This window comes from Arthrobacter sp. BL-252-APC-1A, from assembly GCF_009696625.1.
Lineage (GTDB): Bacteria > Actinomycetota > Actinomycetes > Actinomycetales > Micrococcaceae > Arthrobacter_B.
Genome location: NZ_VULS01000001.1, coordinates 172,461 through 225,962, shown reverse-complemented (window position 1 = coordinate 225,962; position 53,502 = coordinate 172,461). Strand labels below are relative to the sequence as shown.

Annotated in this window: 61 protein-coding genes, 7 tRNA genes and 1 riboswitch (1 of these 69 cut by a window edge); of the genes, 39 read left to right on the top strand and 29 right to left on the bottom strand. The window is 65.9% G+C overall.

Going from position 1 to position 53,502, the window contains the following annotated elements:
- Positions 1–52 precede the first annotated feature (52 nt).
- Positions 53–547: a hypothetical protein gene (locus FYJ28_RS01095; RefSeq protein WP_326831420.1), complete on the top strand. Its 495-nt coding sequence runs from the start codon at positions 53–55 to the stop codon at positions 545–547.
- Complete coding sequence (locus tag FYJ28_RS01090; RefSeq protein ID WP_326831419.1) at positions 540–1,619, top strand: endo alpha-1,4 polygalactosaminidase; 1,080 nt, start codon at positions 540–542, stop codon at positions 1,617–1,619. Before FYJ28_RS01095 ends, FYJ28_RS01090 begins: the two co-directional genes overlap by 8 nt.
- Here FYJ28_RS01090 and hisF read toward each other — a convergent pair.
- The 4 genes from hisF to FYJ28_RS01070 form a co-directional block, all read right to left on the bottom strand.
- Positions 1,539–2,309, bottom strand: coding sequence for an imidazole glycerol phosphate synthase subunit HisF (gene hisF, locus FYJ28_RS01085; RefSeq protein WP_154577987.1), 771 nt, complete (start codon positions 2,307–2,309; stop codon positions 1,539–1,541). The two genes, FYJ28_RS01090 and hisF, sit on opposite strands and share 81 nt — an antisense overlap.
- 12 nt (positions 2,310–2,321) lie before the next feature.
- A complete protein-coding gene (gene hisG / locus FYJ28_RS01080; RefSeq protein ID WP_154577986.1) occupies positions 2,322–3,164 on the bottom strand; it encodes an ATP phosphoribosyltransferase in 843 nt (280 codons plus the stop codon).
- Between the two features lie 90 nt (positions 3,165–3,254).
- Positions 3,255–3,518, bottom strand: coding sequence for a phosphoribosyl-ATP diphosphatase (locus tag FYJ28_RS01075; protein ID WP_055241458.1), 264 nt, complete (start codon positions 3,516–3,518; stop codon positions 3,255–3,257).
- A 189-nt stretch (positions 3,519–3,707) separates the two neighbouring features.
- Positions 3,708–4,286, bottom strand: a complete 579-nt coding sequence (locus tag FYJ28_RS01070) for a DUF3060 domain-containing protein (RefSeq protein ID WP_154577985.1) — start codon at positions 4,284–4,286, stop codon at positions 3,708–3,710.
- A gap of 414 nt (positions 4,287–4,700) precedes the next feature.
- On the opposite strand from FYJ28_RS01070, the gene FYJ28_RS01065 reads away from it, so the two are divergent.
- Both FYJ28_RS01065 and FYJ28_RS17595 read left to right on the top strand, forming a co-directional pair.
- Positions 4,701–5,195 (top strand): GNAT family N-acetyltransferase, encoded by a 495-nt coding sequence (locus FYJ28_RS01065; RefSeq protein WP_154577984.1) that lies wholly within the window; start codon positions 4,701–4,703, stop codon positions 5,193–5,195.
- Between the two features lie 22 nt (positions 5,196–5,217).
- A complete protein-coding gene (locus FYJ28_RS17595) occupies positions 5,218–6,036 on the top strand; it encodes a CPBP family glutamic-type intramembrane protease (RefSeq protein ID WP_326831418.1) in 819 nt (272 codons plus the stop codon).
- A gap of 15 nt (positions 6,037–6,051) precedes the next feature.
- Here the strand turns inward: FYJ28_RS17595 and FYJ28_RS17590 are convergent, their stop codons facing one another.
- Both FYJ28_RS17590 and FYJ28_RS17585 read right to left on the bottom strand, forming a co-directional pair.
- On the bottom strand, positions 6,052–6,306 hold the full coding sequence (locus FYJ28_RS17590) for a GNAT family N-acetyltransferase (RefSeq protein ID WP_326831470.1): 255 nt from the start codon (positions 6,304–6,306) through the stop codon (positions 6,052–6,054).
- A 37-nt stretch (positions 6,307–6,343) separates the two neighbouring features.
- Complete coding sequence (locus tag FYJ28_RS17585) at positions 6,344–6,604, bottom strand: GNAT family N-acetyltransferase, cg3035/Rv0428c family (RefSeq protein ID WP_326831417.1); 261 nt, start codon at positions 6,602–6,604, stop codon at positions 6,344–6,346.
- A 145-nt stretch (positions 6,605–6,749) separates the two neighbouring features.
- On the opposite strand from FYJ28_RS17585, the gene FYJ28_RS01050 reads away from it, so the two are divergent.
- The 3 genes from FYJ28_RS01050 (at position 6,750) to FYJ28_RS01040 (ending at position 9,273) form a co-directional block, all read left to right on the top strand.
- Complete coding sequence (locus tag FYJ28_RS01050) at positions 6,750–6,965, top strand: hypothetical protein (RefSeq protein ID WP_154577983.1); 216 nt, start codon at positions 6,750–6,752, stop codon at positions 6,963–6,965.
- A gap of 378 nt (positions 6,966–7,343) precedes the next feature.
- Positions 7,344–8,720 (top strand): MFS transporter, encoded by a 1,377-nt coding sequence (locus tag FYJ28_RS01045; protein ID WP_154577982.1) that lies wholly within the window; start codon positions 7,344–7,346, stop codon positions 8,718–8,720.
- A gap of 73 nt (positions 8,721–8,793) precedes the next feature.
- The gene (locus FYJ28_RS01040; protein ID WP_154577981.1) at positions 8,794–9,273 is read left to right on the top strand and encodes an SRPBCC domain-containing protein; all 480 of its coding nucleotides are present in this window, start codon (positions 8,794–8,796) and stop codon (positions 9,271–9,273) included.
- Here FYJ28_RS01040 and ribH read toward each other — a convergent pair.
- The 7 genes from ribH to FYJ28_RS01005 all read right to left on the bottom strand — a co-directional run bounded on the left by ribH (position 9,270) and on the right by FYJ28_RS01005 (position 15,390).
- Positions 9,270–9,752 carry a 6,7-dimethyl-8-ribityllumazine synthase gene (gene ribH / locus FYJ28_RS01035; protein WP_154577980.1) on the bottom strand — a complete coding sequence of 161 codons (483 nt, stop codon included), beginning with the start codon at positions 9,750–9,752 and terminating at the stop codon, positions 9,270–9,272. The genes FYJ28_RS01040 and ribH overlap by 4 nt on opposite strands.
- A gap of 27 nt (positions 9,753–9,779) precedes the next feature.
- Positions 9,780–10,409: a GTP cyclohydrolase II gene (gene ribA / locus FYJ28_RS01030; RefSeq protein ID WP_154577979.1), complete on the bottom strand. Its 630-nt coding sequence runs from the start codon at positions 10,407–10,409 to the stop codon at positions 9,780–9,782.
- Complete coding sequence (gene ribB / locus FYJ28_RS01025) at positions 10,409–11,050, bottom strand: 3,4-dihydroxy-2-butanone-4-phosphate synthase (RefSeq protein WP_154577978.1); 642 nt, start codon at positions 11,048–11,050, stop codon at positions 10,409–10,411. Before ribB ends, ribA begins: the two co-directional genes overlap by 1 nt.
- Complete coding sequence (locus FYJ28_RS01020; protein WP_055241487.1) at positions 11,047–11,688, bottom strand: riboflavin synthase; 642 nt, start codon at positions 11,686–11,688, stop codon at positions 11,047–11,049. The genes ribB and FYJ28_RS01020 overlap by 4 nt, the downstream gene beginning before the upstream one ends.
- 3 nt (positions 11,689–11,691) lie before the next feature.
- Complete coding sequence (ribD, locus tag FYJ28_RS01015; RefSeq protein ID WP_154577977.1) at positions 11,692–12,753, bottom strand: bifunctional diaminohydroxyphosphoribosylaminopyrimidine deaminase/5-amino-6-(5-phosphoribosylamino)uracil reductase RibD; 1,062 nt, start codon at positions 12,751–12,753, stop codon at positions 11,692–11,694.
- 2 nt (positions 12,754–12,755) lie between these two features.
- Positions 12,756–13,439 carry a nicotinamide riboside transporter PnuC gene (gene pnuC, locus FYJ28_RS01010; RefSeq protein WP_154577976.1) on the bottom strand — a complete coding sequence of 228 codons (684 nt, stop codon included), beginning with the start codon at positions 13,437–13,439 and terminating at the stop codon, positions 12,756–12,758.
- A gap of 105 nt (positions 13,440–13,544) precedes the next feature.
- A riboswitch (FMN riboswitch) is annotated at positions 13,545–13,691 on the bottom strand.
- Between the two features lie 106 nt (positions 13,692–13,797).
- Positions 13,798–15,390: an ABC-F family ATP-binding cassette domain-containing protein gene (locus FYJ28_RS01005; RefSeq protein WP_154577975.1), complete on the bottom strand. Its 1,593-nt coding sequence runs from the start codon at positions 15,388–15,390 to the stop codon at positions 13,798–13,800.
- A 135-nt stretch (positions 15,391–15,525) separates the two neighbouring features.
- Here FYJ28_RS01005 and FYJ28_RS01000 point away from each other — a divergent pair, with 135 nt between their 5' ends.
- Positions 15,526–16,374 (top strand): SMP-30/gluconolactonase/LRE family protein, encoded by an 849-nt coding sequence (locus FYJ28_RS01000; protein ID WP_154577974.1) that lies wholly within the window; start codon positions 15,526–15,528, stop codon positions 16,372–16,374.
- Here the strand turns inward: FYJ28_RS01000 and rpe are convergent.
- From rpe to FYJ28_RS00970, 6 genes are all read right to left on the bottom strand, one after another.
- Positions 16,371–17,042: a ribulose-phosphate 3-epimerase gene (rpe, locus tag FYJ28_RS00995; protein WP_326831416.1), complete on the bottom strand. Its 672-nt coding sequence runs from the start codon at positions 17,040–17,042 to the stop codon at positions 16,371–16,373. The two genes, FYJ28_RS01000 and rpe, sit on opposite strands and share 4 nt — an antisense overlap.
- 14 nt (positions 17,043–17,056) lie before the next feature.
- Positions 17,057–18,541 carry an RsmB/NOP family class I SAM-dependent RNA methyltransferase gene (locus FYJ28_RS00990; protein ID WP_326831415.1) on the bottom strand — a complete coding sequence of 495 codons (1,485 nt, stop codon included), beginning with the start codon at positions 18,539–18,541 and terminating at the stop codon, positions 17,057–17,059.
- Positions 18,538–19,467, bottom strand: a complete 930-nt coding sequence (fmt, locus tag FYJ28_RS00985; RefSeq protein WP_154577973.1) for a methionyl-tRNA formyltransferase — start codon at positions 19,465–19,467, stop codon at positions 18,538–18,540. The genes FYJ28_RS00990 and fmt overlap by 4 nt, the downstream gene beginning before the upstream one ends.
- A gap of 9 nt (positions 19,468–19,476) precedes the next feature.
- Positions 19,477–20,049: a peptide deformylase gene (def, locus tag FYJ28_RS00980; RefSeq protein WP_154577972.1), complete on the bottom strand. Its 573-nt coding sequence runs from the start codon at positions 20,047–20,049 to the stop codon at positions 19,477–19,479.
- A 75-nt stretch (positions 20,050–20,124) separates the two neighbouring features.
- Positions 20,125–21,015: a PD-(D/E)XK nuclease family protein gene (locus FYJ28_RS00975; protein ID WP_154577971.1), complete on the bottom strand. Its 891-nt coding sequence runs from the start codon at positions 21,013–21,015 to the stop codon at positions 20,125–20,127.
- Positions 21,016–21,094: 79 nt separating this feature from the next.
- Positions 21,095–21,169, bottom strand: a tRNA-Val gene (locus tag FYJ28_RS00970).
- 176 nt (positions 21,170–21,345) lie between these two features.
- Between FYJ28_RS00970 and FYJ28_RS00965 the strand changes: the two genes are divergently transcribed.
- The 7 genes from FYJ28_RS00965 (at position 21,346) to FYJ28_RS00935 (ending at position 22,457) form a co-directional block, all read left to right on the top strand.
- Positions 21,346–21,419: transfer RNA gene (locus FYJ28_RS00965), tRNA-Gly, on the top strand.
- Positions 21,420–21,459: 40 nt separating this feature from the next.
- Positions 21,460–21,533: transfer RNA gene (locus FYJ28_RS00960), tRNA-Cys, on the top strand.
- A gap of 26 nt (positions 21,534–21,559) precedes the next feature.
- A tRNA-Val gene (locus FYJ28_RS00955) sits at positions 21,560–21,631 on the top strand.
- A gap of 45 nt (positions 21,632–21,676) precedes the next feature.
- A tRNA-Gly gene (locus tag FYJ28_RS00950) sits at positions 21,677–21,750 on the top strand.
- 47 nt (positions 21,751–21,797) lie between these two features.
- Positions 21,798–21,869 (top strand) — tRNA-Val (locus FYJ28_RS00945).
- A gap of 45 nt (positions 21,870–21,914) precedes the next feature.
- Positions 21,915–21,991, top strand: a tRNA-Gly gene (locus FYJ28_RS00940).
- 208 nt (positions 21,992–22,199) lie between these two features.
- Positions 22,200–22,457 (top strand): antitoxin, encoded by a 258-nt coding sequence (locus FYJ28_RS00935; protein ID WP_326831414.1) that lies wholly within the window; start codon positions 22,200–22,202, stop codon positions 22,455–22,457.
- 80 nt (positions 22,458–22,537) lie between these two features.
- On the opposite strand, the gene zapE is transcribed toward FYJ28_RS00935, so the two are convergent.
- Entirely contained in the window at positions 22,538–23,593 is a 1,056-nt protein-coding gene (gene zapE / locus FYJ28_RS00930) for a cell division protein ZapE (RefSeq protein ID WP_055241540.1), read from the bottom strand.
- A gap of 144 nt (positions 23,594–23,737) precedes the next feature.
- Between zapE and FYJ28_RS00925 the strand changes: the two genes are divergently transcribed.
- From FYJ28_RS00925 to ybaK, 3 genes are read left to right on the top strand one after another with little or no spacing between them, the layout of a single operon-like run.
- Complete coding sequence (locus FYJ28_RS00925; RefSeq protein ID WP_154577970.1) at positions 23,738–24,643, top strand: sulfurtransferase; 906 nt, start codon at positions 23,738–23,740, stop codon at positions 24,641–24,643.
- A 37-nt stretch (positions 24,644–24,680) separates the two neighbouring features.
- Positions 24,681–25,172 (top strand): SufE family protein, encoded by a 492-nt coding sequence (locus FYJ28_RS00920; RefSeq protein ID WP_055241544.1) that lies wholly within the window; start codon positions 24,681–24,683, stop codon positions 25,170–25,172.
- A gap of 3 nt (positions 25,173–25,175) precedes the next feature.
- Positions 25,176–25,682: a Cys-tRNA(Pro) deacylase gene (gene ybaK, locus FYJ28_RS00915; protein ID WP_055241546.1), complete on the top strand. Its 507-nt coding sequence runs from the start codon at positions 25,176–25,178 to the stop codon at positions 25,680–25,682.
- Here ybaK and FYJ28_RS00910 read toward each other — a convergent pair.
- Positions 25,679–26,383 (bottom strand): helix-turn-helix transcriptional regulator, encoded by a 705-nt coding sequence (locus FYJ28_RS00910; protein ID WP_154577969.1) that lies wholly within the window; start codon positions 26,381–26,383, stop codon positions 25,679–25,681. The two genes, ybaK and FYJ28_RS00910, sit on opposite strands and share 4 nt — an antisense overlap.
- 72 nt (positions 26,384–26,455) lie before the next feature.
- Here FYJ28_RS00910 and FYJ28_RS00905 point away from each other — a divergent pair, with 72 nt between their 5' ends.
- On the top strand, positions 26,456–27,184 hold the full coding sequence (locus FYJ28_RS00905) for an alpha/beta fold hydrolase (protein WP_154577968.1): 729 nt from the start codon (positions 26,456–26,458) through the stop codon (positions 27,182–27,184).
- Positions 27,185–27,237: 53 nt separating this feature from the next.
- Here FYJ28_RS00905 and FYJ28_RS00900 read toward each other — a convergent pair whose 3' ends face one another.
- The 5 genes from FYJ28_RS00900 to FYJ28_RS00875 form a co-directional block, all read right to left on the bottom strand.
- Positions 27,238–27,726, bottom strand: a complete 489-nt coding sequence (locus FYJ28_RS00900; RefSeq protein WP_154577967.1) for an FBP domain-containing protein — start codon at positions 27,724–27,726, stop codon at positions 27,238–27,240.
- Positions 27,727–28,088: 362 nt separating this feature from the next.
- Positions 28,089–30,251: an HNH endonuclease gene (locus FYJ28_RS17200; RefSeq protein ID WP_229780073.1), complete on the bottom strand. Its 2,163-nt coding sequence runs from the start codon at positions 30,249–30,251 to the stop codon at positions 28,089–28,091.
- A gap of 620 nt (positions 30,252–30,871) precedes the next feature.
- Positions 30,872–31,456, bottom strand: a complete 585-nt coding sequence (locus FYJ28_RS00885) for a hypothetical protein (RefSeq protein ID WP_154577966.1) — start codon at positions 31,454–31,456, stop codon at positions 30,872–30,874.
- Positions 31,457–31,817: 361 nt separating this feature from the next.
- A complete protein-coding gene (locus FYJ28_RS00880; RefSeq protein ID WP_055241553.1) occupies positions 31,818–32,201 on the bottom strand; it encodes a DUF1304 domain-containing protein in 384 nt (127 codons plus the stop codon).
- Between the two features lie 159 nt (positions 32,202–32,360).
- Positions 32,361–33,608, bottom strand: coding sequence for an alpha/beta hydrolase (locus FYJ28_RS00875; protein WP_154577965.1), 1,248 nt, complete (start codon positions 33,606–33,608; stop codon positions 32,361–32,363).
- A gap of 94 nt (positions 33,609–33,702) precedes the next feature.
- Here FYJ28_RS00875 and FYJ28_RS00870 point away from each other — a divergent pair, with 94 nt between their 5' ends.
- The 12 genes from FYJ28_RS00870 (at position 33,703) to FYJ28_RS00815 (ending at position 42,945) form a co-directional block, all read left to right on the top strand.
- A complete protein-coding gene (locus FYJ28_RS00870; protein WP_154577964.1) occupies positions 33,703–34,194 on the top strand; it encodes a hypothetical protein in 492 nt (163 codons plus the stop codon).
- A gap of 88 nt (positions 34,195–34,282) precedes the next feature.
- The gene (msrB, locus tag FYJ28_RS00865) at positions 34,283–34,717 is read left to right on the top strand and encodes a peptide-methionine (R)-S-oxide reductase MsrB (protein WP_154577963.1); all 435 of its coding nucleotides are present in this window, start codon (positions 34,283–34,285) and stop codon (positions 34,715–34,717) included.
- Positions 34,718–34,856: 139 nt separating this feature from the next.
- Positions 34,857–35,180, top strand: a complete 324-nt coding sequence (locus FYJ28_RS00860; protein WP_055241561.1) for a ferritin family protein — start codon at positions 34,857–34,859, stop codon at positions 35,178–35,180.
- 44 nt (positions 35,181–35,224) lie between these two features.
- On the top strand, positions 35,225–35,698 hold the full coding sequence (locus tag FYJ28_RS00855; RefSeq protein ID WP_154577962.1) for a hypothetical protein: 474 nt from the start codon (positions 35,225–35,227) through the stop codon (positions 35,696–35,698).
- 11 nt (positions 35,699–35,709) lie between these two features.
- Positions 35,710–36,669, top strand: coding sequence for a V-type ATPase subunit (locus FYJ28_RS00850; protein WP_154577961.1), 960 nt, complete (start codon positions 35,710–35,712; stop codon positions 36,667–36,669).
- On the top strand, positions 36,656–37,972 hold the full coding sequence (locus tag FYJ28_RS00845) for a V-type ATPase 116kDa subunit family protein (RefSeq protein ID WP_229780071.1): 1,317 nt from the start codon (positions 36,656–36,658) through the stop codon (positions 37,970–37,972). Before FYJ28_RS00850 ends, FYJ28_RS00845 begins: the two co-directional genes overlap by 14 nt.
- Positions 37,969–38,421, top strand: a complete 453-nt coding sequence (locus FYJ28_RS00840; RefSeq protein ID WP_055241567.1) for an ATP synthase subunit C — start codon at positions 37,969–37,971, stop codon at positions 38,419–38,421. The genes FYJ28_RS00845 and FYJ28_RS00840 overlap by 4 nt, the downstream gene beginning before the upstream one ends.
- Positions 38,418–38,648, top strand: a complete 231-nt coding sequence (locus tag FYJ28_RS00835; RefSeq protein WP_154577960.1) for a hypothetical protein — start codon at positions 38,418–38,420, stop codon at positions 38,646–38,648. The genes FYJ28_RS00840 and FYJ28_RS00835 overlap by 4 nt, the downstream gene beginning before the upstream one ends.
- Positions 38,645–39,169: a flagellar assembly protein FliH gene (locus FYJ28_RS17195; RefSeq protein WP_055241571.1), complete on the top strand. Its 525-nt coding sequence runs from the start codon at positions 38,645–38,647 to the stop codon at positions 39,167–39,169. The genes FYJ28_RS00835 and FYJ28_RS17195 overlap by 4 nt, the downstream gene beginning before the upstream one ends.
- Positions 39,157–40,932, top strand: a complete 1,776-nt coding sequence (locus FYJ28_RS00825; protein WP_326831413.1) for a V-type ATP synthase subunit A — start codon at positions 39,157–39,159, stop codon at positions 40,930–40,932. Before FYJ28_RS17195 ends, FYJ28_RS00825 begins: the two co-directional genes overlap by 13 nt.
- Complete coding sequence (locus FYJ28_RS00820; RefSeq protein WP_154577959.1) at positions 40,929–42,332, top strand: V-type ATP synthase subunit B; 1,404 nt, start codon at positions 40,929–40,931, stop codon at positions 42,330–42,332. The genes FYJ28_RS00825 and FYJ28_RS00820 overlap by 4 nt, the downstream gene beginning before the upstream one ends.
- Positions 42,333–42,357: 25 nt before the next feature.
- A complete protein-coding gene (locus FYJ28_RS00815; RefSeq protein WP_154577958.1) occupies positions 42,358–42,945 on the top strand; it encodes a V-type ATP synthase subunit D in 588 nt (195 codons plus the stop codon).
- Here the strand turns inward: FYJ28_RS00815 and FYJ28_RS00810 are convergent.
- Both FYJ28_RS00810 and FYJ28_RS00805 read right to left on the bottom strand, forming a co-directional pair.
- Complete coding sequence (locus FYJ28_RS00810) at positions 42,942–43,487, bottom strand: GNAT family N-acetyltransferase (RefSeq protein ID WP_154577957.1); 546 nt, start codon at positions 43,485–43,487, stop codon at positions 42,942–42,944. The genes FYJ28_RS00815 and FYJ28_RS00810 overlap by 4 nt on opposite strands.
- 28 nt (positions 43,488–43,515) lie before the next feature.
- Positions 43,516–44,667, bottom strand: a complete 1,152-nt coding sequence (locus tag FYJ28_RS00805) for an acetyl-CoA C-acetyltransferase (protein WP_154578180.1) — start codon at positions 44,665–44,667, stop codon at positions 43,516–43,518.
- Between the two features lie 163 nt (positions 44,668–44,830).
- Here FYJ28_RS00805 and FYJ28_RS00800 point away from each other — a divergent pair, with 163 nt between their 5' ends.
- From FYJ28_RS00800 to FYJ28_RS00765, 8 genes are all read left to right on the top strand, one after another.
- Complete coding sequence (locus FYJ28_RS00800; protein ID WP_055241582.1) at positions 44,831–46,459, top strand: peptide chain release factor 3; 1,629 nt, start codon at positions 44,831–44,833, stop codon at positions 46,457–46,459.
- Positions 46,460–46,529: 70 nt separating this feature from the next.
- Positions 46,530–47,141 (top strand): TetR/AcrR family transcriptional regulator, encoded by a 612-nt coding sequence (locus FYJ28_RS00795; protein WP_154577956.1) that lies wholly within the window; start codon positions 46,530–46,532, stop codon positions 47,139–47,141.
- A 45-nt stretch (positions 47,142–47,186) separates the two neighbouring features.
- Positions 47,187–47,933 carry a VC0807 family protein gene (locus FYJ28_RS00790; protein WP_154577955.1) on the top strand — a complete coding sequence of 249 codons (747 nt, stop codon included), beginning with the start codon at positions 47,187–47,189 and terminating at the stop codon, positions 47,931–47,933.
- A 109-nt stretch (positions 47,934–48,042) separates the two neighbouring features.
- Positions 48,043–49,416 carry a DUF6421 family protein gene (locus FYJ28_RS00785; RefSeq protein ID WP_195840571.1) on the top strand — a complete coding sequence of 458 codons (1,374 nt, stop codon included), beginning with the start codon at positions 48,043–48,045 and terminating at the stop codon, positions 49,414–49,416.
- Positions 49,413–50,138, top strand: coding sequence for an SDR family NAD(P)-dependent oxidoreductase (locus FYJ28_RS00780; protein WP_154577954.1), 726 nt, complete (start codon positions 49,413–49,415; stop codon positions 50,136–50,138). The genes FYJ28_RS00785 and FYJ28_RS00780 overlap by 4 nt, the downstream gene beginning before the upstream one ends.
- Before the next feature lie 42 nt (positions 50,139–50,180).
- A complete protein-coding gene (locus tag FYJ28_RS00775; protein ID WP_235472086.1) occupies positions 50,181–51,245 on the top strand; it encodes a threonine aldolase family protein in 1,065 nt (354 codons plus the stop codon).
- Between the two features lie 123 nt (positions 51,246–51,368).
- Entirely contained in the window at positions 51,369–51,995 is a 627-nt protein-coding gene (locus FYJ28_RS00770) for a DUF3000 domain-containing protein (protein ID WP_326831469.1), read from the top strand.
- A gap of 56 nt (positions 51,996–52,051) precedes the next feature.
- Positions 52,052–53,335: an HRDC domain-containing protein gene (locus FYJ28_RS00765; protein ID WP_154577953.1), complete on the top strand. Its 1,284-nt coding sequence runs from the start codon at positions 52,052–52,054 to the stop codon at positions 53,333–53,335.
- A gap of 4 nt (positions 53,336–53,339) precedes the next feature.
- Here the strand turns inward: FYJ28_RS00765 and sigJ are convergent, their stop codons facing one another.
- Positions 53,340–53,502 carry the 3' end of an RNA polymerase sigma factor SigJ gene (sigJ, locus tag FYJ28_RS00760; RefSeq protein ID WP_154577952.1) on the bottom strand. It continues 761 nt past the right edge of the window, so 163 of the gene's 924 nt are visible here — the last part of the coding sequence; its start codon lies beyond the right edge, outside the window; it ends in the stop codon at positions 53,340–53,342.

The window sequence follows — 53,502 nt, the reverse complement described above, 5'->3', positions numbered from 1 at the left end:
CCCTCGCCCCCGGCTGCCCGGTGCAACCGGTCACTTCTGTGCAAGGACTCCGGTGAACAGGAAAACACTCAAGGACGATGGCTTTGCCGGATTCCGGCAGATCGAGCACCTCGAGGTCAACCGGATTCCGCAGCGCCAGGGGCTCTTCGCCATACTGCGCCTCGAGGGTTTTGAACCCCGGTACCTCCCGAAGAGCACTGCCGGCGTATTCAAGAAGAAGAACCCGTCCCTGGCCGAGGCTGAGCTTGCCGGCGAATGGGTCGCGGAGGCGGACATCCTGTTCATCGGCAAGGCCGGCCCCGGCAGCAACGGCAACCGCGGTCTGAGGCGCCAAATCCAGGGGTTTGTGGACTTCGGCAAGGGTAGACCGCCCGGGCACTGGGACGGCCGCCTCATCTGGCAGCTGACCGGCGCCGGTGCACTGCTGGTTGCGTGGAAGGAACTGCCGGTGGAAGAACTCAACCGGGCGCACGCTGACTACCACGCCCGGTTCCGCGGGTGCTACGGCCGCCTGCCCTACGCCAACCTGGTCCAGGCCCGTGCCTAGGCAGGCACAGGACCGGAGATTCGTCTCGAACCGGTCCCGGCGCAACCCCCTGCTGGGGCCGTTGGAGGACGCCCGTTGGGTCCGCATCCCGGTCATCGCACTGGCAGCTGTGTTCCTGGCAGGCTGTGTGCCGGGCGACGACGGTGCCTCCTCCCCCGCGGACACGGCTCCGGCAACGGTCGAAGCTTCAGGGGAAGCAGCAAATGCTGAGGAATCAGCGGCAAAGCGGTGGGTCCCCGTCCCCGGAGACACCTGGCAGTGGCAGCTGACCGGCGCCCTGGATTCCCGTGTGGACGCGCGGATCTACGACGTTGACTACGAACGGACCAGCAGTGTCGAGGTCGCCCGCCTGCACCGGGACGGCCGCCGGGTTATCTGCTACCTGTCGGTGGGCTCCTGGGAGGATTTCCGCCCGGATTCGGGTGGGTTTCCGGACGAGGTGCTGGGCAAGGTGATGGACGGCTGGCCGGATGAACGATGGCTGGATATTCGCCGCCAGGACATCCTGCTGCCCTTGCTGGCAGCCAGGATGGACATCTGCGCACACAAGGGATTTGATGCCGTGGAGCCGGACAACGTGGACGGCTACCGCAACGAGACAGGCTTCGAGCTCAGCTCAGCGGACCAGCTGTCCTTCAACCGCGCCGTCGCCCGCCTGGCACACGAACGCGGACTGTCCGTGGCGCTGAAGAACGACCTGGAGCAGATCCCCCACCTTGTGGGCGACTTCGACTTCGCCATAAATGAGGAATGCGCACTGTACGGGGAATGCGGGGACTACCTGCCTTTCACCGAGGCTGGCAAGGCGGTGCTGCACGTGGAATACGCTGGACTTCTGCGCGGAGTCCACGCGCCTCGGCCTGTCCTCAATGCTGAAGCCGCTGGATCTCGGGGCGGACCGGCAGCCCTGCTGAACTTCGGCTCCAGGGCGAAGCTCAGCAGGATGCCGGCAGTAACCGGTCATACCGCCGGGCACAGCCCGGCGGTATGGCTACCGGACGGGATAACCCGCGTCCGCGATGGCCTTCTTGACGTCGGCAATCGCGTTGTCCGGACCGAAGTGGAAGATTGACGCCGCCAGCACGGCATCCGCACCGGCAGCGATGGCCGGCGGAAAATGCTCAGGCAAGCCGGCGCCGCCGGAAGCGATCAGCGGGACCTGCACGGCTGCCCGCACGGCCCGGATCATTTCCAGGTCGAATCCATCCCGGGTACCGTCAGCGTCGATGGAGTTCAGCAGGATCTCCCCCACGCCCCGGTCAGCGGCTTCCCTGGCCCAGGCAACGGCGTCGATCCCCGTGCCCTTGCGGCCTCCGTGGGTGGTGATTTCAAAGCCCGACGGCGTTGAACCGTCGTGCGTTCGCCTCGCGTCCACGGAGAGCACCAGCACCTGGGAGCCGAAGTGCCGGGTGATCTCATCAATCACGTCCGGACGCGCAACGGCTGCAGAGTTGATGGACGCCTTGTCCGCACCGTAGCGCAGCAGCCGGTCAACATCCTCAACAGTGCGGACGCCGCCGCCTACGGTCAGCGGAATGAAGACTTCCTCGGCCGTGCGGGAGACGACGTCGAACACGGTTTCCCGTGCCCCGGAGGACGCGGTGACGTCCAGGAACGTCAGCTCGTCTGCACCGGCGCGGTCGTAGCGGTGGGCCAGCTCAACCGGGTCACCGGCGTCGCGCAGGCCTTCGAAGTTGATGCCCTTGACCACGCGGCCGGCATCAACGTCCAGGCAGGGAATGACGCGGATGGCAACGCTCATGACTGCGCTCCCCTAGATCCGGCAGGCGTGGATGGTGCTGACCAGGATGGCGCGGGCGCCAAGGTCGTACAGCTCGTCCATGATGCGGTTGGTGTCCGACTTCTTGATCATGGAGCGCACGGCTACCCACTCCGAGTCCCGCAGCGGGGAGACGGTCGGGGATTCAAGGCCCGGGGTGAGGGCAGCGGCCGCTTCGACCAGTTCCTTGCGGACGTCGTAGTCCATCATCACGTACTGCCGGGCCACCAGGACACCCTTGAGGCGGCGCTTGAGCACCTCCAGCCCGGCGGGGTTGGCACCCTTGCGGCCGATCAGCACGGCTTCGGACTTCAGGATGGGTTCACCGAAGATCTCCATCCCGGCGGCGCGGAGCGTGGTACCGGTTTCAACGACGTCGGCAATCGCGTCAGCGACGCCAAGGCGCACAGAGGATTCAACGGCGCCATCGAGGCGAACAACAGACGCATCGACGCCGTGTTCGGCCAGGTAGTCGCGCAGCAGTCCGTCGTAGCTGGTGGCGATGCGCTTGCCGTTGAGTTCTTCAAGGGAGGCGAACTCCCCCACCGGTCCGGCAAAGCGGAAGGTCGATGCACCAAAGCCGAGGCTCATCAGTTCTTCAGCATCCACCTGCGCGTCCAGGAAGAGGTCGCGGCCGGTGAGTCCGACGTCGAGCGTTCCGGAGCCGACGTAGACGGCAATGTCGCGCGGGCGGAGGAAGAAGAATTCGATGTCGTTGTCGGGATCGACCATCACCAGTTCGCGGCTGTCGCGGCGCTGGCGGTAACCGGCCTCGGAGAGCATGGCGGAGGCGGATTCGGAAAGGGCGCCCTTGTTGGGCACTGCTACACGGAGCATTGGAGTATTTCTTTCGCTGGAAGTCAGATGGGAACTGGGCCTGCCGGCGGGCCACACACTGTTTGAGGGGTACTCAAAGGCAGCGCGTGGCTAGAGATGCTTGTAAACGTCCTGCAGGGTCATGCCTTTGGCAAGCATAAGGACCTGCAGGTGATAGAGCAGCTGGGAGATCTCCTCTGCTGCGGCTTCGTCAGACTCGTACTCGGCAGCCATCCAGACTTCTGCGGCCTCTTCGACTACCTTCTTGCCGATGCCGTGGACGCCGGACTCGAGTTCGGCGACGGTGCGTGACCCGGCTGGCCGGGTCGCCGCCTTCTCACTGAGTTCGGCAAATAGCTCTTCGAAGGTTTTCACAGATCAAGGGTACGCGCTGCGTCACAATCTGCCCCATTCCGGCTCGGCTGTGTGACGAAGGACGCTTCCGGCGGCGTCCCCGCCCGGCGCTACCACGCATCTTCAAACCACTGATCCGGGTGAAGGCCTGCTCAGATCATCGGAATCATTCCCTGGCTGCGGCACCGCCCCCGCCGGGTTTACCGCGGTTCATCGGGACGAGATTGAATTCGTGCCCGTGGTTTCGACTGTGGGATCCCCCGAGGCATAAGTGACGCTGTTGTTCTCCCCTTCGACATCGATGTCACGGGTCTCCTCGACGCCGACAGTATTCCCGGTCCCGCCGACATCAATTTCGGGCACATTCCTAAGGTTGGCCTCATTGTTGTTGCCGTCGATATCGAGGCTTTCAGCGTTCTCGCCGGTAACTGAGTTGTCATTGCCGCGGATATCAATGTCTTCACACTGACCGGTCGTCTTCACGCTGGTGCCGTTGGTCTGGACGTCGATATCTCCCCCGCCGTTGCACGTAACGGTAATGCTGGTGTTCGGTTCAGTAATTCGGTGCTCTTCATCGCGGCTGAGGGTAATCGTCTCGTCGGAGTTCCCGGATGCCGCTGATGTGCCTGAGTCTGTTGGAGACGCGCTCACGCTCTCCGGTGTTCCGGCACTGGTTGATGGGATACCGGTTTCCAGGGGTTCCGGCGCCGGGTTGGTGCATCCGGTGATGAGCGCGAGGCCCGCGACGGCGGTGAGCACTGGCGCGGTGACACGGAAATTGCGGTACATGCGGGTTCTCCTCAGCTAGACGGGGCTGGGTGTTGCGCGGCCTGCCCCAAGGGAAGCTGCGCTCTTTGGCGGTTCCGCTTCCGGGGTCTTTCCGCTTGCCCATCCAGTCTTCAGCACGTTGGCCGGGACGGCCATGCTGAGGCTCGTCAATGACCACAGACTCGGCTGAAACGGACTGGAACTCCATGGCTAGCTTGCTGCTTCCCCTCCTCTGGCTGGCGTGGACGGATTGGTGTGGCGAGGGTGTTGGGCACCGGGGTTCCCATCCCCAGGTGCCGGTGTTGCGGAAGTGATCACTTAGACCACAGGAGCAACAGGGAGTGGGAACCTTGGCCTGTTACCTCGCGCCCCGCCGTTGCCCCGGTTTCCGGGCGCAGCCGTTCCCAGCCACAATCGGCTGGCTATTGTTGGCGAATGGAAATCGTGCCGTATTCCGCCGAATACCGCGGGCCGTTGCTGGCTCTTTCGCTGCGGGCCAGGGAACCAGTGTTCCCGTTGGTCAAGTCAGCTGTCCCTGCCTTCGTCTACGAGTCGTTCTACCCCGATGGCTGGCGCAGCCGGCAGTCCAATGATCTCGGAGCAATCCTCGACGGTGAGCCGGAGAATATCGACGTTGCCCTGATCGACAAGTCACCTGCGGGTTGGGTCTGCACGCGGCTTCATCCGGAGGACAGCATGGGTGAGGTCTATGTTCTTGCTGTCGACCCCCGTCACCAAGGAAAAGGAATCGGCCGCGCACTCGTGCAGCACGCCATCGAACAGGCGCGAGTACAGGGCATGCGAATGGTGATGGTAGAAACGGGCGACGACCCCGGACATTCACCGGCCCGCCACCTCTACGAAGGGTCCGGGTTCAAGCGGTGGCCAGTTGCCCGCTACTTCAAGGAGATAAGCGGCGGAAAGCCGTGAACGAGCGATATATCGTTGCAGCGTGACGGACACACGCATCGCCTGGCAGTTCACGGCCCTCACGTTCGTGATCGCCTACGGCTTTGCGGGCGCGCTGATCATCGCAGCCCGTTTCGGGTACGAGGTGAACAACGTTGTCACGTCCTTCCCTGAGTTCCTCGCGAACGTGCCCTTCTCCGTTTATATTCTTTCGCCCGCAATCGCTTCCTACATCGTTCTTAGGAAGAGCGGACAGGTAGCGGGTCTGCGGGGATGGCTGCAGGTCGTGTTCTTCGCCAAAGGACGCCCGGCGGGCTATCTGCTGGTCGTCTCGGCGCTCATCGTGTACTTTTCGCTCCACCTGCTTGTATCCGGACCTTCGGCATACGCGCTTCCCTGGTTCATGTTTTTTCTGTCGCTGCCCGGCAACCTCATCATCGGCGGCATGGAAGAAGCCGGCTGGATGACAGCGCTCCAGCCGCAGCTCTACCGGCGGTGGGGGTACTTCGTGTCCTCCGTGTTGGTCGGAATCATCTGGCTGCTCTGGCATGTACCCCTGTTCTTCATCCCCGGCACCAACCATGAATCAGGCGTCATCGACTTCTGGATGTTCGCTGTCCAGGTCATGGCATTCCGCTTCCTCTACGGAGCAATTCTCACTGTCTCGCCCCGCAATGCCGTGTTCCTGTGCATCCTGTGCCACACCATGTTCAACGCGGCCAGCTTCACCTTCGGGGTCCCGCCGACAACCTGGGCGGGCACCATCACGGCGAACGCTGCAGTGCTGGCTCTCGCCGTCGCCGTCGTGGTTGTTTCGCACCGGAGTGCGGCAGCGAGGCAAGACAGGCGGCTGGCGTCCTGACGGTTCAGCGCTATGTCAGTGCGCGGCTGGCGCGCCCTGACGGCTGTCCTGGCGGTAAACATAGCGGCCGGCGGCTCGGAAACCGGCCCTGGCGTACAGTGCCTGCGCGTCGTGGTTCGCTGCAGTCACCTGGAGCCAAAAGTCCGTGGCGTTCACATCCTTCCCTGCCCGCAGCAACGAGGCCAGGACAGCTGCCGCGAGGCCCTGCCGACGCGCCGCGGGGATGGTGGCCATGCAGTAGATGCCACCCCGGCTGCTGCCCTCGGGCAGCGCAAGGCGGCCGACCGCAGCGGGCTGGCCTCCGCTGTCACGTACGAGGGAGGGCCGCCGCAGCGGGGTCTTCGGAGATTTGGAAGTTCACTGGAAGCCGGCGGCGGCCGTACCAGGACCGCGCCTCGCGGAGCAGACCGGAAAGTTCTTCACCTGAGTGTCCGTTGATGTCCCTCGGCCAGACGGAGTTGGCCCGCTGGGTTACTCCTCCCGCGGCGCGGAGAATCCAGCCGCCGGACTCGTCCCGGTCCAGCGCCGGCCACGCGGCATCCATGGCGGACTCCAGCGACAGGGGCAAGGGCTTCACCTGCTCGGCAGTGCGCAATGTTCCCCCTTTCACCTCGGTCGAAGGGCCCAGAGTACCCGAGCCCTTCAACGGACTCCGCCGTGATGGCTTCAGCGAGAGGGTGCGGTGACTCTACTGACGGGCATCCTTCGAATCCATGATCTGGTCCATCACCAGCGAACCCGTTGCCGCGAGGACCGCCATCACGCGCCGCGGCCTGGCCGCCCCGCGGCGGATCAACCACGTTTCGATCCGCTCGTCCACTACCAGGCTCAGTGCCAGGAACCCGCTCGCCGTGACGCCCACCGCCCCTGCCAAAGCGGTCAATGCGATTGCCGTTGTCCGCGACGGGCCCGTATTCGTGCGCACATAAGAAGGAAGGGCTGCGGTGCTGCCCGCCCCGCCGTCGAGCCTGTCCACTGCCGGCGTGACAAGATCGACTCTCCCGGCGGCGGCCATCTCCCGCCCTTGCCGAGCACCTCTCCGAAAGGCTGCGGCAATGATAATGCCAGCCGCGGCGCCGGGAGCGAGAACATAAGGCCCGGCGCACCCCCGGAGATCAGCTGGCCGGGCTTTTCAGGGTAAGTGCCCCGGATAAGGCGGCCAGCGTCAGGGACAGGGGAAGATTCTTCATGGTCAACACGCTACAGGCTGGCGGTCAACAGCTTTCGGCGCGAGACATAAGGCGGAGCAGTGCTGTCCGGTGTGATGATGGGAGCAGATGCCATCCTGTCCGGAAAGGGCGCACCACATGGCGGAAACCGCACCGGCCCCTGCCGACAAGCGCAGCCGCCTGCTCGTCGTCGCAATCCTCGCCTCATTCGTGGCGTTCCTTGACGGCAGCATCGTCACCGTCGCCCTGCCGGCCATCGGCGAGGAACTCGGCGGCGGGCTCGCCACCCAGCAGTGGACGGTCAACGCCTATCTGCTCACCCTCGGCGCGCTGATCCTGCTTGCCGGTTCGCTCTCCGACTCCTTCGGCCGGCTCCGGGTGCTCACCTTGGGGCTGATTGGGTTCGGCGCCGCATCAATCGGCTGTGCCCTGGCCTGGGATCCGGAAGTCCTCGTCATCGCACGGGCGATCCAGGGCATGGCGGCCGCATTGCTGGTCCCCAGCAGTCTGGCCTTAATTACGACGGCGTATGCCGGGCCGGCGCGCGCCCGCGCCATCGGAACGTGGACAGCCTGGACCGGCACCGCGGCGATCATCGGGCCGCTGCTGGGCGGCGTGCTGGTTGACTGGTTCAGCTGGCGCCTGATCTTCGCCGTCAATGTGCTGCCGGTGGCGCTGACCCTGCTGCTGATGCTGGGCCTGCAGGACAGTCCGCGCCGCCGGACCGCACTGGACATTCCCGGAGCGCTGCTCGCAGTTGCCGGACTGGGCGGCCCCGTCTATGCACTGATTGAACAGGAGCGGCTGGGATGGGCGGACCCGGCGGTGTATCTCTCCCTCGCCGGAGGCCTGGCTGCCCTGGTGCTGTTCGTGGTTCGGGAAGCGCGCGCCAAGGCACCGATGATGCCTCTATACCTGTTCCGGGTCCGCAACTTCCGCTACGGAAACCTGGTGACCGCAGCCGCTTACGGTGCGCTCTCCCTCGGCACGTTTGCGCTGACCGTTTTCGTCCAGGAAGCGGCAGGCTTCACTGCCATCCAGGCAGGTCTCATTTCCCTGCCGCTTCCGGTGGCCATGCTCCTGCTCTCCACTTACTTCGGAAACCTGGCCGGGAAGTACGGCCCACGGATCTTCATGACCTGCGGCCCGGCAATCATGGGTATTGGTTTCCTGCTGATGCTCTCGGTCAGTCCACCGCTGAATCTGCTGACCCAACTGCTGCCGGGCCTGCTGCTCTTCAGCCTGGGGCTCGCGGTCATGGTGGCTCCGCTGACCGCCGCCGTGCTTGGTGCGCTGAACGAGACCGACGCTGGAATCGGATCCGCCGTGAACAACGCGGTCAGCCGGGTGGCCGGCCTCATCACGGTTGCCCTTATCGGCACCATTTCCGCCGGGTCCCTGGACTACGCAGGTTTCCAGCGGACGGTACTGGCGACGGCGCTGCTGATGTTCGCCGCCGCACTGATCGCGTTCCTGGGAATCCGTACGCCGGAGCGAGACGGCAGTCCGGCTTAGCCGGAGCCCGGTTGATATAAGCGTTTCAGGGGCAGTTCCTGCATCAGGAACGCCCCTCCGCTAGGCTCCCGTCATGCCGCTCATAGACAGCTCGCTGGACACAGCCGCCAAACGAGTCTCGATTTCCTGGCACCTGGACCCTTCTCCGGACCGGGTGTGGTGGGGACTCACCGATCCGGAGGCACTGCCCCAGTGGATGGGCAGGGTGATTTCGGGCCGGTTTGCACGGGAGGAGACCGTGCTCATTGAGCACGCCGAGGACTACTGCTGCACCAGTGAGATCCTGGAGTGCGAACCGGAGCGGCTGATCGCCATGACCTGGCATTTCCCTGAGGAACCGGTCTCCCGGCTGCGCATTGAGCTCACACCGAACGGAACCGGCACGCAGCTGGTCCTGACACACGAGGCCCTCGGCGCCGAGACAGGGAACTACCTGCCCGGCTGGTATACACACCTGCTCTACCTGGAAGCACAGCTCGCTGGCGAGCCGCGTCCCATGGCAGAGTTCTGGGCCACCTACGAAACCCTTGCGGGCACAGGGCCGGAACCCTAGACCCCGGCCCCGCGCAGCACAGCGACTGTGTTGACCGCAGCAGCAAACGCCTCGTAGCCCTTGTCCTCCGACGAACCCTCGAGACCGGCACGGTCCAGGGCCTGCTCCTCGGTGTCGCAGGTCAGCACCCCAAACCCGACCGGCGTTCCGGTCTGCACGCTCACCTGTGTAAGCCCCTGCGTCGCCGACGAGCACACGTAATCAAAGTGCGGGGTTCCGCCGCGGATAACGACGCCGAGGGCCACGACGGCGTCGAAGTGCGGTGCCAGCCGCGCAGCAGCTACGGAGAGCTCAAACGTTCCCGGAACCCGGACCAGCTTCGGCCCAAGCCCGGCATCCGAGGCAGCACGCAGGGCGCCCTCCACCAGTCCGTTCATCACCTCGGTGTGCCAGCTGGCGGCAACAATCGCCACCCGAATGTCCAGGCCCTGGGCCCTGATGCTGCTGACGTCGTTATCCGGCGCGCCGTGTCCGCTCATGTTCCGTGTCCTCTTCGTAGACGGTAGTTAGCTCTGCTTCACGGGATTGGCCCGCAGCAGGTTCAGGTGGTGGTTCATCCGGTCCCGCTTGGTCTGCAGATACCGCTCGTTCTCGGCCCGGACCGGCACCTCGGAGGGAACCATCGCCTCCACCTCGACGCCGTACGCCTCAAGCCGGTCCCGCTTCACCGGGTTGTTGGTCAGCAGGCGGATCCGCGGCGTGCCCATTTGCAGGAGGATCTCCGCCGCGGCCTGATAGTCCCGTGCATCCACCGGCAGGCCAAGCTGCTCGTTGGCCTCAACGGTGTCCGCGCCGGCTTCCTGCAGCGCGTACGCGCGGAGTTTGTTCGCCAGCCCGATCCCCCTGCCCTCGTGTCCGCGCAGATACAGCACGGTTCCACCGTGCAGGCTGATCAGGCCGAGCGCCTGTTCCAGCTGCTCCCCGCAGTCACACCGGTAAGAGGCGAATACATCACCGGTCAGGCATTCGGAATGCAGCCGGACCAGCGGGGTTCCGCCGTCGGGGTCCGTCCCCGGGGCGGAAACGCTCAGGTGTTCGGCTCCGGTCCGTGTATCGGTCCAGACCCGCGCGGTGAAGTCGCCGTACGCCGTCGGCAGCTGGACTACGGGTCCGGGCACCACGTTCGCTGCGTCCATCACCGCCGGCCTCCTGCTGCAGCCGGTGCGGCCGCCGCCAGATGCACGACCAGGTCCTCGATCGAGACCAGCGGCAGGCCATGCTCATCAGCGAACTGCCGCAGGGCGGGCAGGCGCATCATGGAACCGTCGTCGTGCACCAGCTCGGCGATCACGCCAACCGGTGTGCAGCCGGCCAGCCGCGCCAGCTCGACGGCGGCCTCGGTGTGTCCACGGCGGGCACGCACCCCGCCATCGTGGGCACGCAGCGGAAAGATGTGTCCCGGCCGGTTCAGGTCGCCGGCCAGGGACGCGGGATCCGCCAGCACCCTCGAGGTCAGCGCCCGGTCGGCCGCGCTAATGCCGGTGCTGGTGCCCGACGCCGCGTCGCAGGACACCGTATAGGCGGTGCCCTTGGCGTCCTGGTTGACCGCGGTCATGGGCGGCAGGTCCAGCCGGTCCGCCCATTCCCCCGGCAGCGGAACACAGACCACGCCGGAGGTGTACCGCACGGTGAAGCCCATCAGTTCAGCGGTGGCGTGCTGGGCGGCGAAGATAATGTCACCTTCATTTTCGCGGTCCTCGTCATCCACGACGACGACGGCGCCTCCCGCAGCGATCGCCCGGATTGCGGCGTGAATCGGGTCCATCCGGGTGCTCATGCTTCCTCCTCGGGGCCGGATGCGGGAGCCGCAAACGCGAGCAGCCGCTCCGCGTACTTGGCCAGCACATCCACTTCCAGATTTACCGGGGCCCCGGGTTTCAGTGCACCCAGCCCGGTCTCGGCCAGCGTGGTGGGAATCAGCCCGACTTCAAACCAAGGCTCGGGATCCCGTGGTTCGCTCACGGCAGTGACGGTGAGGGAAACGCCGTCGACGGCAATGGAGCCCTTCTCCGCGATGTAGCGGGCCAGCCGGGCCGGCACGCGGAACCGCAGCCGGTCCCAGCTGCCCAGGTCTTCGCGTTCCAAGAGGGTCCCCACACCGTCCACATGGCCTTGGACGACGTGCCCGTCCAGGCGCCCGCCGGCAGGAACGCAGCGTTCAAGATTCACTTTCCGGCCCGCTTCGAGCGAACCGGTTGTGGTCCGGTCCAGGGTCTCGCCCATGACGTCCAATGAAATCCGGTTCCCGTCGATGGCGGTTGCGGTCAGGCAGACGCCGTTGACTGCGATCGATCCGCCGAGGCCGAGCTCCCCGGAGGTGCGGGGGGCGTCGATCACCAGTACCTTTCCGGCGTCGGATGAGTCGGATTCCAGGGAAACTACGCTGCCCTGTTCAGCAACAATGCCGGTAAACACGTATCAGGTCCTTACTCTGAGGTCATTTTCGGGAAGCGGTTCGAGGTGCAGCCGGAGGTCCGGTCCCACGGGGACGGCAGCCCCGCCCCCGGCCTGGTCCCAGCGCCAGCGCTGTATCTGAGCCATGGACACAATGCCGAGTCCGGCAAACGCCGGGGTGCCCGCACCCAGCAGTGCGGGCGCGGTGTATGCCAGCAGCTCATCGGCCAGCCCGGCGCGCAGGAACGCTCCGGCCACGGTGCCGCCGCCCTCCACCATCAGGTGCCGCACGCCGCGGTCATACAGTTCGGCCAGTACGACGGCGGGATCATGGGTTTTCAGGTGCAGGAACCTCCCGTCGGCCCCCCGGACGCGTGCGCCGCCGGGAACCGGGGTGTGGCCCATGACCACCCGGAGGGGCTGCTGCACGGCGTCGCTGCCGTCTGGGTTTCGGGCAGTCAGCCGGGGATCGTCGGCCTGGACGGTTCCGGTGCCGGCCAAGATGGCGTCGGCCCGGAGACGCAGGTCCTGGGCATCTGCCCGGGCTTCGGGAGAGGTGATCCACTGGCTGGTGCCGTCTGCCGCTGCCGTCCTGCCGTCCAGTGTCTGCGCGGTTTTGACGGTGAGAAACGGACGACGCGCTGCTGTGGCCACGGCCCAGCGGTGGTTCAGTTCCCGGGATGCTCCGGCAAGGAGCCCGCCTTCGGCATCGATCCCAGCAGCGGCCAGGGCGGCGGCTCCGCCCGCAGCGTCGTCATTGGTATCCGCGGCACCGTAAACCACCCGGGCGAGTCCGGCACGGAGAATCGCCTGTGAACAGGGCCCCGTCCGGCCGGTGTGGTGGCACGGTTCCAGAGTGACCACCATGGTTGCCCCGCGCACGTCCGTGCCCGCCGCGGCAGCGGATGCGAGGGCATCAGCCTCTGCATGCGGGGTTCCGGCACCGCGGTGCCAGCCGGTCGCCAGGACATCTCCGGAAGGGCCGAGGATCACGGCACCCACCAGGGGATTCGCGCCGCGCACTCCCCTGCATGCCAGCTGGAGCGCCTGCTCCATCGCCGTATGTTCGGCGTCGGAAAAGGCCATGGCTACCTCACCGTGGGGTCCGGCATTGAAACCTGCACCTGCGGCTTTTCGTTCGCTTTGGCACGCCACCAGACAAAGAAGCCGATCAGGGTGAAGATGCCGTAGAACAGGTACATAAACGCCGTCGCGTAGTAGCCGGCGCTAAAGAGCAGCGGGACACCGACGATGTCCACGGCCACCCAGATGAGCCAGAATTCGACCCAGCCCTTGGCCATGCCGTAGGTGGCCAGCAGCGATCCGACGAACGTCCAGGCATCCGCCCACACCGGCTCGTAGGAGCCAAGCATCCCGAACACGGGAGTCAGTGCCACCGTGCCCAGGATCAGGACCGCGACTAGGCCCAGCCGTGCCCGTCCTGACGCCCACTGCGGCGTAACGGCGTCCGCGCCGGAGTTTTTGCTGGCCTGCCAGCGGCGCCAGCCGTAGATGGCGACGGCGATGAACATCACCTGCCGCCCGGCCTGGCCGAGCAGATTCGCTGTGCTGGCGTCGCCAAAGATGGAGCCGAGGAAAACGGTCAGAAGGAGCAGGTTGCCGGCAATGCCTACCGGCCAGGCCCAGATCTTCCGGCGCATGCCGCCAAGGGCGCTGAGCAGCCCAAAGATGTTGCCTAGTACTTCGCGCACCAGCAGGGAAGAACTCCCCACGGGGATCTGCGCGTCAAAGAGCCACCGCAAAAAATCCAATGTCGTTCCTTATCCCGTAGCGGCGGCTCCGGGGGTACGACAGTGCGATGCATCAACAGCACGGGGTACCCAAATGGGTACGCCGAGGCGTCGGTTCAACAAACTGTACGTGCTTCTCCCATCCAGACTTTAACTGTCGGTACCGGAATTTCACCGGTTCAACCGTCCATCCTGCTGAGGGGTCCCAGCCGGACGTGCGGGTCGCGGACTATAACCGCCGGTTCGGAATTACACCGACCCCGGAGCACGTTTGTGTAATCCACATTCTCGCACAGGTTATGGATGCAGATTCAAGTTTTTATGCAGCGTGTGACGGGCGGGACATGAGGCGTCATGTCCCGCACGCCGGGGGTCACGTTTACGCGACGCGCAGGTCAATCTCCCCCGGTGCTCCACCGTCGGCGCCGAAGACCAGCTGGCGGTTGGCTACCTTGTCCGTGAAGAACCGGTCGTGGCTGACCACCACCACGGCTCCGGGGAAATGCAGCAGTGCCTGTTCCATGACCTGGGTGCTCGAAAGGTCCAGGTGGTTCGTCGGTTCATCCAGCAGCAGCACCGAGGCGCCGGAGAGCAGGCACTGTGCCATAGCCACACGTGCCTTCTGCCCGCCGGAGAGGTTGCCGATCTTCTGCCTCAAATCCGCTTCGGAGAACTGGAACATGGCCAGGAACCTGTTCACCGACTTCTTCGTCGCCTTCAGCGCCAGGCTGTCAGGCATCGCGTTCACGGCGTGCGTAACCGTATCGGCGTCGTCCAGTTCAGCCAGGACCTGGTTGTAGGAGACCATGCCGGCGCCGTTCGCCCAGGTGACCTTGCCGGCGTCGGGGGTTTCCTCACCGGTGAGCACACGCAGCAGCGTGGTTTTGCCGCTGCCGTTGGCGCCCAGGACCACCAGCCTGTCACCACGCTGGATCTCGAAGGACACGCCGCTGAACAGGGTCCTGCCGCCATACGACTTGGCCACGTCCTGCACGCGGCACAGATTGTCCTTCACATGCAGGCCCGCATAGATCTCGGTGATGATCTGGTCCACGGGGCGCGGCGCACGGGACTTCTTGATTCGGGCAAGCTTCGCGCCCAGGGTCCGGCCGCCTGCCTTGGCGGCCTCGCGGCGGTCGGCAATGCCTTCGGCTTCAAAGGCCAGCAGCTCGGATTCGTGCACGAACTGGGATGCCAGCTGCTTCAGCCGGAACTGCTTCTGGATGACGTACTCGGCGAAGTTCCCGGGATATTCGTGCAGGTGGTAGTTCTCCACCTCGATGATCCGGGTCACCACGGCGTCCAGGAACGCCCGGTCGTGGGAAACCACGACGGCGGCACCGCGGAAGTCGCGGAACCAGCCTTCCAGCCACTGGACACCCTCGACGTCGAGGTAGTTGGTCGGTTCATCCAGGAGCAGCACGTCCGGGGCCTGCAGCAGGATCTTTGCCAGCGCCGCGCGGTTCCGCCAGCCGCCGGACAGCGCGTCGATTGGGCAGGTGCGGTGGGCTTCGCTGAAGCCAAGGGTGGTCAGCGCGGCGTCGATCCGGCGCGGATAGTCCCACCCGTCCAAGTGGTCCATCGCTTCGAACAGTTCGGACTGCCGGCGAATGAGCTTGTCCATGGTCTTTTCATCAGGGTCCGCACCGAGGGCTTCGTCGATTGACGCAAGCTCCGCTTCCACGTCCTTGATCTCGGTGAACAGCCCGTCCAGGACTTCGGTGACGGTGGAGTCTCCGGCGAGTTCGGAGAACTGGGAGAAGTAACCGATCTTCAGCCCGTCGTCCACACTCACGGTGCCGGAATCCGGTTCCAGCTGCTGCAGGATGAGCTTGAGCAGGGTGGACTTTCCGGATCCGTTCTTCCCGATCAGGCCCACCCGGTCCTTGGGCTCCAGCCGGAAGAACACCTCACGCAGGATTTGGGACTTCTCGAAGCCAACGTTGACGTCCTGCAGCCTGATCAGGCTCATTCGGGTGTGTCCTCTCGGGATGGAAGCAAGCCACTTATCTTATCGGTCCTGCGCCGCCCCCTGTTCCCCGCCGGAGCACCGACGCATACTAAAGGCGTTCCGCAGACCATCCACATGCGCAGGAGGTGCCCGGCGATGGTGCAGGCAACAACACTGGTTTCCGGACTGGGAATGGGAGAATCTGCCCGCTGGCATGGCGGTGAGTTCTATTTCGCTGACTGGACGGCCGGCACCATTTCCGCGCTCGACGCCGCGGGAAACGTCCGAAGGGTTGCCGGAGTACCGTCATTCCCGATCACCTTTGACTGGCTGCCGGACGGCCGCATGGCCGTGGTCTCCGGTGCCGACGGCGCCGTGCTGGCTGAAGTTCCGCATGCTGGCCTGGTACCCCTGGCCGACCTTCGAAGCTTCTCCCCCCACCCCTGGAACGAAATTGCGGTCCATCCCGCCGGCAACATTTACGTGAACGGCATTGGGCAGGATTACGCCGGCGAACCACAGGACAACGGGCTGATCGTGCTGATCCGGCCGGACGGAACGGCCCGGCAGGTGGCCGGGAATCTGGCCTTTCCCAACGGGATGCTCGTCTCGGCCGACGGCTCCACCCTTGTGGTCGCCGAATCCAACGCCGGTCGGCTCACGTCCTTCGAGATCCTGCCGGACGGCACCCTGGCCCCGTCCCGGACCTGGGCCACCGTGGAAGGCAGTGCCCCGGACGGTATCAGCTGGGACGGGAGCGGGGGGATCTGGTTCGCCGAGGTCCCGGGAGAACGCTGTGTCCGGGTCCAGGAAGGCGGTACCGTGCTGGAGACCGTGGAGCTGGATGACGGCTGCTTCTCCTGCGCCGCCGGCGGTGATGACGGCGGCCTGCTGTTCATGATGACGGCGCAGTGGCCCCAGGTCATGGACCCCGGCTGGGAGAAAACCGGCCGGGTCATGGTGCAGCGGGTTCGGCCCCGGAGCTTCCCTAACCGGGCTCCCTAGCCGGTGCGGCTCACCGCGCTGGCCTGTGCCCGCAGCTTGGCAATCGCCTCATTCGGATCCTCCGTGCCGTAGACCGCCGACCCGGCCACGAACACATTGGCACCGGCTTCAGCCGCGCGCTCAATAGTGTCCGGAGCGATTCCGCCGTCCACCTGGATGGCGATTGGCAGACCGGAGCCCCGGACGGCCTCGGCAGCGCGGCGGATCTTGGGCAGGGTCACGTCCAGGAACTTCTGTCCGCCGAAGCCGGGTTCCACGGTCATGATCAGCAGCATGTCCAGCTCGGGAAGCATGTCCAGGTAAGGCTCCACCGGCGTGGCCGGTTTGAGTGCCATTCCTGCCTTTGCCCCGCGGTCCCGGAGCTCACGGGCGAGGCGGATCGGCGCAGCGGCTGCTTCAACATGGAAGGTCACTGACGCCAGGCCGGCCTCGGCGTAGGCCGGAGCCCAGCGGTCGGCGTCGGCGATCATCAGGTGCGCGTCCAGCGGCAGGGCGCTGACTTCCTGGATGCGCCTGACCACGGGCAGCCCGATGGTCAGGTTCGGGACGAAGTGGTTGTCCATCACGTCCACGTGCACGGCGTCGGCGCCGCTGATGCGTTCCAGCTCGGCTTCCAGGTTCACGAAGTCGGCGGACAGGATGCTCGGGTTGATGCAGCAGTTGCTCACGGTGCTCTCCTAGGTCAGATCTTCCGGCGGATCAGGGCCAGGAACATCGCGTCGGTCTGGTGGATGTGCGGCCACAGCTGTGCTGTGGACTCATGGCCTGCTTCGAGGGAACCGGTCAGGCTGACCGCGTCCAGGGCGGCACCGGCGTCGAGCAGTTCCAGGTCATTGCGCTTGCGCAGCACATCTGCCACCACGGCTTTGGTTTCGGCCGGGTGCGGGGAACAGGTCACATAGGCCACTACGCCCCCCGGCTTCACCGCATCCACCGCGGTGGTCAGCAGTTCGCGCTGCAGCGAGCCAAGATCGCCGACATCGCCGGGCTGGCGTCGCCAGCGCGACTCCGGGCGGCGGCGCAGAGCGCCGAGGCCGGTGCAGGGCGCGTCAACGAGGATCCGGTCGAATGTCTCCGGGTAGTCCTCGGCCACCGTGCGGCCGTCTCCGGTGCGCACGTTCCAGGTCTCCCCCGGAACAGCTTCCAGGGCCTGGCGGACCAGCTGAGCGCGGTGCGGCGCCGGCTCATTGGCAAGGATGACTGCGCCCTTTTCGTGGGCCAGGGCGGCGAGCAGGGCTGCCTTGCCGCCGGGGCCGGCACACATGTCCAGCCACTTCTCCATGCCGTCCTCGTCCGGAGCGACGCCGTCCAGTTCCAGCTCGGCCAGGGCCCGGGCTACCAGCTGGGATCCGGCGTCCTGCACACGTGTAGTTCCGGCCCGCACGGATTCCAGGCGTCCCACGTCGCCGGCGGCGAACAGGGCGGAGTCCTTAACCAGCCCGCCGTCCACTGCGCCGGCTTCGCGGGCTTCATCGAGGCTGCCGAGTCCCGGCAGCGCAACCAGGTTCACGACCGGTGCGTCGTTGTCCGCCTGGAGCAGGTCGGTGATTTCCTCGACGCTGCGCCCGTGCGCAACCAGAGACTGGCGCAGGGCGCGCACGATCCATTCGGGGTGGCTGTACTCGATAGCCGACCGCTTGACTGCATCCTGCTCATCTTCGGTCAGCAGAGCGGTCCATTCCGCAAGGTCGCGGGCGGCGACCTTACGCAGCACCGCATTGATCAGTGCGGACGGGCCGGCGCCGATCACGGCACGGGCCAGGCCCACGGTCTGGTCCAGTGCGGCGTGGGCGGGAACCCTCATGGCGAGGAGCTGGTGCGCGCCGATGCGCAGCGCATCCAGGACGGCGGGATCCAGTTTCTCCAGCGGGCGGTCCACGCAGCGGGCCAGGATGGCGTCATAGATGCCCTGTCCGCGCAGGGCGCCATAGGCAAGTTCGGTGGCAAATCCTGCATCGCGCTTGTCCAGGCGGTGCTTGCGGATGCTCTTGGGCAGCACCAGGTTGGCGTAGGCATCTTCGCCGGAAACGGCGCGGAGAACCTCAAAGGCAACAAGGCGGGCCGGGTCGGCGGCGCGGGTACGCTGCGACGGTGCCGCAGATGTGCGGCTCCGGACGGACGGACGGCTGCGCTGATGCCCCTTGGCGTTGCGGTCGCTGCTGCTCACTTAAAAACCACGTCCTCACGCTGGCCCAGTCCGCGGGCCCAGTCGGCTCCGGACATCATCTTCTTTCCTGCGGGCTGGACCCGCTGCAGTTCCAGGGCAGTGCTGCCGGTGCCCACAAGCGCCTCAGCGGCGCTGCCTGATCCGAGCCGGACCTGGCCGGGTGCCAGGTCAGTGACGTCCGGACGCGGACGGGCGGCACCGATCTTGAACCGTGCTCCGTCCCAGGTGGTCCATGCCCCGGGCTCCGGCGTCACGCCGTTAATCCGGCGGCGGAGGGCCAGGGCGGGCTGTTCCCAGTTCAGGTGCCCGTCCTCGATGGTGAGTTTCGGGGCAAGTGTCACTTCGCCGGTCTGCGGAACCGGCGCTGCCTTCCCCGCCTGGATGGCGGCAAGGGTCTGGGCCAGCAGGACGGCGCCGCTGTGCGAAAGCCGTTCCAGCAGTTCTCCGCTGGTCAGGGCAGGATCCACGCTCTCTGTGAGCTGTCCGAAGACCGGCCCGGTGTCCAGGCCCTGTTCCAGCAGGAACGTACAGGCACCGGTGATCTCGTCTCCGGCAATCACTGAATGCTGTACCGGTGCTGCGCCGCGCCAGGCCGGAAGCAGGGAGAAATGCAGGTTGATCCAGCCGTGCTTGGGGATGGACAGTGCACGTTCAGGGATCAGGGCACCGTAGGCCACGATCGCGGCGGCGTCGGGAGCCAGCGCGGAAATGGCGGCAACGGCGTCGTCGTCAATCCTGTCCGCCTTGATGGTCGGCAGATCCAGTTCCGCTGCCCGCGCCGCGACGGGCGAAGGGGTGAAGACGCGCTTGCGGCCCAGTGGGGCGTCCGGGCGGGTCAGGACACCAACGACGTCGAACCCTGCCGTGATCAGTGCGTCCAGGGAGGGAACGGCGACGGCCGGTGTCCCGGCGAAAAGTACTCGCATGTGCTGTCGCTACGCTCCCGTGCTCTGTCCGAAGGTACCGAAGCTGGAACCCACGCTCTGGGCACGCTGGGCGGTGGTGCGCTCGGCAATTGAGTCGTACTCGGCCATGCGGATGGCACGCAGGGCGGCCTTGCGGTCCTCGCCCTTGAGCCGGTCGATGAAGAGTACGCCGTCCAGGTGGTCCGTCTCGTGCTGGAAAGCCCGGGCGAGCATGCCTTCGCCTTCCACTGTGACGGGGTTGCCGTCCTTGTCCTGGCCGGTGACCCGGGTCCAGCGGCGCCGCGGCACGGGATATCCCAGGCCGGGAATAGACAGGCAGCCTTCCACCTGGTCCGCCTGGAAATCATCGCTGAGTTCCAGGACAGGGTTGACCACGTGGCCGGAAACGCCGTCGATCCGGTAGGTGAAAACACGCAGGCTGACGCCCACCTGGGGTGCCGCGAGGCCGGCGCCGTCAACGTCGTCCATGGTCTCTTCCATGTCCGCGACCAGCTTGGCGAGCTCCGGACCGAATTCCGTCACTTCCTCCGCACGGGTCCTCAGGACGGGGTCGCCGATGATCCGAATCGTCAGGATTGCCATCTGGAATATGTTCCTTACTCTCGCGAAGTGCTGCGTGGTGGTACGTGCTGCGGGGCCGAAAGCCCGGTTATCAGTCTAGTTGGCTGCGGGCTGCCCGGCAGGTACGGCGTGCGAACCGGAGGCCTGGACCGGAGGCGGAGCGATTGGGAGCAGCGCGCGGCCGGCAGCGGCGGCGTCGTAATTGGTCTGCCAAACCCGGCGCAGGGCACAGAACTTGTACCAGTGGGCGGGAAGAACCTCAGGGTTGGCACGCATGGGTCGAACCTCGGTCTGGCCTACCGCGACGCCCAGCAGGAGCGGACTCTGGCCGTAGGCCCACGGCTCCCACATTCCTGCGGCGGCATCCACCAGGGATTCCTCGGCCTTCATGCCCGCAACCAGCTGCATCACGACTTTGTCATCCAGCGGCTTCACCTGGCCGTCACGGTCTGTGTTCTTCGTCTTGTAGTCGATCAGGCACAGGCGCCCGCCGATTTTGGCCACCAGGTCCAGGGTTCCCGCATAGCCCAGCTCCTGATTCCAAATGGTGATCTCAGCGGCCACCGGCTGCACATCGTAGAGCTGCCACCACTCATCGAAACGGTCGGCGAACTGGTGCTCTCCATGCTGGGCCAGTGCTTCGCGCGCCTCGGCAACCTGGTGCGGCTGCTCCAGTGCCCGCAGCGCTACCTGTTCGCAGTAGTGGTGGACCCGGGTTCCACGTTCGGCCGCGGCGTCGCGGTAACGCTCGGAAGCCCGGGAGGCTTCCTGGACGATTGTCTTCAACTGCGAGGCATTCCCAAGGGCCTGCGGCAGCCCCGGATGCTTGACGACGGCGCTGGCCGCCATATAGCTGTGCCAGCCGTCCAGCGACGTGGTGCCCTGGGCAATAACGGTGGTAATCGAAGGAACCGCCGGGGCTTCGGTCAGCGAACGCGAGTACATGCGTCCGAACTCTGTTGCGTGGGCCAGTGCTGGTGCAGTCATAAACCCAGTCTGCCACCCGGCGGTGACGTTTAAACAAAACAGGCACCGGAGCTGATCCGGTGCCTGTTTCGTCAATTGCTGGTGGGCGATACTGGGTTCGAACCAGTGACCTCTTCGGTGTGAACGAAGCGCGCTACCACTGCGCCAATCGCCCTTGCGGGAGTTGCCTTTGAAGTGCTGCAACGTCTAAAGATGCTAGCCCACAATCGGCCCTCGTCAAAACCGGATACGGGCAACGCGCCGCACGCGCGCCGATTGGACGAACGGTGAAACGTCCTATAGAGTTTTTCTTCGTTGGAAAGCGGCCGAACGCCGCAGATACGCCAACATGCGGACGTAGCTCAGCTGGCTAGAGCACCACCTTGCCAAGGTGGATGTCGCGGGTTCGAATCCCGTCGTCCGCTCGCAAGTCACTGTAATGCCGGCCCTCAAAAAGCTGGTCACGGTGGGGTGGCCGAGAGGCGAGGCAGCGGCCTGCAAAGCCGTATACGCGGGTTCGAATCCCGTCCCCACCTCCACGGTTTCATGCAACACCCATTTATGGGCGCGATTGGCGCAGCGGTAGCGCGCTTCCCTGACACGGAAGAGGTCACTGGTTCGATCCCAGTATCGCGCACGAGGTTCAACACCTTGTGTTTCACTAAATGTTGGACATTCATTTGCGGACGTAGCTCAGCTGGCTAGAGCACCACCTTGCCAAGGTGGATGTCGCGGGTTCGAATCCCGTCGTCCGCTCTCCTGTACTGTGATGGCACCGGGTCTCCGGAGCCTGGCAGTATCAGGCGCGATTGGCGCAGCGGTAGCGCGCTTCCCTGACACGGAAGAGGTCACTGGTTCGATCCCAGTATCGCGCACGAAAGTTCTGTACTTGTGAATAACACAGTGCTGGTCTTTTGTCTGCGGACGTAGCTCAGCTGGCTAGAGCACCACCTTGCCAAGGTGGATGTCGCGGGTTCGAATCCCGTCGTCCGCTCCACGAATAAAGAACCAGGCCCTCCCGGGCCTGGTTCTTTTTTGTTTCCCCGCAGCTATTCCATCCGCCGGCAGGACGGCAGTCTTCCACCATGCAAGTTCCCGAACCGGATATTCCCTCAGCTGAATCCGTTGGTGGAATCCATCAGGAGGCTTAGCATTGAAACGAATGGGAGGCGTAAGTGCCTCCCCGGTTGGAAGGGAGGTGGTCCGTGTCTGTATTTGACGGGCTCAAAGGCACGGCCGGAGAGCTGAAGGACAAGGCAACCGAGCTGGTGGGCGAGAACGCCGACAAGATCAAGGGCGGCATCGACCACGCGGGGAACTTTGTTGACCAGAAGACCGGCGGCAAGTACTCCGACAAGATCGATGGCTTCCAAAGCAAGGCCTCGGAAGCGGTAGACAATGTCGACCGCAAGCAGGGGCCCGGCACGGGACCCGAAACCGGACAGACTCCTCCGGCCGTATAAGTCTCAGAGCACGGCAGAAGGTCCTGGTCCCGCTTTTCGCGGGATCAGGACCTTCGTCGTTTTCGGGGGGGAAGTTCCCGCTAGGAAGCTTCGCCCGTCTGGCCTTCGCGGGCCAGGGCAGTGAGCCGGGAGACGGCGCGGAAGTACTTCTTCATGTATCCGCCGGCCATCATTTCCTTCGTGAACAGCTGGTCGAAAGGCACGCCGCTGGCCAGGATCGGCACGTCCTTGTCGTACAACCGGTCAGCGAGGACCACAAAGCGCAGGGCCACCGACTGCTCGGTGATGGTGTGCACGTTGTGCCAGGCAACGGCGTCGATTCCGTCAATCAGCTGGCGGTAGCGGCTGGGATGCACATTGCTGAGGTGGTTGACCAGGTCGGCAAAGTCATCTTCGCCCACGGTCTTGCCGTCGAACTCCGCGGCAATCCGCTCGGCCAGGCCGGCCTCGTCCAGCGGCGGCGGTGACTCCGGCAGGCCACGGTGGCGGTAATCCTCGCCGTCGATCCTCACGACGTCGAACTGGTCCGCCAGCACCTGGATCTCCCGCTGGAAGTCCACGGCCGCAAAGCGGCCCTCGCCCAGGGAACCAGGCAGGGTATTGGACGTGGCGGCAAGCTTGACGCCGGCGTCGGCCAGTTCCCGCATAAGACGGGACATCAGGACAGTGTCTCCGGGATCGTCGAGTTCGAACTCGTCGATGCAGACCAGCTTGTACTGCGAGAGCGCGTCAACTGTCTTGCGGAAGGACAGCGCTCCAACCAGGTTGGTGTACTCCACGAAGGTGCCGAAGGCCTTGGGGCCCTCCACCGCGTGGAAGAGCGAGGCGAGGAGGTGGGTCTTGCCCACGCCAAAGCCACCGTCCAGATAGAAACCGGCCTTGGTTTCGGGCTTCTTGGCACCGAAAAGCTTGCGGAAGCCGCTGGGAGCAGGTGTGTCCACGCTTGCGGCGAAGTCGCGCATCGCTGCGACGGCCTCGGCCTGCGAAGGCTGGGACGGATCGGGAATGTAGCTGTCGAAGGAGACTTCCCCGAACCTCGGCGAGGGGAAGAATCCCTGCAGGAGTTCGTCCGTGGAAACCTGGGGAGTCCGCTTTGTCAGCTGCTCCACTTGTCCTGCTGCGCCCAAACCATCCATCCGATTCTGCTAGGGGTACCGGCATTTGCTGCCGTAGCAACGATACGCCACTGCGGCGGGTGAGCAGTGCCCAAGGAAGTTTTAGGACGCGCACATCGTTAGGCTTGGTAGTAAACCCGACGTCGTACCCAAAGGGGACCACCCATGCCGCTGCCCGCAGATCCGAATCCGAAGTTCGCCGACTATGCCCATCCCGAGAGGCTGGTGTCCACCGAATGGCTGGCCGAGAACCTGGGCACGCCCGGACTGGTGGTGCTGGAGTCAAACGAGGACATCCTGCTCTACGAGACGGGCCACATTCCCGGCTCCCGCAAGATCGACTGGCACACCGACCTCAACGACGCCGACACGCGTGACTTCGTTGACGGAGCGGCGTTCGCGAAGCTTATGGGCGAGAAGGGTGTCAGCCGTGAATCCACCGTGGTGATTTACGGCGACAAGAGCAACTGGTGGGCAGCTTATGCCCTCTGGGTCTTCACCCTCTTCGGCCACGAGGACGTCCGCCTGCTCGACGGCGGCCGGGACAAGTGGATCGCCGAGGGCCGGGAGATGACCACGGACAAGCCTGTAGTCACCGCTACCGACTATCCCGTCGTCGAACGCCGGGACGAGCCCGTGCGCGCCTACCTTCCCGATGTCCTCGCGCACCTTGGCAACGGCCCGCTGATCGACGTCCGCTCCCCCGCCGAGTACACCGGCGAACGGACCCACATGCCCGACTACGTCGATGAGGGCGCCATGAAGGGCGGGCACATTCCCACCGCCGTGTCCGTTCCCTGGGGCAAAGCCGCCGCTGAAGACGGTACATTCCGCAGCCGCAGCGAACTGGACTCGCTGTACGGCGGAGAAGCAGGCCTGAAAACCGGCGACGACGTCGTTGCCTACTGTCGGATCGGGGAGCGTTCCAGCCATACTTGGTTTGTCCTCAAGCACCTTCTCGGCTTTGAGTCAGTACGAAACTACGACGGCTCCTGGACCGAATGGGGCAACGCTGTGCGGGTACCGATCGTCCGCGGCTCCGAGCCCGGTGCGGCCCCGGCCAAGCGCTAAGTCCTCCCGTCATCCCAAGCGAAAGCACAGAGAATCAATGAGCACCACTTCCCCATCCGCAGCCGTACCGGCCCAGCTTCAGGAAATTGTTGACGATTTCCAGGCGATGACCGAACCCGAGCGGCTTGAACTGCTGCTGGAGTTCTCCCGCTCGCTGCCCGATCTGCCTGCCCGCCTGGCTGATCATCCGGAACTGCTCGAACAGGTCGTAGAGTGCCAGTCGCCCCTGTTCCTGACCGTCGAGGTGGGCAGCTCCCAAGACCAGCCGGTGGAACTGTTCTTCTCGGCACCCCCTGAGGCTCCGACCACCCGGGGGTTTGCGGGCGTTCTGCATGAGGGACTCAACGGGCTCCCCGCTGCTGAAATCCTGGCAGTTCCCGCGGACGTACCGGACCGGCTGGGCCTGACCCGTGCCATTACCCCGCTGCGGATGCGGGGGATGTCGGCGATGCTCGGCCGGATCAAGCGGAAGGTCGCCGAGCAGGTTCCGGCCGGCACCCTGACCGCCGCCACGGGTTCGGGGAACTAGGCCATGGCCGGCGGCCGCAGGAAGGGCGGGCACGGTGCAACTCCGGCTACGGCTGCCCTGGATGCCGCCGGCGTCACCTACCGGACCCTGAGTTACCAACACGACGCGTCAACGCCGTCGTACGGTCTGGAGGCCGCGGAGAAGCTGGGTGTTCCGCCCGAGGCCGTTTACAAGACCCTCATGGTGGCGCTGGAACACCGGCTGGCAGTTGCCATGGTGCCCGTTGCTGCGACGCTGGACCTGAAGAAAGTCGCGTCCATGTTTGGGATGCGGAAGGCGTCCATGGCGGACCGCGCCGAGGCGGAGAGGCGCACCGGCTACGTCGTCGGCGGAATCTCTCCGCTGGGGCAGCGGCACCACTCCCCTGCGGTCATCGATTCCAGCGCCGAGCTGCTGGACCTGATTTATGTGTCCGGCGGACGGCGAGGGTTCGAGATTGAGCTCTCTCCATTCGATCTCATCCGCCTGACTGAAGCGCAGACCGGGCCGATCGCGGTCTATAAGGACTAGCCGGACTCCCCGGTGCCGTTCACCGGCCTGGCGTTCATCGGCGGCGCTCCCACCTCTTCGACGGTGTGTCCGGTGCAGCCGGTTTTGGTGACGCTGGCCCGTTCGATGCGCTGCACGGTAAACCAGCGCATCGCGTCGCGCAGCCTGCACCACCCGACGAGGTACCACCGGCCGCCCGTGGAAGCGAACAGGACCGGTTCAACGTCCCTGGTTGTGGTGGTTCCGTCTCCCGACGTGTAGCGAATCCGGAGCACCCGCTGCTCGGACATCGCTTCCTCCAAGGCAGACCTGATCCTGCGGGGTGATGAGGGAACCGGGTTGACCCACACCCGGCCGGCCAGCTCGGTGGCCCTTGCCCGGGTTCTGGGGTCGAGGACATCCATTACCTTGTGGATGCCGGACGCGGCCAGATCGGCGTAGGGCGCATCGGGCGCAGCAGAGACAGCCGCCATGAGCGCCACGGCCTGGGCCGGTGAGAGACTTACGGGCGGCAGCGTCGCACCGAGGGCAAGTCCGTAGCCGCCTCCAGGACCAGGCCGGCTCCAGAGCGGTGCACCGCTGCTCTCGAGGGACGCCAGGTCTCTCTTGATGGTGCGCACGGACACTCCAAACTCCCCCGCCAAGCGCTCGGCAGAGCAGCCCCGCGAGCCGTTTCGGCGCAGCATCTCGAACAGGGCGTGAAGTCGTTCAGTTCGCTTCATCCCGGACTTCCAGCAGATTCATGCCATAAATAGTGACATACACCTGTCTTCTGGGCCTGCGAAGGTCGTTACATGACTACTACTGCAAGCGGACCTACCGTCATCCTCATTCCCGGGCACTGGCTCGGCGCGTGGGCATGGGACGAGGTCCTTGAACACCTCACGGCCGACCCCTCCCGAGTTATCGCTATGACCCTGCCCGGCCTCGACATCCACGATCCTGAGCGCGCAGTCCGGACCATTGAAGACCAGGCGGAAGCCATCCTGGACGCCATCAGTCAACGCGGGGACCAGCCCGCGGTTCTGGTTGCCCACAGCGGGGCAAACGCCCCGGTCAGCCTCGTTCTTGACCGGCACCCTGAGAAGGCCCACCGGGTGGTGTGGGTTGACTCGGGCCCGGTTGCTGCGGGGAGTGTCTTCGCCCCTGATGCCCCGGCAGATCTGGCTGAATTTCCCCTGCCCGCTTTCGATGTGCTCGCTGCGCAGGCAAGTCTTGAGGGTTTGGGTACGCAGGCCCTCGAGCGGTTTCGGGCCAGGGCGGTCCCTGAACCTGGCCCCGTTCTTCGCAACCCCGTTGAGCTCAAGAACGATGCCAGGCGCAAGGTCCCTACCACCTTGGTGTGCTGCTCGCTTTCGGGCACGAAGGTGCTGGAATTAGCCCAAACCGGCCATCCAGTCTTTGCCGAAGTGGCCACCCTGGAACACCTCGACGTCGTGGATCTTCCCACCGGACACTGGCCAATGTGGAGCCGTCCGCGCGACCTTGCCCAGGTCATAGATTCGGCGGCTGCCGGCATCTAGGCACGCAATGCCGGTTGCGGCCCGGGCGTGTGCTGCACCGGCCGCTGCCGGCATTAGCCGCGTACCTTTCGGATGAACTGCTCCGTGCGTTCCCGGAGTTTGCGGATGCGCTCAGCCTTGACCAGTTCCGGGTCCGGATGGATCGGATTGGGAAGAACGTCCGCCCGGACGTTGCGGGAGCAGCTGAAGGCACTGTGGATCAGGGTTCCCACCGAGTTGCCGTTCTTTCCAGCGGATCCGGCCTTCGGCGCCACGAACAGATAGACGTCGTCATTGTCTTCGAGGTCCTCACACAGCGCACACATCGCTTTCCTGCCCGCGGACACGAGTTCCGGCGCACGGAGGAGGATGGTGACGGGTTTCCCTGCGGATTCCGTGACGAGGTAGGAGCGCTGTGGCATCTTGTGGTCGCGCCAGCCGTACTGGTCAATGTTTTCCCAATCGACCTCGTCGAAGTCAGCGGGAAAGTTAACGGCAGCCGTCTGCGATTTGCTGGCGTTGATGAAGGATTTGCGGATGGCCGCTTGGGTCAGGGCTTTCATGTTTCAGAGCTTTCGTTTCGTTTCGGCCCGGCGAGAGATGAGGGCTCGGCACGGGGCGCTGGTCTTCGGGTCCAGGGGCGCGCGACGTCACAAGACTGCAAGTTGGTCGCAGTGCTGGCCACTGTTCTGGAGCTCGGACTGGATGCCGGCTGAATGCCGTTCAACGGCAAGTCGACATGTTCTATCTCAGCCATAGGGCCACATCCCGTGGCTTTCAGTGGTTCCCGCGGATAGTCCGGGGCAGCGTGGGTGCGCGCTAGGCGCGAGGCGCACAGCAGGGCCTGAGGCCCACCAACCCCTCCGCCGCGCTGACGCGGCTGGATACCGAAACGATCATACGGAAAAGCGTAACAGCTCCTCCGCTAGTGCCCACAAAGCGCGGCCCCGGGCAACGGCGGTGAAACCGAGACATAGGTGTGGCCGGTGGGTGTGGTGACACTTACCGTGTGCCGGGTCTGGGCGGCTGAGTTGGCCGGACCATCCAGCACGGGTGGCGGGAACCCAGGGGGCATCGTCGGGGGTGACGACGGCAGTGGCGCCGACAGCGACACCGGCGGGCGGACGTAGGTCATTCCGCTGGCCGGGTTGCCGCTGGCCGGGTTGCCGCTGGGCTCGGTGGCGCCGGCGTGGTCTCCGACGGTCTGGGGGCCGCTGGACCCGGTGGCGCCGGTCTGGGTGCCGCTGGACTCGGTGGCGTCAATCGGGTCTCCATAGCGCTGGGTGCAGCTGAACTCGGTGCCCCCGGCGTGGTCTCCGACGGCCTGGGTGCCGTTGAGTCTGGAAACAGGTTCGGGCGGCTGTTGCGGTTGTTCTGCCTGTCGCGGCTGGAGGGTGGTGGAGTTCCAGCCGGGTGCTTGCTTGGCATGGTTGCAGGCTTCGCAGAGTCCCTGCCCGTTGGTGTAGGTGGTGGGGCCGCCCTCGGCGTGGGGCTGGATGTGGTCGATGTGGCGGATCGGTGCATCGCACCAGGGTGTGCGGCAGGTTTGGTCCCGGGTCCGGATGAGTCTGGCCAGCCCGGGCGGAAATGCCCGTGCCCGGGACTCCATCGCGGCCAGCTCGCCCGAGACCGGGTCCAGGTACAGCCGCCGCAGCATCACCACATCCGCCGGTTCCGGACCACCCGGCTCGCCGATCTGGGGACTGTTGCCGGGCCCGGGTGCGGTCTGGTGCGAACTGTTGCTGTTTCCTGGTGCGGTCTGGGGACTGTTGCCGTTTCTGGGTGGGCTCTGGGGACTGTTGCTGCTTCCTGGCGGGGCCTGGGGACTGCCGCGTCCGAGCGGGCTGCGAGGGCTGCTGCTGTTTCTCTGGGTACTGTTGCCGCTTCGGAGCGGATTGAGGGGCACGGTGCTGTGTCCTGGCGGATTGGTCAGGGCTTTGCTGATCAGTTCCCTGGCCCAGTACCCCGGAACGGTCCCGTAGCCGGGGAAGTATGCCGGCTCGTCCGGCCCTGACCGCCGGAACAGGGACCGGTCCGTGATAACCAGCTGCACCTCTACCGGTACCCGGTCTGCACTGCCCTGCCCGGTGACGCGTTCAACCAGGGTGTCGGCCATGATCTGACCGCGCCCGCGCTCATCCCCTGAGGCCCGCAACCCATCCGCTGCCCGGGACAACGCCGCATACACGGCCACACCCTGCGCGACGGGCAGCAGAGCGCTCAGATACGACATGGTGTCCGGAGCCGGGCGGCAGGACACGTACCGGTCTGCCACGGCCTTGGCGTTGCGCTTCACCTGGGAAGCCTGATCCAGGGCCTGGGTAACCGTCCGGATCCGGGCGATCAACCTGCGGTCACCCAGCCCTTCGAGCTTGGCCGGGTCCTTGCAGATCAGCTCATCAACCCGGGCACGGTCTTCCAGGTCCAGACACGCGGTTTCCCGGACCAGCAGGGTGGCACGCCATTCACTGAGCACCCCGGCCGACAAGGCCGCCAGGGTATAAGGCATCTCGTGGACCAGCGCCTTGCCAAAGCCCAGATGCCGGGCGCCGCGGTGCGGTGAGTCCCTGCGGGCCAGAGCGACCTGCGCTCCGATCCCACGGCCCAGCTGATCGGCAGGCACCCCGGCACGGGACTGCGCGCGTCTCTGCGAAGCATCAAATGCTGCCGCGGCTCGTGCCTGCACCGCCGCAGCAGCTGACTTCAGCTCCTCCAACACCCGCATCAAATCAACCAGCTCCGAATCGGCATCCCGGGGAATGCCGGCATCTGCGAGCGCAGCGCTGAAGGCTCGAATACTCCCTGCCGAGACCGACCGGAGGCGAGGAACATCAAAAGGATCTGTCAGGTCGCGGAGGGTACGCCGGCCTGTTGGCTCATCGAGGGTACATCCACAGCGCGCAGCCTCGTGGTGCGCGTGTCCTGGCCGGGAAAGCTCGTCCTGGGCATTCCTAGGACAGGAGAGGTCCCGACTGTCACCGAAGCGACCCAAAAGGTCCCAGGCACACTCACCTGATTCACCCATGGTGACTGAGCGGTCAAGGTCAACGCTTGATCCGCCTACATCCACCCTCAATGGTTCGAACATGTGTTCGACTCTATGTCTCGGATTGGATTCCGAGTAGAGCGAATCTACTGGTTCCAGTACGCGCTTCACCCAGTCTGAAACCCGCGAAGTCCCGCGGTCCGCAAGCCTCCGGCATGGGGAAGGGAACCTGACCGAGTTGGGGATTACGCATCGGGTCCTCGGCGGGATTAGGAGTTGTGGAGGACTAGAGCGGTCCTCGTCGTGGGCCGAGGGCGCGGCGTGCGGGCGTGCTGGCATGACCCGAGGCGGCCCCAGCGCAAAAGGCAGGGGACGTGCGGGCGTGCTGGCATGACCCGAGGGGGCCGCAGCGCAAAGGGCAGGGGACGTGCGGGCGTGCTGGCATGACCCGAGGGGGCCGCAGCGCAAAGGGCAGGGGACGTGCGGGCGTGCTGGCATGACCCGAGGCGGCCCCTGGGCAAAGGGCAGGGGACGTGCGGGCGTGCTGGCATGACCCGAGGCGGCCCCTGGGCAAAGGGCAGGGGCGTGCGGCCCGTGGGGGCATAACCCAAGCGGGGCGCGGGGCAAGCGGCTCATGGGTGGCAGGAACCGTGAGCTTCGGCCCGCGAGGGAACGTCCGCGGGTAAACGTCCGTGGGCCCCGCAGCCGCGGCCCCCTCCGCCCTATCCCGACTTCCCCACCCGGACCGCTGCCGTAAGCGCGGCGGCAGCCATGAATCCAAGCACCGGCAGCACGGTCCACCCGGCCGAGAGAAAGGACGTCCCGACATAAGCGGCGAGAGCCATCACGCCAGTGGCCACGGTGAGGGTCTCCCTCGTGCGAACAGCCAGTGCCAATAGAGCCGCCCCATATACCCCGCTAAAACTGCTGCCGCCCAGCGGGAAACCCAGGAGAACCGCACCAAATCCCAGCAGCGCCAGTGCACCCCGCTGACGGCGCAGGTTCAACCGGCTTTCAGTGCGGGCGACAAAGAAGTATGCGCAGAAGATCAATCCTGCCGGCACAAGGAACGGCAGGAGAACGCGGAGCATGTACAGCTCTCCCGGCAGGATCACGGACAGGTCAAGCGGCTCCCATGGAGGCGTGAATCCGCCGTTCCCACTCGATTCGAGGAGCAGGGCCAGAACCGCCCCGGCACCCACTGCGCACAGGAGCGATGCGCCGGCAGCAGCATCAGCTGCGCTCACCGGTCCTTCCGGGTCCGCGCCTACCGGACTGCGTTCCGTCTTGGCCTGTGTTTCCCCCACCGGATTTTCTCCCACCAGTTCCCTGTACCCTCACGCCCGGGGCGGTCCGAAAACACCCCCAGGCTGCAGCCACCTTCGGGCGCAATCTAGCACAGGCTCAACACAGGACGGGTTCAACACAGGACGGGTTCATCTCAGGAATCAGGAAAGGGCCCGACGGCGGCACTATCGATACAGGGTAAGCGCCAACTTTGGCTCTCCCGAACGCAACCGTCCACGAGGACAACGCGACACCCGGATAGCCGGATAGCCGGCTCCGGGGAACCTAGGCACCCGGGGAACCTAGGCACCCGGGCACCACGCCACTAAGGATCCCGCTTACCAGGACCCCGGTTACCAGAACACGAAAAAGCTTCTGCCCTCAAAGACCTGCAACAAGGAACACCAGCGCCAGCAGGGCCGGGACCGCCTGGATCATCGCCGGCCGCAGCATCCGGGAGTCCTTCAGCAGCAGGACCGCACCGGCAAGCACCATGGATGCCGTGGCAAACCCCACGAGCGTGGCCCCGACCGGAACGCTGCCCATTCCAAGCAGGACGACGCCGATCACCGCGCCCACAGCAAGGAACAGGTTGTAGAAACCCTGGTTGTAGGCGAGCGCCTGCGTGTGGGCGGCCTGTTCGTTGTTCGGGATCCGGAAAAGAACCATTGTCGCCGGAGCTGTCCAGCGGATCGACTCCAGGACAAAGATGTACACGTGGATAGCCGCCGCTATGAGAGCGAAGACCGAGGCAACTGCAAGCATGGTTCCTCCCTAGGCCGCCACCGGCAGTGGCTCCTCCCATGCTGGCACCGCTTCCCCTCCCCTGCAACGGACCAGCCCAACAATGGAACGCCCCTCGCCGGCAGTATCGAAGGCCGCGGCAGGGTCACCCCCGCAAACGACCACACAGCCCCAGCTCAGTTACCGGTGCTCAGACGGCCTGCGCATGCGACCAAGGGCCGAGTGCAGCCATCCGGCCACGGTGTCCTCCCACCGGGCAGGGTCAACGTTGTATTCACGGGTATGCCCGCCCTGCGGGAACCGTGAGAACGTCACCAGGTCCGGGTTCTTCTCTGCCAGGTCAGCGGACGGCCCCACCGGAACGAACTCGTCCCGCTCACTGTGCACGATCAGCACCGGCGTCCGGATTTCCTCTGCCCGCGAGACCCAGTCCATGCTCCGCAAATCCAGCGGCGCGGCAAGGCCGGTCAGCGTGCGCCCGGCAGCGTTGGAGATCAGCCACTGTCCCAGCCGTCCCACCTGCGCGGGAATCCGGTTCAGCCGCGCATGGTGGGCAAGGACCTCCACCCAGTTCACCACCGGCCCGTCGAGCACCAGGGCGCGGATGTGCCGGCTCAGCGGCGAGCGGTCAGCGGCCTGCAGGGCAATCGCCCCGCCCATGGACCAGCCGAAAAGCACGACGTCGCGTGCACCGTTCTCAAGCGCGTAGCGGATCGCTGCCTCGACGTCGTGCCACTCCGTGAGCCCCAGACCGTAGCGGCCGTCCGAGGCGTAGGGAGCTTCGCCGTCGTTGCGGTAGGAAATCAGCAGGCTCGTCAGGCCCGCCCGCCGGGCTGCTCCGAGTCCGCGGATGGTTTCGGTGCGCTGGGCGCCGCGGCCGTGCACCATGATGGCCCACGTTCCGTTGTCATCCAGCGAGCGCACCAGCCAGGCCGGTGCCTTCCCGTTTTCGACGTCGATCTCCACGTCTTCCTGCGGGAATCCTGCGGCGGACGGGGTGGGGTGCATGGCCCCGGACCACCAGCCCCGCACTGCGGTGGCGAGGTCACCGGAGTACACGTGTTCGACGTCGCGCTGCACGGTTCCTTCGCGGGGCACGTAGGAACGGATCTGGCCGATCCGGGCGTGTCCGGCACCGCGGTCCCAGTACAGGCCGTACGTGCCGGGGACCGTGGTGTCCTCGTTCGCGGGCAGGATGACCTGCAGCCCATGGGGGGAGTCAATGACGGCGAGGATCTCCAGGTTCTCGTCCCGCTCCCTGCGCGGGGTGACGATCTGCCGGGCGAAGTACACAGCGAGGCCCGACGTCGCCGCCAGAACCGCGGTCGAGGCAGCAACGCCCATCCCGGCGCCGAATGCCGTCCACTTGACCCACGGTGCGGTCAGCGAAGAGGCGGAACCGGGTACCTCAGACTCAGAAAGAAGCATGTATTCATTCTTACCGACTTTCCCTCCGGGCCGGTAAACGGCGGGACCGGAGCGTTCCTTTTCCGGAGCCGGGAACAAAAGCTAGGCTGGCGGGATGAACGCAACGATCGTGGTGCTGACCGAAGAAACGCTCAACGAGGCCGACGCCCGCAACCTGGGTTATCTGGCGGAGGACAATGCGGTGCGGTTCGAGATCCTTGTGCCGGCCGACCCGGGACGGCACATGCTGGTGGATGTGCTGGACAACCTGAGCCTGCTGGACTTCGCGGCTGCGTACCGGAACATTGCCGGACCGCACCTGACCGCGAAGCAGGAGGTCAAGGCCGCTGAGAAGGAACTGGCGGAGTCACTGGACCTGCTCCGCGGCCTGGGGTTCGACGCCGACGGCCGGGTTACCGGGGAGAATCCGGTTGAAGCCGTGGTTGAGGAAGCCAGGAGCTCGCAGGCGCAGCAGGTGGTGGTCATAACCACCCCGCATGCAGTCGAAGACACGTTCGGCACTGACTGGGCCAACGAAGCCCAGGACCGGCTGGGAGTTCCGGTGCTGCACCTGTACTCCGGTTCCACCTTCATTGGCGACTCGTAAAACCCGGAATCCCGGCACCGGGATTTATTAACCGGCCGCGGACGTTGTGGCCAGCATGAGCACTACAGGAACTAACAGTGAGGCGGCTATGAACAGCAAGGACACCGGCACGCAGGTTCCGGTCCAGAAGTCCGACGACGAGTGGCGCCGCGAACTGACCCCGGCTGAGTACCAGGTACTCCGCCAGGCGGGCACGGAGCGCCCCTACACCGGGGAATACTGGGACACCAAGACCGAAGGCGTCTACGCCTGCCGGGCATGCGGAGCTGAACTGTTCACCAGCAGTGAGAAGTTCGATTCGCACTGCGGATGGCCGTCCTTCTTCGCGCCCCTGGCCGATGGCAAGGTCCGCTACCTGCACGACCGCAGCATGGGAATGGACCGGATCGAAGTCCGCTGCGCCAACTGCGACTCCCACATGGGGCACCTCTTTGAAGGTGAGGGCTTCGACACCCCCACCGACCAGCGTTACTGCATCAACTCGGTTTCAATAAAGCTGGTCCCCAAGACCGACGGGAACTGAGCCCCCGCAGGGCATCTGGCCACCGGCCATTGTGCCCCCCGGAAGCCCGCCGTACGCTCGAATAACGGTCAAACACGTTATCGGACAGACGTATGGCGGGCTTTTTGCGTGCCGCTGTCCGAACAGCCAGGGAGCTGCAATGGGAACAGACCAGTACCACGAACCACCCTCCGAACTTTCCGCCGAAACACGCACTTTCGCCCGGATGTGCGCCAGCCTGAGCGAAGAGGCTGAAGCGATCGGCTGGTACGTGCAGCGCATCTCCGTGGAGCCCGACGCCGATTCCCGGGCCATCATGGAGGACTCCCTCGGCGAGGAGTTCAAGCATTTTTCAATGGAGCTTGAATTCCTGCTCCGGAAGACCCCCGAATGGCGGGAAATGGCCCGCGGGATTCTCTTTACCGACGGGGACATTGTCGCCCACGGTGAGGCCTCCGAGGCTGCAGCAACCCAGGACGAATAGCAGCTGTAGCTTCCACCACGCCGATACCCGGGAGGTGCATGAGTTTGGCACGGCCTACCATTCTGGACCGGTTCCGGCCCGTGGGTGCTCCGGGTCCCTCCGGCCCTGCGGGCGTTCCGTCTGCTGACCATGAGGGCACGGACGCGGAACTGCTTCCTGTCTTTGCCGCCCTCAAACCCGATGTCGACGCAGCCCGGCAACAGACAGAAGACGCAGCCGGACAGGCACGCCGCCTGCTGGCCGAGGCACGGCGGCAGGCCGACGCTGAGGTATCCCAGGCACGGCTGGACTCCGGAGCCGTCCGCGCCAAAGCCGCCGAAGAAGTCACCCAGCAGGCAGCAGCCCGGGAAAAGGAGCTGCTGACACAGGCCCAAAACCGGGCAGAACAGATCCGCGGCGCCGCCCGGGGCCGGATCCCCCGGCTGGCCGCGGAAATCGCCGGTTCCATCGTTTCCGAATACCTGGACGGGCCGGGCAGCCACGCAGGAAACCCCGAACATCGGACGGAGAATCTGTGAGGTCCGACTGGGTGGCAGCAACTGTGCGCGCCAAGGCCATGGTGCGCAGGCGTGCCGGGGCCGGTCTGTGCCGTGAAGCCGCTGCCCTTACCTCACTTCCGCAGGCACTGGAGCTCCTGGAGCAGACGGCCTACGCATCCGAGCTTGCCGGAAGCAGGAACCTGGCGGAAGCACAGCACGCCACCCGGCGCAGCGTTCTGTGGCAGCTGCGGGTCCTGGCCGGATGGCTGCCCGTTGCCGGAGCACGGATGGTCCGGGCAGCGGGCGCCGCGTTTGAACTCGCAAACATCTCAGTCCTTGCCCGCAGGCTGCAGGAGGCTGCAGACGCCGGTGCGGAAGGATGCCTGCACCGCAGTGTTCCGCTGCCGGAGTACTTTGAACTCGGCGGGCTCGCCACAGCCTGGCCCCGCCTCTCGCAGGCAGGCAGCAGCACTGAACTCACCGATCTGCTGCGCACCAGCCCCTGGGGAGACCCCGGGCCTGCCCAGGACTTTGCCGACACGCTGACAGTGGTCTGGATCCGCCGGCTCGCTGCGGCCGCCCCGCAGACACGCAGCTGGATGGTGGCCGGAGCTGTTCTGATCGCAGCGCGCAGGGTGCTGCTGGCTCCGGGACCCGGACGCCACGGCGCCCAGGACACCGGAAACCGGCTGCATATGCTGCTTCAGCCGCTGCTGGGCGGCACCTGGGCGGAGGCGGACGACGTCGCGTCCTTCAGGGCAGCACTGCCGGCCGCTGCCGCGCCGGTACTGGAGGGCGTCGAGGATCCCTCCGGTCTCTGGCGTGCCGAAGCGTCACTGCGGGCACGGGTGGAAGAAGACGGGTTCCGGCTGCTGCGCTCGGGCCTGCCGGGTCCGGATGTGGCGGTTGGAGCAGCAGCTGTGCTGGCCGTGGATGCCTGGCGGGTCCGCGCGGCCCTGGCTGCTGCAGCTTCCGGCGGCGGAAGCGAGGTACTGGATGCAGTGGCGTGAGACCCTCAGCCCGATCCGGATGGATCGTGTAGCCGTTATCCTTCCGACCAACCGGTCCCGTGAAGCACTCGCCCGGGTAGCCCGCAGCTCCGCCGTCGAACTGGATCTGCCCTACACCCCCGGGGACGGACCGGAGGAGCTGGACCGGGCTTCCGAGGCTGCCGTGGAGAACGGGCCGGTTTCCGGACTCGTCGGGTGGGCTCCCTCCCGCAGGGTTCCTGAACTCCAGACGGCGCTGAAGCCCCTGGGAGGCGGCGTCGTGCCCCTGAAGGCTCCCCGCGGCGTCCAGCCGCCTACCCTGCTGACCGGCAACGAACGCAGGACCCGGCAGGCGCCGCGGCTCTCCCGCCTGCTGGTGGACACCTACACCACCGTCCCGTATGCCGACGTTGACCCGGCCCGCCTCGCCGGACTCGCCTATGTGGTGATGTTCGGCATTATGTTCGGCGACGCCGGGCAGGGACTGCTGCTGGTACTGGCCGGACTGATCGTCCGGTCCGGGCGGATAGCCAGGATCCGCCGGTTCCAGAAGACCTGGCTGTTCATTTTTGGTGCCGGGCTGGCTGCCGTGTTTTTCGGTGTGCTGTACGGCGAGTTCTTTGGACCGACCGGCGTCATCCCGGTGCTCTGGCTGGAACCGCTGGAGAACCCCATACCCCTGCTGATCGCAGCGGTGATCTTCGGGGCCGTGCTGCTGGCCTTCGCCTTCACGATCGGCACGATCAACCGTGTCCGTGAGGGCGGCTGGGGCTATGCCCTTTATGCCCGGACCGGACTGGCCGGAGCGCTGCTCTTCCTCGCCGTCGGAATGCTGGCCGGAGGGCTGGTGGCAGGCTGGAGCGCCATGGTCATCGCCGCGGCCGTACTGGCCGCAGTGGCGCTGGTCCTGATCTTCACGGGGCTGTTCGTCGAAGCCGGGGGCGGTGGCACCGGCACCATGCAGGCGTCGGTTGAGCTGGTGGACACCGTGATCCAGCTGGCGTCCAACCTTGTCTCCTTCACCCGTCTGGCCGCCTTCGGCCTCACCCACGCAGCCCTGCTCTCAATCGTCTGGCAGGGCACCACCGCCTTGTGGCACCCGGACTGGCGGGCCGTACTGGCCGTACTCGTGTTCCTGGTCGGCAACGTCATCACGTTCGCGCTCGAAGGACTCGTCGCGGCCATCCAGGCTCTCCGGCTGGAGTACTACGAGCTGTTTTCCCGCATCTTCACCGACGAAGGCCGTCCGTTCAAACCCTGGAGTCCCCAGCTGCCGGAGTCCCTGGCATCCGGTTCGCCCACCACCGAAAGGCAAACGCCATGAACCCCTGGTTTGCCGGCATACCCCTGGCACTGATCATCACCGTCCTGCTGGCCGGAGGCGCGCTGTGGCTGCTGCGCCGGCGGCGCGGGGCCGGCATCAAGGTAATGCTCGGCGTAAACGGCCTGATCATGGCCGGCGCCCTGGCTCTGCTGGCCGCGGCGTTCGCCGCCGCTCCGGCCACTGCCTCAGGCGGAGCAGCGGAGACGGCGGTGTCCATGGCCACTGACGGGAGTGACAGCTCCAGCGCCGCATTGATTGGCGCCGCGATCGCCGTCGCCGGTTCCTCGATCGGGGCGGCAATTGCCGTGGCCTACACCGGCTCTGCTGCGCTCGCGGCCATGAGTGAACGCCCGGAGATCTTCGGCCGCGCCATGGTGGTGGTGGGCCTCGCGGAAGGCATCGCCATCTACGGGCTGATTATCTCCATCATCCTGATCGGCCAGGCATGAACGCCCCGGCAACCGTCGCAGCTCTGGGCGCGCCCGGGCTTCTGGCCGGCTATGAACTGGCAGGGGCACGGCTCATCCCGGCCTGGTCCGAGGAAGAGGTACAGGCAGCGTTCGAGCAGCTGCCGGCAGACACCGCCGTCGTTATCCTCACCGCGGATGCCGCGGCCGCCCTGACCGGCAGACTGGATGATCCCGCTGCACCGCTGACAGTGACGCTGCCCGCATGAGCAGCCTTCCCCGCAGCGCCGGACCCGCCCTGGAACCCATTCGGGAGGCAATCCGGGCGGACGCCGCAGCGCAGTCCGGGCGGATCCTGGACACAGCCGAACGCCAGGCGGCGGAGATCCGTCAGCGTGGACGGAGCGAGGCGGAGCAGATCCGCAGCCGGGCCGAAGCTGACGGCCGGGAGGCCGCCCGTGCCGAAGCGCAGCTGCGCTCCGCCCGTGCACGTAGGGCTGCCGGCGGCACCGTCCTGGCCGCTGAGGAAGAACTCCGCGGGGAACTGCGCAGGGAGGTCCTTGCCCAGGCAGCCGCCCTCAGGTCCGGTCCGCGCTACCCGGCACTCCTGGACGCGCTCCGCGACCAGGCCCGCGAGCTCCTTGGCCCGGACGCGCACGTGGTTGAGGCGCCGGCGGGCGGGGTCACGGCAACCCTGGGTTCGCGCAGTGTGGACCTTTCACTTCCGGCGCTCGCCGACGCAGCCCTGGAACGCCATGCCGGGGAGGTGCGCAGCCTGTGGCAGGAATAGAGGCAAACCAGACGCCCCCGCAGACGCAGCAGGGCGGTCCTGCTGGACGCATTCGGCGGGTCAGCGGCCCGCTGGTGGAAGTCACTGGCCTCCCGGACGTGTCCATGCTGGAACTGGTAGCGCTGGGACCTGAACGCATTTCGGCGGAGACGATTGCTGTCAACGGATCTGAAGCAACCCTCCAGGCCTATGAGTACACCGGGGGGCTCAAGGCCGGGGATACGGCGGAAGGTACGGGTCACCAGCTCTCTGCCCTGCTGGGACCGCATTTGCTGGGGCAGGTCTTCGACGGACTGCTCCGGCCGCTCTCCTCGGCCCCCATGTGGCTCAGCGCTGACCGGGAGGACTCCGCAGAGGACCGCCTGGTCCTTGACCGGCAGTGGAACTTTGAGCCCCAGGCGCCGGTGGGAAAGGCCGTGGGGCCGGGGCAGGTCCTGGGTGTTGTCCCCGATGCGGGCAGCGTCCCTTTCCTGGTAACGGTTCCGCCGGGCGTCTCCGGTGAACTCACGTGGCTGGGCAGCGGGCTGCTGCGGCCGCTGGAGAGAGCCGCCGTGGTGGGCGGAACGGAAGTCACCCTGGCCCAGCAATGGCCGGTGCACCGGCCCCGGCCCGTCGCCTCCCGGCTCTCGGATGCGGTACCCATGCATACGGGCCAGCGGGTGCTGGATTTGATGTTCCCGCTGCCCCGGGGTGCGGCGGCGGCCGTGCCGGGCGGGTTTGGTACCGGCAAGACACTGCTGCTGCAGCAGATTGCCAAATGGTCCGACGCCGATGTGATCGTTTACGTGGGCTGCGGCGAGCGCGGCAACGAGATGGCTGACGTCCTGGACGGGCTGAGCGGCCTGGAGGATCCGCGGACCGGCGGCGCGCTGCTGGACCGCACCGTAATCATCGCCAACACCTCCAACATGCCCATGATGGCGCGTGAAGCGAGCATCAACACCGGAGTCACGGTGGCGGAGTTCTTCCGAGACATGGGCTACCACGCCGTCGTGATCGCCGATTCAACCTCCCGCTGGGCCGAGGCCCTGAGGGAGTTCGCGAACCGCAACGGCGACCTGCCGGCGGAAGAAGGCTATCCGGCGTCGCTCGCCTCTGAACTCGCCGCGTTCTACGAGCGTGCCTCGCTTGCCGTCACTCTGGGCGGTTCAACGTCCTCGGTAACCGTCATTGGCGCCGTCTCCCCTCCGGGAGGGGACATGAGCGAACCGGTGACCACGGGAACCCAGCGGTTCGTGCGTTCGCTGTGGCAGCTTGACCGGGACCTGGCCTACTCCCGGCATTACCCGGCAGTGAGCTGGCGGGGGTCCTTCTCCCGGGACGCCGATGCACTGGGCCGGTGGCACGCAGCCAACGGCGACCCGGAATGGGCCACCCGCCGTGCCCGGGCCGGGCTGGTGCTGGCCGAAGCAGACCGTCTCACAGCCCTGGCGGAAATCATTGGCTCTGCATCCCTGCCAGCCCACGAACAGGTGGTTCTCCTTGGCGGCCGGCTCCTGCGAGACGGCGTCCTGGTCCAGAACGCCCTGAGCGCCAATGACGGCTACTCCTCCGCTGCCAAGGGATCGGCGCTGCTCCAGGCAGTGCTGGACACCATCGACACCTGCCAGGACCTGGTGGCCCACGGGGTTTCCGCCGCCGCCGTGGATTCGTTCGACTTTTCTCCGCTGCTGCGCCTGCGCGAGGCGGCCGGACCGTCCGACGCCGCTGGTGTTGCCGAGCGGGCCGCCGCCTTCCTGGCCGAACTGAAGGAGCTGCGATGACCTCCCCCAACCGGAACCTGGTTTCCTACCGGGACGTGCGCGAGCTCCGCGGTCCGCTGATGGTGGTGGGAGAGACCGACGGCGTGGGTTGGGACGAGTTTGCCAGCGTGGATGTTGAGGGCGGGACCGAACGCCACGCCCTGGTGCTGGAGGTTGACGGCGGGCAGGCCGTGCTGCAGGTCCTTGAGGGTACCGAGGGAATGCGGCTGGGAGGCATCTCAGTCAGGTTCCAGGGCCGGCCGCTGCACATTCCGGTGGGCTCCGGCTGGCTGGGCAGGGTCTGCAACGGACGCGGAGAACCGCTGGACGGCGGGCCGCCGGTGACCTCGGATACCGTGGAGCCGGTGAGCGGGTGGCCGCTGAACCCCGTCTACCGCATTCCCCCCAAAGAAGCGGTGATCACCGGCATTTCCGCCATTGATGCGCTCACCACACTGGTGCGGGGACAAAAGCTGCCCGTCTTTTCGGTAGCCGGCCTGCCCCATCTGACGCTGGCAACCCAGATCGCCGCCCAGTCACGGACAGGAGGACGGAACTTCCGTGTGGTCTTCGCGGCCATGGGAATGACCCACGCCGACATCGCCTATATCCGTGACCGGCTGGAAGAACGTTCGGCCGCCGGTGAACTGATGCTGCTGCTCAACGCCGCAGATGATCCGGTGATTGAACGCATCCTGACCCCGCGCATCGCACTGACCATCGCCGAGCACCTCGCCTATGAGGAAGGCAGCGACGTGCTGGTGGTGATGAGTGACATGACCAGCTACGCCGAAGCCGTCCGCGAGGTCTCCGCTGCACGCAAGGAGATTCCGGCCCGGCGCGGGTATCCGGGTTACCTCTACAGCGACCTGGCCACCCTGTACGAACGCTGCGGCCGGGTACAGGGGCGGGAAGGCTCCGTCACGATCGTGCCGGTGCTGACCATGCCGTCAGGAGACATGACCCATCCCGTGCCGGACCTGACGGGTTACATCACCGAGGGGCAGATTGTGCTCTCGCCGGAGATCGATGCGCGGGGCATTTACCCGCCCGTAGACGTCCTGTCCTCCCTGTCCCGGCTCATGCGCAGCGGTGCCGGAAAGGGACGGACCCGGGAAGACCACCTCGATGTCGCAGCGCAGGTGCTGGCTGCCATGGCCCGGGCGCGGCAGGCCTCCGAGCTCGCTGAACTCGTTGGCGATGCCGCGCTGGGCGAGGCAGACCGTGCCTACATCCAGTTCCGGTCCGTGGTGGAGGAGAAACTGCTGAACCAGGGTGTGGATGAATACCGGTCCCTGGAACAGACCCTCGGCCTGGCCTGGGAAGCACTGGGTGTGCTGCCGCGGCGTGAACTGAGCATGCTTTCACCCGAACTGCTGGACACGTACCTGCCCGGCCCGATCGGCGGGGCACGGCTGTGAGGGCCGTTCCGGCGAAGGGACTGCAGTGAGCGGCTCCGGCAGGGCCGCCCGGGCGGAGACGGAACGCCGGCTTGAAACAGTCCGGCGGGGTGCCGAGCTGCTGGACCGCAAACAGCAGATCCTCCGCATCGCCATCAGCAACCGGGCAGAACAGGCGGAGGAAAGCCGCCGCCGGTTCGAAGCGGCAGCGGCCCGGGCTGCGCCCTGGCTGGGTCGGTCCCTGGCATTGGACGGTCTGGGACGCATCCATGAAGCTGTTCCGGACTCCTTCGCGGAAGCGGAGATCCGCTGGGGCGGTGCCATGGGCATCTCCTATCCCGAAGGTGCCTCCGTGAAGCTGCCGGAGCAGATACCTTCCTCGGGCTCCTCCGCCCTGCTGTACGCTGCCGCAGCGCACCGCGAGGCGCTCGCCGCCGCCGTCGAGCATGCAGCGGATGCACGGGCCCTGCTGCTGGTCAGCCGGGAACTCGCAGCGACGCGGACCCGGCAGCGCGCCGTCGAACACCGCTGGATCCCCAGGTTGGAGGCAGAGCTGGACCGCATCCTGCGCAGCCTGGCCGAACAGGAACTGGAGGAGAGCCTCCGCCTGCGCTGGGCCGCCGGAGCCGTCTAGGCAGGCACGTCCTCCCATTCGAACGGCGTGATCTCCTGGTTCACCCAGTCCTGCCGGAGAATCGCGTAGGCGACTGATGCCACACGGCCGCCATCCGCCGTCGGCCATCCAAGGCGGTAGTGCGCCTCCTTCAGGAACCCGGCACGCAGGAACGTCTTTCGCATGGCGATGTTGTCCTCGCGGGTCTGGCCTTCAAACCGGACAATCTCCGGGAAGCGGTCAAAGACCAGGGCACACAGCGCTTTCAGCACCGGTACCCCGAGCCCGCGGCGGCGAAACTCTTCCGCCAGCCGCAGGTCGAACATCGGGGTGTCTTCCTCCAGGTCATCCAGGACCACCAGCCCGATGCGTTCCGGACCGTCCTGGATCCAGAACCCAATTGACTCATCACTCCAGAAACGTCCTTCATCCACGAGCTTGCGGGCGGACTCCGCCGAATGTTCCGCCCGAACATGGAAGGGAAAGCGGTTCGAGGTGAGGAACTGCACTACGGCCTGGGACTCGGAGACGGACTCCACCAGGGGCAGGAAACTAATAGCCATGTCCGGAGTCTAGGGAAAGCTGCAGCCTTCAGCCGAGCCGCTCGATGATTGTGACGTTGGCCTGGCCGCCGCCCTCGCACATGGTCTGCAGCCCGTAGCGGCCGCCGGTGCGTTCGAGTTCGTGCAGCAGCGTGGTCATGATCCGGGCACCGGTGGCGCCGATGGGATGTCCCAGGGAAATCCCGCCTCCGTTGACGTTGACCCGGTCCATGTCCGGATCCAGCTCGCGCTGCCAGGCCAGCACCACCGAGGCGAAGGCTTCGTTGATTTCGATCAGGTCCATGTCCGCCAGGGACATCCCGGTTCGCTTGAGCGCGTGCCGCGTCGCTTCGATGGGCGCGCTGAGCATCATTACCGGATCATCACCGCGTGCGGAGATGTGGTGGATCCGGGCTCGGGGCCGCAGTCCGTAGCGCCGGACGGCGTCTGAGGAAGCGATCAGCAGCACCGCAGCAGCGTCGGAAATCTGCGACGCCGTAGCCGCGGTTAGCTTTCCGCCGTCCCGCAGCGGCGCCAGGGATTCGATCTTTGCCCGGTCCGGAGTCCGCGGCCCTTCGTCGGCGTGGATACCTGCGACCGGAAGGATCTCGCGGTCAAAGCGTCCTTCAGCCTGGGCTGCGAGCGCACGCTCATGGGACCCGACTGCGAAGTCCTCCATCTCACTGCGGCTGAGCTCCCAGCGCTCGGCCATCATTTCCGCGCCGATGAACTGGGAGATCGGCTGGGTGCCGTACCGCGCTTCCCAGCCAGTGGATCCGGTGAACGGGTCAGGAAATCCCCGGTCGGCTGCCGCTGTATTGGAGTATCCAATGGCGATGGCGGACATGTTCTGCACTCCCCCGGCCACCACCAGGTCGGAGGTGCCGCTCATCACGGCCTGCGCGGCGTAGGACACGGCCTGCTGCCCTGAACCGCACTGCCGCTCCACGGTGGTTCCGGGGACCCGTTCGGAAAGGCCGGCTGCCAGCCAGGCTGTCCGGGCAATGTCCATGGCCTGCGGCCCTACCTGGTCGATCGAACCGAGGATCACCTCGTCAAACTCTTCAGAGCCGATCCCGGTGCGCCGGACAGCCTCGCCAATCACGGAAGCCGCCAGATCCGCGGGATGCACACCGCTGAGTCCGCCTGCGCGCCGCCCCACCGGAGTCCGTACAGCGTCGATAATGAATGCTTCAGCCATGACTGGCTCCCTTGCCATTGGTGAACTGTGCCCGCCATCACAGTAACCGCCGGAAGTGCCGCGGCCACACCCCGCACGGAAACCGGGTTTGCGCCGGGCGGCTAAACTGGAAAGGCTGCCATTTAGGCAGCCCCCAGATTCCCCACACCTGAAAGCAGCGGCAGTGTCCTCACAGGCCCAGACTCCCGTCCGTGCGAGCGCCAACCCGGCGATCGGCAAGGAAGCCGCACGCCGGCGCACCTTCGCCGTCATCTCCCACCCCGACGCCGGCAAGTCCACGCTGACTGAAGCGCTGGCCCTGCACGCCCGCGTGATCGGTACTGCCGGTGCCACCAACGGCAAGGACAACCGCCGCGAGACGGTGTCTGACTGGATGCAGATGGAGAAGGACCGCGGCATCTCCATCAGCTCCACCGCCCTGCAGTTTGCCTACCGGGACACCGTGATCAACCTGCTGGACACCCCGGGCCACGCCGACTTCTCCGAAGACACCTACCGGGTGCTGGCTGCCGTCGACTGTGCCGTCATGCTGGTGGATGCCGCCAAGGGCCTGGAAACCCAGACCATGAAGCTCTTCGAGGTCTGCCGTTCCCGGAACCTGCCCATCATCACAGTGATCAACAAGTGGGACCGCCCCGGCCTGGACCCGCTGGCCCTGATGGACGAGATCACCGAGCGCACTGGCCTGGCGCCCATGCCGCTGACCTGGGCCGTGGGCATTGCCGGCGACTTCCGCGGAGTTTGGGACCTGCAGAAGGATGAGTTCGTCCGGTTCACCCGGCAGAACTCCGGCGCCTCGCTGGCACTGGAGGAGCACTTCAGCCCCGAGGAAGCAGCGGCGGCAGAAGGTGATGCCTGGGAAGACTCCATCGGCGAAGCCGAACTGGTGATCGACGGACGCGAGTTTGACCGCCAGGCTTTCCTGGATGCCAAGGCCACTCCCATTCTCTTCTCCTCAGCTGCCCTGAACTACGGTGTCCGGCAGATCCTTGACGCACTGGTGGACCTGGCACCCTCTGCCGGCCCGCGGGTAGACAGCGACGGCGGCCAGCGGCCGGTGGACGCACCGTTCTCCGGCTTCGTCTTCAAGGTGCAGGCTGGAATGAACAAAGCCCACCGCGACCACGTGGCGTTCATCCGGGTCTGCTCCGGCATCTTCGAACGCGGCATGGTGGTCACCCACTCCAACACCGGCAAGACCTTCGCCACCAAGTACGCCCAGCACCTGTTCGGCCGTGAACGCGAAGTGATTGACCAGGCCTACCCGGGCGACGTCGTCGGGCTGGTCAACGCCTCCGCGCTCCGTGTGGGTGACAGCCTTTACGTGGAAGAGCCGGTCCAGTACCCGCCGATCCCGTTCTTCAGCCCCGAGCACTTCCGGGTGGCCCGCTCCCAGGACCCCAGCCGCTACAAGCAGTTCCGCCGCGGAATCGACCAGCTGGAGCACGAAGGCATCATCCAGGTGCTCCGCTCGGACCGCCGCGGAGACCAGGCACCGGTGCTTGCCGCCGTCGGCCCCATGCAGTTCGAGGTGGTCGAGGACCGGATGAACCAGGACTTCAATGCCCCGATGCGCATGGAACAGCTCTCCTATTCCCTGGCCCGGCTCACCGACGCTTCCGCCGCCGAGATCCTGAGCAACGTCCACGGCGCCGAGGTGCTGCTGCGCACGGACGGCGCGCACGTTGCGGTGTTCAATGACATCTGGGCACTTCGCCGGGTGGAAAAGAACCACCCCGAGGTCCCGCTGTCCGTGATCGGCACCGAATCGCCGAACAGCCGCGGGTACTAGGCGCCTTTCCTCCCCGAAAAAGTTACCGCAGACCCTGTTCGCGCTTACCTGAGCGGCGTACTTTTTATCCATGCAGGTAAAAGAGGTGTCCTTCACGGGTGCTGCGCGCCGGGCCCAGATCATCGACGCCACGCTCGCAGTCATTGCCGAACAGGGCTATGACCGCGCCTCCTATGCCCGCATAGCCGAGCAGGCGCAGCTCTCCAGTACCCGGCTGATCTCCTATCACTTCTCCGGCAAGGCGGATCTCATCAGTGCGTGCGCTTCGCACGTGATAGGGCGGATCGGTGCATGGACCGGTTCAGCGGTGCACGCAGAAAGAACGGCGGCCGGTGCACTCCGCGCATACATCACGGCGACGGTGGGTTTCATAGACCGCAACCGGGCCGCCATGGCTGCCCTGACCCGCATTGTGCTGGCCGGAGCGCTGGAGTACACAACGGCGGACGATACCCAGGCAGCCGCCCCGCTCGAGGACCTGCTGCGACGGGGCCAAAAGAGCGGGGAGTTCCGCTCCTTCGACCCCGTGGTGATGGCCCACGCCGTCCAGCGCAGCATCGACGGACTCCCGTTTGTCCTTGAGCGGGCGCCCTGGACGGACTGTGCGGCCTACGGACGCGAGCTTGCCGCATTGTTCGAGCTCGCTACACGCATCGACGCACCGAACACCGTTTCCAGCTGAAGACAACAAGGGAACCTCCATGCCGGGAGGCAGGACACGGGCAGTATGAACACAGACCAGGTTCACCAGGTTCAGGGAACGGGCGCCGGCAAAAGTCACGCCGCGGCGCGCGTCCTCCGCGCGGGCATCGAGTTCCTCGTACCCGTCGCGCTGTTCTACATACTCCGGGCAGCAGGCGTCAGTGCCTACGCCGCACTGCTGGCGGGCACCGCCGTCTCGTTGGCGGGCTCAGTCGTGGACCTGCTGCGGTCACGGCGGGTTTCACCCTTCGGGCTCTACGCCCTGACGCTGATGGTTCTCAGTACAGTGGTTTCCCTGATTCCGGGAGACGAGCGGTTTCTCCTGGCCCGCGGCGCCCTGGTCGTGGGAGTGTCCGGACTCTGGTTTTTCATCAGTGCAGCGACGCGCAGGCCGCTGGTCTACGTAATGACCCGCCCGATACTCCAGGGCCGCTTCGGCTGGCCGGGGGAATGGGACCGGCTATGGGTGCAGCTCCCGCGCTTCCGCCGGGTCTGGCGCGTCACAAGCATCCTCTGGGGTGCTGGCCTGTGTGCTGACGCAGCGCTTCGCATCTTTATGGCCTGGACCCTTCCGGCAGACGCCGTTCCGGCCCTGACGACGGCGCTGACCACGGTGACTACGGTGGGCCTGGTCGTGACGGCAAACATTTACTACCAGGCCTCCGGAGCCGCCCGGGCCTGGTCACCCTTCTATGCCGGGGCCTCCTGGGAAGCGGACGAATACCCGAAGCACCGCTTGGCCAAACGCCGCCGCCGCGAACAAGAAGCATAAGCCTTACTTACTTAAACCGACTTCGAGGCTAAGAACACATGATTTATGGCTACGCTGGGGCCAACACTCTTCCCGGCCCGGGAGTTCGTGCAACCGGAAGGTCTCGGCTATGTCATCCACCGCTTTCTCCTCCCCTGCGGACCAGCTCGCCGCACCCGAAGATTCCGCTGCCTGGCTGCGGCTGAAGGACGCTGCAACCGCGTTCGCGCAGTTCCAGGAGCAGGACGGCTCCGTACCCGCAGAGCACAGGGAGACCGCTGCTCCGCTGGTGGAGACCGTCCGCGACGCCGTAGCCGAACTGGCACCCGCGTTCGGACATGACGCAGAGTACCTGGACCTGGTGGTCCGCGACCTGAACCGATGGCTCCAGGACGGACTGGGCGTGCCGGACTTCCTCGACTCGCTGCTGGCCTTCCAGCCGCAGCTGGACCGCACCGACGGCCTGCTGCACCTGGCGGTCTTCCCCATGTACACGCAGAACGGCTCCCGCTCCCGGCTGCTCGAAGCCGTCCTGGTGGAAGTGATCTGGCCGGAGTTCATCGCAAACCTGGAAGCCGGCGAGTATTCAAACAAGCTCTTCGTGCCCATCCGCTTCCGCGACTTCACCCCGGGATACGACACCAACTCCGCAGTCCTGTTTCCGGAAACTGTTGCAGTCCGTGAAACCCCGTCCTTCACCTGGGGCGCCATCTTCGCCGACCGTGAGGCCGCACGGTTCCGCCGCGTGCTCCGCGCCGCTGCGGAGATCACCTCCCTGGAGCTTCCCGAAGGCGCGGCTGAGCTGCTGGACAACCAGGAACTGACCGAAGAAACCTTCGTGATGTGGGACCTCATCCATGACCGCACCCACATGCGCGGTGACCTTCCCTTCGATCCGTTCATGATCAAGCAGCGCATGCCCTTCTTCCTCTACTCCCTCGAAGAACTGCGCTGCGACCTCACCGCTTTCCGCGAATCGGTCAAAATCCAGAACGACGACGACGCGGACCCCAAGGCGCGCAGCACCGCCCAGCTGGTCCAGTACGCCGTGATCTTCGACCGGATTTTCCGCTTCGCAATCACCGGCTCCCGCGTCCGGAACTACGACGGGCTGGGCGGCCAGCTGCTCTTCGCCTGGATGCACCAGCACCGGGTGCTGCACTGGACCGACGGCCGCCTGAGCATCGACTGGGACGAAGCTCCCGCCGTCGTCATCAAGCTTGGCCAGGAAATCGAGGATCTGTACTGGCGTTCCATCGACCGCCCCAAGACAGCCCATTGGCTCGCTGCGTACACTCTCATTTCAAGCACCCTGACCCCGCACCCGGCCTCCCGCTGGGCCAAGGGACCGGATGCCCTGCCGCTGGACGGCCCGCCGCGGGCACTGACTGACCAGGTGCTCGACGACGAATTCCCGCTGTCCATGTTCTACGAGGCACTGTCGAAGAAGATGGCCCCGGTCATCGAATCCACCGCCGGAATCACAGGGAGCAGCACTTCATGAGCACAGCCGGAGCAGGGGAAGCATCAGCACTGCCGGGCCTGACGGTCCTGGTAGCCGGAGCATCCTCTGCCTCCGGAACAGCTGTCTGCACGGCACTGGCCGCCGCCGGTGCCCGCGTGGTGGCCGTCGGTTCAAGTGCCGGGCGGCTGGCCGAGTCGCTGGAGAATGTTCCCGGCGTTGAACTGCGCACCTGCGACCTGAGCCGGCAGGGCGACGTCGACGCACTCGCGTCCGACCTGCAGGCCGAAGGCGGGATTGACGGGCTGATCCATCTGGTGGGCGGCTGGCGCGGCGGCGGAACCCTGACCGACCAGAGCGATGCGGACTGGGATTTCCTGCAGCAGAACATCCTGACCACACTGCGCAACGTCAGCCGCAGCTTTATTGGCCAGCTCACTGCTTCGCCGCACGGCCGGTTAGCGATCGTCTCTTCCACCGCCGTTGAAACCCCCACGTCCGGCAACGCCGGATACGCCGCCGCCAAGGCCGCCGCTGAAGCATGGGTCCAGGCCATAGCCTCCGATCTCAGCGGCACCGGCGCCGCGGCCGTGATCTTCGTGGTGAAGGCCCTCGTGGATGACCCGATGCGGGCTGCAGCTCCGGAACGCAGGTTCCCCGGCTACACCGACGTTTCCGAACTCGCAGCGGCAGCGGTCAGGCTGTTCACCACTGACGCCGCGCAGATCAACGGAAAACGGATCAATCTGGTGCCCCGCACCTGAGCCGTTTTTCCCCTAGTCCCATCTTGAGGAATACTGACACCCGTGACTGAAACTACCTCCCTGCATGACCCCGCCCTGCGCGCCTTCGCTTCGGACAACTACTCCGGCGTCCACCCCGAAATCCTGGATGCGCTGACAGCAGCGAACCTCGGCCACCAGGTGGCCTACGGCGAAGATGTCTACACCGCCAAGCTCCGCGACGTCTTCACCGAACACTTCGGAAACCGGATGAGGGCCTTCCCGGTCTTCAACGGCACCGGGGCGAACGTCATCAGCCTCCAGTCCCTGCTTCCCCGCTGGGGAGCTGTCATCTGTGCCTCAACTGCCCACATCAACGTGGACGAAAACGGTGCCCCCGAACGTGTGGGCGGAATGAAGCTGCTCACCGTACCGACTCCGGACGGCAAGCTCACGCCCGAACTCATTGACCGTGAAGCCTGGGGCTGGGGCGACGAACACCGCGCCCAGCCGCTGGCCGTGTCGATCACACAGTCCACTGAACTCGGCACCCTGTACACGGTGGAGGAAATCCAGGCCATCTCGGAGCACATCCACGCCCGAGGCATGAAGCTGCACATGGACGGTGCCCGGCTGGGCAACGCGGCGGCTGCCCTTGGCGTGCCGCTGCGGGCCATCACCACCGACGCCGGCGTGGACATCCTCTCCCTGGGCGGCACCAAGAACGGCATGATGTACGGGGAATGCATCGTGGCCCTGGATCCCGACGCCGCCCCCGGCCTGGACTACCTGCGCAAGATGAACATGCAGCTGGCATCCAAGATGCGGTTCGTCTCTGCCCAGTTCATCGCGCTTTACGGCACGGACCTCTGGGAGCGCTCGGCCTCCACGGCCAACGCCATGGCCTCCCGGCTGCGTGCCGCAGTGGAGAAAATCGACGGCGTTTCCCTCACCCAGCCCACCCAGTCCAATGCAGTCTTCGCGACCCTGCCTGCCGGCGTCGCGGACAAGCTGCGGGACAAGTTCCGGTTCTACGACTGGGACCAGGCTACCGGTGAGGTGCGCTGGATGTGCACCTTTGACACCTCCGAAGCGGACGTCGATGCTTTCGCAGCGGCCATCGCCTCAGAGGTTGCGGCTGTCCGCTGACCCTGCTGCCCTGTCGGCAGAAACACACCCGCGCGTAAGCTGTAGCTCATAACGAATAGGACACACCGGCGAGCCTGCACACCCAGTGTGCAGGCTCCGCCGTAACCTTCGAGGGTGAGTGCGATTGGTGACCTGTCACAGGTGCCCCCCGAATTCCTAACAGCCCTGGGGGCTCTGCGCCGCGCGAAGTGCCGGCCGGAACTGCGGCTGGAGGAGATACCTGCCCCTACCCGGTTGGCGCCATTTGCTGTTTCCCTTGCCGCCGACGTCACGGCCTCGGGGCCCCAGCCCGTCAATGGAACCTTCCACGGACCGGTGGGTCCGGTACTTCCGGAAAGCCGGGAACTGGCCACCGGCCGTTTTATCCTCCTGCATGACCCGGACGGCAGCGACATCTGGAACGGCACCTTCCGGATCGTGACTTATATCCGCGCCGAACTCGAACCGGACATGGGCAACGACCAGATGCTGGGCTCCGTCGCGTGGACCTGGCTGGTTGATGCCCTGCAGGAACACGGTGCCCGTTATTGTGCAGCGGGCGGAACCGCCACCAGGATCCTCTCCGAGAGCTACGGAACGCTGGCCGGGCGGAGCGACGCCATCGACATTGAGCTGCGGGCTTCCTGGACGCCGGCGGACGCCGATGTCCAGGCGCACCTGGAAGCGTGGTCGGACATGGTGTGCACTTTCGCCGGGCTTCCGCCGCTGCCGGACGGCGTTTCCCCGCTGCCGCGCCGGCGCCTGAACTAGCCTCAACCGGCCAGGAAAACGGGAATACCCGCAGCACTCGATAGACTGAAGTTCTTATGACCGCGCAAACTTCCGGCAAATCCGCTTCAGAGCTGTCCGCAGACGAACCAGACACCGCTCCTCTCCCCGTCCTTGATGCTCCGCGTGAGGGCGTTCCGCTTGTGATCGACTCGGTGAGCGGCCTGGAACGCGCCGCCCGGGCGCTGGCCGCCGGCACCGGTCCCGCAGGCATTGACGCTGAGCGCGCCTCGGGTTTCCGTTACGGCCAGCGCGCCTTCCTTGTGCAGATCCGCCGCGAAGGCGCAGGCACCTGGCTGATCGACCCCGAACCGCTGCGTGACCTCAGCATCATCAATGAGGCGCTGCAGGGCGTGGAGTGGATCCTGCACGCCTCCACCCAGGACCTGCCGTGCCTTTCCGAACTGGGTATGTGGCCGGACAAACTCTTCGACACGGAGCTGGCCGCACGGCTGGCCGGCCTTCCGCGCGTGGGCCTGGCCGCCGTTATTGAGAACCTGCTCGGCTTCAGCCTGGCCAAGGAACACTCAGCAGCGGACTGGTCAACCCGGCCCCTGCCCGAACCCTGGCTCCGCTATGCGGCGCTGGACGTTGAGGTGCTGGCCGAACTCCGCGTGGAACTGATCAAGCTGCTCGAGGCTGACGGCAAGCTTGCCTACGCCGAGGAAGAGTTTGAGGCGATCCGCACCGCTGATCCGGCCCCGCCGCGCACCGACCCGTGGCGGCGTACCTCCGGCATGCACCAGCTCCGCGACCGGCGTCAGCTCGCTGCAGTCCGGGAACTCTGGCAGGAACGAGAACAGCTTGCCGAACGCCGGGACACCGCGCCGGGCAGGCTGATCCCGGACGCTGCCATTGTTGCCGCTGCCAGGGCCATGCCGTCCACCGTTCCGCAGCTGCTTTCCACCCCCGGGTTCCACGGCCGTGCCGCCCATAAGGAAGCTCCCCGCTGGCTGCGCTGCATCGCTGCGGCCCGCGAGACGCAGGACCTGCCTCCCCTGCACATTCCCACCAACTCCCCGCCGCCGCCGCGGGTCTGGGCGCGCAACGATCCTGCGGCAGCAGCGCGGCTGCACACTGCCAAGCCCCGGCTGGCCGCACTGGCGGAGCGGCTGAACATGCCGGTTGAGAACCTGCTGACCCCGGACCATCTCCGCAGGGTGGCCTGGCGGCCCCCGGCTGTTATCGACCTGGATACGATCACGGCTGCACTGCGCGGGCTTGGTGCACGCGAGTGGCAGATCCAGCAGACCGCTGCGGTGCTTACCGTCGCGTTCCTGGATCCTGATCCCCTGCCGGAAAAGGAAACCGAAAAGGACTAGCCAGCTACTGCACCCGGTCGAGTTTGTCCGGGTTCCGCATGGCATAGACCCCTGTGATCAGCCCGTTCTCACGGGCGATCTGGAAAACGGTAGTAACCGTTCCGTTCTCCCGGAACGCGACGGCGGGCAGCCCGTTCAACTCGACGAACTCCGGCGCTGCTGCCTGC

What these genes read in the sequence shown, in the direction of transcription:
- hisF (WP_154577987.1), bottom strand. Translation starts at nt 2,309, where the DNA reads ATGAGCGTTGCCATCCGCGTCATTCCCTGCCTGGACGTTGATGCCGGC.
- hisG (WP_154577986.1), bottom strand. Translation starts at nt 3,164, where the DNA reads ATGCTCCGTGTAGCAGTGCCCAACAAGGGCGCCCTTTCCGAATCCGCC.
- FYJ28_RS01070 (WP_154577985.1), bottom strand. Translation starts at nt 4,286, where the DNA reads ATGTACCGCAATTTCCGTGTCACCGCGCCAGTGCTCACCGCCGTCGCG.
- FYJ28_RS01065 (WP_154577984.1), top strand. Translation starts at nt 4,701, where the DNA reads ATGGAAATCGTGCCGTATTCCGCCGAATACCGCGGGCCGTTGCTGGCT.
- FYJ28_RS01050 (WP_154577983.1), top strand. Translation starts at nt 6,750, where the DNA reads ATGATCTGGTCCATCACCAGCGAACCCGTTGCCGCGAGGACCGCCATC.
- FYJ28_RS01045 (WP_154577982.1), top strand. Translation starts at nt 7,344, where the DNA reads ATGGCGGAAACCGCACCGGCCCCTGCCGACAAGCGCAGCCGCCTGCTC.
- FYJ28_RS01040 (WP_154577981.1), top strand. Translation starts at nt 8,794, where the DNA reads ATGCCGCTCATAGACAGCTCGCTGGACACAGCCGCCAAACGAGTCTCG.
- ribH (WP_154577980.1), bottom strand. Translation starts at nt 9,752, where the DNA reads ATGAGCGGACACGGCGCGCCGGATAACGACGTCAGCAGCATCAGGGCC.
- ribA (WP_154577979.1), bottom strand. Translation starts at nt 10,409, where the DNA reads ATGGACGCAGCGAACGTGGTGCCCGGACCCGTAGTCCAGCTGCCGACG.
- ribB (WP_154577978.1), bottom strand. Translation starts at nt 11,050, where the DNA reads ATGAGCACCCGGATGGACCCGATTCACGCCGCAATCCGGGCGATCGCT.
- ribD (WP_154577977.1), bottom strand. Translation starts at nt 12,753, where the DNA reads ATGGCCTTTTCCGACGCCGAACATACGGCGATGGAGCAGGCGCTCCAG.
- FYJ28_RS01005 (WP_154577975.1), bottom strand. Translation starts at nt 15,390, where the DNA reads ATGAGCCTGATCAGGCTGCAGGACGTCAACGTTGGCTTCGAGAAGTCC.
- FYJ28_RS01000 (WP_154577974.1), top strand. Translation starts at nt 15,526, where the DNA reads ATGGTGCAGGCAACAACACTGGTTTCCGGACTGGGAATGGGAGAATCT.
- fmt (WP_154577973.1), bottom strand. Translation starts at nt 19,467, where the DNA reads ATGCGAGTACTTTTCGCCGGGACACCGGCCGTCGCCGTTCCCTCCCTG.
- def (WP_154577972.1), bottom strand. Translation starts at nt 20,049, where the DNA reads ATGGCAATCCTGACGATTCGGATCATCGGCGACCCCGTCCTGAGGACC.
- FYJ28_RS00975 (WP_154577971.1), bottom strand. Translation starts at nt 21,015, where the DNA reads ATGACTGCACCAGCACTGGCCCACGCAACAGAGTTCGGACGCATGTAC.
- zapE (WP_055241540.1), bottom strand. Translation starts at nt 23,593, where the DNA reads ATGGATGGTTTGGGCGCAGCAGGACAAGTGGAGCAGCTGACAAAGCGG.
- FYJ28_RS00925 (WP_154577970.1), top strand. Translation starts at nt 23,738, where the DNA reads ATGCCGCTGCCCGCAGATCCGAATCCGAAGTTCGCCGACTATGCCCAT.
- FYJ28_RS00920 (WP_055241544.1), top strand. Translation starts at nt 24,681, where the DNA reads ATGAGCACCACTTCCCCATCCGCAGCCGTACCGGCCCAGCTTCAGGAA.
- ybaK (WP_055241546.1), top strand. Translation starts at nt 25,176, where the DNA reads ATGGCCGGCGGCCGCAGGAAGGGCGGGCACGGTGCAACTCCGGCTACG.
- FYJ28_RS00910 (WP_154577969.1), bottom strand. Translation starts at nt 26,383, where the DNA reads ATGAAGCGAACTGAACGACTTCACGCCCTGTTCGAGATGCTGCGCCGA.
- FYJ28_RS00905 (WP_154577968.1), top strand. Translation starts at nt 26,456, where the DNA reads ATGACTACTACTGCAAGCGGACCTACCGTCATCCTCATTCCCGGGCAC.
- FYJ28_RS00900 (WP_154577967.1), bottom strand. Translation starts at nt 27,726, where the DNA reads ATGAAAGCCCTGACCCAAGCGGCCATCCGCAAATCCTTCATCAACGCC.
- FYJ28_RS17200 (WP_229780073.1), bottom strand. Translation starts at nt 30,251, where the DNA reads ATGTTCGAACCATTGAGGGTGGATGTAGGCGGATCAAGCGTTGACCTT.
- FYJ28_RS00880 (WP_055241553.1), bottom strand. Translation starts at nt 32,201, where the DNA reads ATGCTTGCAGTTGCCTCGGTCTTCGCTCTCATAGCGGCGGCTATCCAC.
- FYJ28_RS00875 (WP_154577965.1), bottom strand. Translation starts at nt 33,608, where the DNA reads ATGCTTCTTTCTGAGTCTGAGGTACCCGGTTCCGCCTCTTCGCTGACC.
- FYJ28_RS00870 (WP_154577964.1), top strand. Translation starts at nt 33,703, where the DNA reads ATGAACGCAACGATCGTGGTGCTGACCGAAGAAACGCTCAACGAGGCC.
- msrB (WP_154577963.1), top strand. Translation starts at nt 34,283, where the DNA reads ATGAACAGCAAGGACACCGGCACGCAGGTTCCGGTCCAGAAGTCCGAC.
- FYJ28_RS00860 (WP_055241561.1), top strand. Translation starts at nt 34,857, where the DNA reads ATGGGAACAGACCAGTACCACGAACCACCCTCCGAACTTTCCGCCGAA.
- FYJ28_RS00845 (WP_229780071.1), top strand. Translation starts at nt 36,656, where the DNA reads ATGCAGTGGCGTGAGACCCTCAGCCCGATCCGGATGGATCGTGTAGCC.
- FYJ28_RS00840 (WP_055241567.1), top strand. Translation starts at nt 37,969, where the DNA reads ATGAACCCCTGGTTTGCCGGCATACCCCTGGCACTGATCATCACCGTC.
- FYJ28_RS00835 (WP_154577960.1), top strand. Translation starts at nt 38,418, where the DNA reads ATGAACGCCCCGGCAACCGTCGCAGCTCTGGGCGCGCCCGGGCTTCTG.
- FYJ28_RS17195 (WP_055241571.1), top strand. Translation starts at nt 38,645, where the DNA reads ATGAGCAGCCTTCCCCGCAGCGCCGGACCCGCCCTGGAACCCATTCGG.
- FYJ28_RS00820 (WP_154577959.1), top strand. Translation starts at nt 40,929, where the DNA reads ATGACCTCCCCCAACCGGAACCTGGTTTCCTACCGGGACGTGCGCGAG.
- FYJ28_RS00810 (WP_154577957.1), bottom strand. Translation starts at nt 43,487, where the DNA reads ATGGCTATTAGTTTCCTGCCCCTGGTGGAGTCCGTCTCCGAGTCCCAG.
- FYJ28_RS00805 (WP_154578180.1), bottom strand. Translation starts at nt 44,667, where the DNA reads ATGGCTGAAGCATTCATTATCGACGCTGTACGGACTCCGGTGGGGCGG.
- FYJ28_RS00795 (WP_154577956.1), top strand. Translation starts at nt 46,530, where the DNA reads ATGCAGGTAAAAGAGGTGTCCTTCACGGGTGCTGCGCGCCGGGCCCAG.
- FYJ28_RS00790 (WP_154577955.1), top strand. Translation starts at nt 47,187, where the DNA reads ATGAACACAGACCAGGTTCACCAGGTTCAGGGAACGGGCGCCGGCAAA.
- FYJ28_RS00785 (WP_195840571.1), top strand. Translation starts at nt 48,043, where the DNA reads ATGTCATCCACCGCTTTCTCCTCCCCTGCGGACCAGCTCGCCGCACCC.
- FYJ28_RS00780 (WP_154577954.1), top strand. Translation starts at nt 49,413, where the DNA reads ATGAGCACAGCCGGAGCAGGGGAAGCATCAGCACTGCCGGGCCTGACG.
- FYJ28_RS00765 (WP_154577953.1), top strand. Translation starts at nt 52,052, where the DNA reads ATGACCGCGCAAACTTCCGGCAAATCCGCTTCAGAGCTGTCCGCAGAC.